Annotated in this window: 55 protein-coding genes, 1 tRNA gene and 1 pseudogene (2 of these 57 running past the window's edge); 22 read left to right on the forward strand and 35 right to left on the reverse strand. The window is 71.3% G+C overall.

From position 1 onward, the window contains the following. From ACWCO8_RS13185 to ACWCO8_RS13220, 8 genes are all read left to right on the forward strand, one after another. On the forward strand, positions 1–24 hold the 3' portion of the coding sequence (locus ACWCO8_RS13185; protein ID WP_451032293.1) for an antibiotic biosynthesis monooxygenase family protein. Its footprint begins 309 nt before the window's first position; only the last 24 of its 333 coding nucleotides appear in the window; its start codon lies off the left edge, out of view; the stop codon is at positions 22–24. Then, positions 14–922 carry an amidohydrolase family protein gene (locus tag ACWCO8_RS13190; RefSeq protein WP_451032294.1) on the forward strand — a complete coding sequence of 303 codons (909 nt, stop codon included), beginning with the start codon at positions 14–16 and terminating at the stop codon, positions 920–922. Before ACWCO8_RS13185 ends, ACWCO8_RS13190 begins: the two co-directional genes overlap by 11 nt. Positions 923–1,038: 116 nt before the next feature. Further along, on the forward strand, positions 1,039–1,779 hold the full coding sequence (locus ACWCO8_RS13195; RefSeq protein ID WP_451032295.1) for a response regulator transcription factor: 741 nt from the start codon (positions 1,039–1,041) through the stop codon (positions 1,777–1,779). Positions 1,780–1,808: 29 nt separating this feature from the next. Continuing rightward, entirely contained in the window at positions 1,809–3,299 is a 1,491-nt protein-coding gene (locus ACWCO8_RS13200) for a sensor histidine kinase (protein WP_451032296.1), read from the forward strand. Between the two features lie 84 nt (positions 3,300–3,383). Further along, positions 3,384–4,739 (forward strand): glycosyltransferase, encoded by a 1,356-nt coding sequence (locus ACWCO8_RS13205; RefSeq protein WP_451032297.1) that lies wholly within the window; start codon positions 3,384–3,386, stop codon positions 4,737–4,739. Continuing rightward, complete coding sequence (locus ACWCO8_RS13210) at positions 4,736–6,892, forward strand: ArnT family glycosyltransferase (RefSeq protein ID WP_451032298.1); 2,157 nt, start codon at positions 4,736–4,738, stop codon at positions 6,890–6,892. The genes ACWCO8_RS13205 and ACWCO8_RS13210 overlap by 4 nt, the downstream gene beginning before the upstream one ends. 76 nt (positions 6,893–6,968) lie before the next feature. Continuing rightward, a complete protein-coding gene (locus ACWCO8_RS13215) occupies positions 6,969–8,570 on the forward strand; it encodes an MFS transporter (RefSeq protein ID WP_451032299.1) in 1,602 nt (533 codons plus the stop codon). Between the two features lie 48 nt (positions 8,571–8,618). Then, positions 8,619–9,398, forward strand: coding sequence for a TetR/AcrR family transcriptional regulator (locus ACWCO8_RS13220; protein ID WP_451032409.1), 780 nt, complete (start codon positions 8,619–8,621; stop codon positions 9,396–9,398). A 92-nt stretch (positions 9,399–9,490) separates the two neighbouring features. On the opposite strand, the gene ACWCO8_RS13225 is transcribed toward ACWCO8_RS13220, so the two are convergent. Next, complete coding sequence (locus ACWCO8_RS13225) at positions 9,491–11,080, reverse strand: MFS transporter (protein ID WP_451032300.1); 1,590 nt, start codon at positions 11,078–11,080, stop codon at positions 9,491–9,493. 94 nt (positions 11,081–11,174) lie between these two features. After that, entirely contained in the window at positions 11,175–11,651 is a 477-nt protein-coding gene (locus ACWCO8_RS13230) for a MarR family winged helix-turn-helix transcriptional regulator (RefSeq protein WP_451032301.1), read from the reverse strand. A 207-nt stretch (positions 11,652–11,858) separates the two neighbouring features. On the opposite strand from ACWCO8_RS13230, the gene ACWCO8_RS13235 reads away from it, so the two are divergent. Then, positions 11,859–12,089: a hypothetical protein gene (locus tag ACWCO8_RS13235; RefSeq protein WP_451032302.1), complete on the forward strand. Its 231-nt coding sequence runs from the start codon at positions 11,859–11,861 to the stop codon at positions 12,087–12,089. A gap of 177 nt (positions 12,090–12,266) precedes the next feature. On the opposite strand, the gene ACWCO8_RS13240 is transcribed toward ACWCO8_RS13235, so the two are convergent. Both ACWCO8_RS13240 and ACWCO8_RS13245 read right to left on the reverse strand, forming a co-directional pair. Continuing rightward, on the reverse strand, positions 12,267–14,255 hold the full coding sequence (locus ACWCO8_RS13240; RefSeq protein WP_451032303.1) for a calcium-binding protein: 1,989 nt from the start codon (positions 14,253–14,255) through the stop codon (positions 12,267–12,269). Positions 14,256–14,490: 235 nt separating this feature from the next. After that, entirely contained in the window at positions 14,491–14,616 is a 126-nt protein-coding gene (locus ACWCO8_RS13245) for a hypothetical protein (protein WP_451032304.1), read from the reverse strand. 88 nt (positions 14,617–14,704) lie between these two features. Between ACWCO8_RS13245 and ACWCO8_RS13250 the strand changes: the two genes are divergently transcribed. Continuing rightward, the gene (locus tag ACWCO8_RS13250) at positions 14,705–15,043 is read left to right on the forward strand and encodes a hypothetical protein (protein WP_451032410.1); all 339 of its coding nucleotides are present in this window, start codon (positions 14,705–14,707) and stop codon (positions 15,041–15,043) included. A 21-nt stretch (positions 15,044–15,064) separates the two neighbouring features. On the opposite strand, the pseudogene ACWCO8_RS13255 reads toward ACWCO8_RS13250, so the two are convergent. Next, positions 15,065–15,743: pseudogene (locus ACWCO8_RS13255) on the reverse strand (class I SAM-dependent methyltransferase). Between the two features lie 1,009 nt (positions 15,744–16,752). Further along, positions 16,753–17,118 (reverse strand): S26 family signal peptidase, encoded by a 366-nt coding sequence (locus ACWCO8_RS13260; RefSeq protein ID WP_451032305.1) that lies wholly within the window; start codon positions 17,116–17,118, stop codon positions 16,753–16,755. Positions 17,119–17,998: 880 nt separating this feature from the next. Here ACWCO8_RS13260 and ACWCO8_RS13265 point away from each other — a divergent pair. Then, the gene (locus ACWCO8_RS13265; RefSeq protein ID WP_451032306.1) at positions 17,999–18,328 is read left to right on the forward strand and encodes a hypothetical protein; all 330 of its coding nucleotides are present in this window, start codon (positions 17,999–18,001) and stop codon (positions 18,326–18,328) included. A 106-nt stretch (positions 18,329–18,434) separates the two neighbouring features. On the opposite strand, the gene ACWCO8_RS13270 is transcribed toward ACWCO8_RS13265, so the two are convergent. Then, the gene (locus ACWCO8_RS13270; RefSeq protein ID WP_451032307.1) at positions 18,435–19,016 is read right to left on the reverse strand and encodes a hypothetical protein; all 582 of its coding nucleotides are present in this window, start codon (positions 19,014–19,016) and stop codon (positions 18,435–18,437) included. A 613-nt stretch (positions 19,017–19,629) separates the two neighbouring features. Here ACWCO8_RS13270 and ACWCO8_RS13275 point away from each other — a divergent pair. Beyond that, a complete protein-coding gene (locus tag ACWCO8_RS13275; protein WP_451032308.1) occupies positions 19,630–19,968 on the forward strand; it encodes a DoxX family protein in 339 nt (112 codons plus the stop codon). A 93-nt stretch (positions 19,969–20,061) separates the two neighbouring features. After that, entirely contained in the window at positions 20,062–20,427 is a 366-nt protein-coding gene (locus tag ACWCO8_RS13280; RefSeq protein WP_451032309.1) for a hypothetical protein, read from the forward strand. Here ACWCO8_RS13280 and ACWCO8_RS13285 read toward each other — a convergent pair. The 3 genes from ACWCO8_RS13285 to ACWCO8_RS13295 form a co-directional block, all read right to left on the reverse strand. Beyond that, entirely contained in the window at positions 20,424–20,846 is a 423-nt protein-coding gene (locus ACWCO8_RS13285) for a hypothetical protein (RefSeq protein WP_451032310.1), read from the reverse strand. The two genes, ACWCO8_RS13280 and ACWCO8_RS13285, sit on opposite strands and share 4 nt — an antisense overlap. Further along, complete coding sequence (locus ACWCO8_RS13290) at positions 20,819–20,980, reverse strand: DUF397 domain-containing protein (RefSeq protein ID WP_451032311.1); 162 nt, start codon at positions 20,978–20,980, stop codon at positions 20,819–20,821. The genes ACWCO8_RS13285 and ACWCO8_RS13290 overlap by 28 nt, the downstream gene beginning before the upstream one ends. Positions 20,981–21,228: 248 nt before the next feature. Beyond that, positions 21,229–21,507 carry a hypothetical protein gene (locus tag ACWCO8_RS13295; RefSeq protein ID WP_451032312.1) on the reverse strand — a complete coding sequence of 93 codons (279 nt, stop codon included), beginning with the start codon at positions 21,505–21,507 and terminating at the stop codon, positions 21,229–21,231. 118 nt (positions 21,508–21,625) lie between these two features. Here ACWCO8_RS13295 and ACWCO8_RS13300 point away from each other — a divergent pair, with 118 nt between their 5' ends. Beyond that, positions 21,626–21,874, forward strand: coding sequence for a hypothetical protein (locus ACWCO8_RS13300; RefSeq protein WP_451032313.1), 249 nt, complete (start codon positions 21,626–21,628; stop codon positions 21,872–21,874). Positions 21,875–22,054: 180 nt separating this feature from the next. Here ACWCO8_RS13300 and ACWCO8_RS13305 read toward each other — a convergent pair whose 3' ends face one another. From ACWCO8_RS13305 to ACWCO8_RS13340, 8 genes are all read right to left on the reverse strand, one after another. After that, on the reverse strand, positions 22,055–23,029 hold the full coding sequence (locus ACWCO8_RS13305; RefSeq protein WP_451032314.1) for an RNA polymerase sigma factor SigF: 975 nt from the start codon (positions 23,027–23,029) through the stop codon (positions 22,055–22,057). Between the two features lie 235 nt (positions 23,030–23,264). Then, positions 23,265–24,299 carry a SigB/SigF/SigG family RNA polymerase sigma factor gene (locus ACWCO8_RS13310; protein ID WP_451032315.1) on the reverse strand — a complete coding sequence of 345 codons (1,035 nt, stop codon included), beginning with the start codon at positions 24,297–24,299 and terminating at the stop codon, positions 23,265–23,267. Between the two features lie 200 nt (positions 24,300–24,499). Next, positions 24,500–24,793: a Dabb family protein gene (locus ACWCO8_RS13315; RefSeq protein WP_362015400.1), complete on the reverse strand. Its 294-nt coding sequence runs from the start codon at positions 24,791–24,793 to the stop codon at positions 24,500–24,502. Between the two features lie 23 nt (positions 24,794–24,816). Continuing rightward, positions 24,817–24,981, reverse strand: coding sequence for a hypothetical protein (locus ACWCO8_RS13320; protein ID WP_355110869.1), 165 nt, complete (start codon positions 24,979–24,981; stop codon positions 24,817–24,819). Between the two features lie 464 nt (positions 24,982–25,445). Continuing rightward, positions 25,446–25,530 (reverse strand) — tRNA-Ser (locus ACWCO8_RS13325). A 104-nt stretch (positions 25,531–25,634) separates the two neighbouring features. Beyond that, positions 25,635–26,162 carry a tRNA adenosine(34) deaminase TadA gene (gene tadA / locus ACWCO8_RS13330; RefSeq protein WP_451032316.1) on the reverse strand — a complete coding sequence of 176 codons (528 nt, stop codon included), beginning with the start codon at positions 26,160–26,162 and terminating at the stop codon, positions 25,635–25,637. Continuing rightward, on the reverse strand, positions 26,162–26,692 hold the full coding sequence (locus ACWCO8_RS13335; protein WP_362015402.1) for a tRNA adenosine deaminase-associated protein: 531 nt from the start codon (positions 26,690–26,692) through the stop codon (positions 26,162–26,164). Before ACWCO8_RS13335 ends, tadA begins: the two co-directional genes overlap by 1 nt. Before the next feature lie 229 nt (positions 26,693–26,921). Further along, on the reverse strand, positions 26,922–27,119 hold the full coding sequence (locus tag ACWCO8_RS13340) for a hypothetical protein (RefSeq protein ID WP_451032317.1): 198 nt from the start codon (positions 27,117–27,119) through the stop codon (positions 26,922–26,924). 84 nt (positions 27,120–27,203) lie between these two features. Between ACWCO8_RS13340 and upp the strand changes: the two genes are divergently transcribed. Then, entirely contained in the window at positions 27,204–27,839 is a 636-nt protein-coding gene (upp, locus tag ACWCO8_RS13345; RefSeq protein WP_361435637.1) for a uracil phosphoribosyltransferase, read from the forward strand. Positions 27,840–27,852: 13 nt separating this feature from the next. Here the strand turns inward: upp and ACWCO8_RS13350 are convergent, their stop codons facing one another. Beyond that, positions 27,853–28,491, reverse strand: coding sequence for a LytR C-terminal domain-containing protein (locus ACWCO8_RS13350; RefSeq protein WP_451032318.1), 639 nt, complete (start codon positions 28,489–28,491; stop codon positions 27,853–27,855). Positions 28,492–28,655: 164 nt separating this feature from the next. Next, entirely contained in the window at positions 28,656–28,952 is a 297-nt protein-coding gene (locus ACWCO8_RS13355) for a type II toxin-antitoxin system VapB family antitoxin (RefSeq protein WP_009067182.1), read from the reverse strand. Positions 28,953–29,050: 98 nt separating this feature from the next. On the opposite strand from ACWCO8_RS13355, the gene ACWCO8_RS13360 reads away from it, so the two are divergent. Then, positions 29,051–30,619 (forward strand): helicase HerA-like domain-containing protein, encoded by a 1,569-nt coding sequence (locus ACWCO8_RS13360; RefSeq protein ID WP_451032319.1) that lies wholly within the window; start codon positions 29,051–29,053, stop codon positions 30,617–30,619. A gap of 68 nt (positions 30,620–30,687) precedes the next feature. Here ACWCO8_RS13360 and ACWCO8_RS13365 read toward each other — a convergent pair whose 3' ends face one another. From ACWCO8_RS13365 to ACWCO8_RS13390, 6 genes are all read right to left on the reverse strand, one after another. Then, positions 30,688–32,250 (reverse strand): M28 family metallopeptidase, encoded by a 1,563-nt coding sequence (locus ACWCO8_RS13365; protein WP_451032320.1) that lies wholly within the window; start codon positions 32,248–32,250, stop codon positions 30,688–30,690. A gap of 115 nt (positions 32,251–32,365) precedes the next feature. Continuing rightward, entirely contained in the window at positions 32,366–32,977 is a 612-nt protein-coding gene (locus tag ACWCO8_RS13370; protein ID WP_362015416.1) for an HhH-GPD-type base excision DNA repair protein, read from the reverse strand. Positions 32,978–33,047: 70 nt separating this feature from the next. Then, on the reverse strand, positions 33,048–34,193 hold the full coding sequence (locus tag ACWCO8_RS13375) for a hypothetical protein (protein ID WP_451032321.1): 1,146 nt from the start codon (positions 34,191–34,193) through the stop codon (positions 33,048–33,050). Positions 34,194–34,266: 73 nt separating this feature from the next. Continuing rightward, positions 34,267–35,223, reverse strand: a complete 957-nt coding sequence (pip, locus tag ACWCO8_RS13380) for a prolyl aminopeptidase (protein ID WP_451032322.1) — start codon at positions 35,221–35,223, stop codon at positions 34,267–34,269. Between the two features lie 10 nt (positions 35,224–35,233). Continuing rightward, positions 35,234–35,812, reverse strand: coding sequence for an RBBP9/YdeN family alpha/beta hydrolase (locus ACWCO8_RS13385; RefSeq protein ID WP_451032323.1), 579 nt, complete (start codon positions 35,810–35,812; stop codon positions 35,234–35,236). Positions 35,813–35,918: 106 nt separating this feature from the next. Then, complete coding sequence (locus ACWCO8_RS13390; RefSeq protein ID WP_451032324.1) at positions 35,919–38,189, reverse strand: ATP-binding cassette domain-containing protein; 2,271 nt, start codon at positions 38,187–38,189, stop codon at positions 35,919–35,921. A 110-nt stretch (positions 38,190–38,299) separates the two neighbouring features. On the opposite strand from ACWCO8_RS13390, the gene ACWCO8_RS13395 reads away from it, so the two are divergent. After that, positions 38,300–39,079, forward strand: coding sequence for a TetR/AcrR family transcriptional regulator (locus tag ACWCO8_RS13395; protein WP_451032325.1), 780 nt, complete (start codon positions 38,300–38,302; stop codon positions 39,077–39,079). On the opposite strand, the gene ACWCO8_RS13400 is transcribed toward ACWCO8_RS13395, so the two are convergent. Then, complete coding sequence (locus ACWCO8_RS13400) at positions 39,066–39,713, reverse strand: TetR/AcrR family transcriptional regulator (protein ID WP_451032326.1); 648 nt, start codon at positions 39,711–39,713, stop codon at positions 39,066–39,068. The two genes, ACWCO8_RS13395 and ACWCO8_RS13400, sit on opposite strands and share 14 nt — an antisense overlap. A gap of 236 nt (positions 39,714–39,949) precedes the next feature. Between ACWCO8_RS13400 and ACWCO8_RS13405 the strand changes: the two genes are divergently transcribed. From ACWCO8_RS13405 to wrbA, 3 genes are all read left to right on the forward strand, one after another. Beyond that, a complete protein-coding gene (locus tag ACWCO8_RS13405) occupies positions 39,950–41,149 on the forward strand; it encodes an NAD(P)/FAD-dependent oxidoreductase (RefSeq protein WP_451032327.1) in 1,200 nt (399 codons plus the stop codon). 281 nt (positions 41,150–41,430) lie between these two features. Further along, the gene (locus tag ACWCO8_RS13410; RefSeq protein WP_451032411.1) at positions 41,431–42,273 is read left to right on the forward strand and encodes an RNA polymerase sigma-70 factor; all 843 of its coding nucleotides are present in this window, start codon (positions 41,431–41,433) and stop codon (positions 42,271–42,273) included. 94 nt (positions 42,274–42,367) lie between these two features. After that, complete coding sequence (gene wrbA, locus ACWCO8_RS13415) at positions 42,368–42,976, forward strand: NAD(P)H:quinone oxidoreductase (RefSeq protein WP_451032328.1); 609 nt, start codon at positions 42,368–42,370, stop codon at positions 42,974–42,976. Positions 42,977–43,103: 127 nt separating this feature from the next. Here the strand turns inward: wrbA and ACWCO8_RS13420 are convergent, their stop codons facing one another. From ACWCO8_RS13420 to ACWCO8_RS13440, 5 genes are all read right to left on the reverse strand, one after another. Continuing rightward, on the reverse strand, positions 43,104–44,321 hold the full coding sequence (locus ACWCO8_RS13420; protein WP_451032329.1) for an RNA polymerase sigma factor: 1,218 nt from the start codon (positions 44,319–44,321) through the stop codon (positions 43,104–43,106). A gap of 2 nt (positions 44,322–44,323) precedes the next feature. Further along, positions 44,324–44,761, reverse strand: coding sequence for a YciI family protein (locus ACWCO8_RS13425; RefSeq protein ID WP_362015442.1), 438 nt, complete (start codon positions 44,759–44,761; stop codon positions 44,324–44,326). A gap of 300 nt (positions 44,762–45,061) precedes the next feature. Continuing rightward, on the reverse strand, positions 45,062–46,267 hold the full coding sequence (locus ACWCO8_RS13430; protein ID WP_451032330.1) for a winged helix DNA-binding domain-containing protein: 1,206 nt from the start codon (positions 46,265–46,267) through the stop codon (positions 45,062–45,064). A gap of 130 nt (positions 46,268–46,397) precedes the next feature. Continuing rightward, positions 46,398–47,453, reverse strand: coding sequence for an aldo/keto reductase (locus tag ACWCO8_RS13435; RefSeq protein WP_451032331.1), 1,056 nt, complete (start codon positions 47,451–47,453; stop codon positions 46,398–46,400). 66 nt (positions 47,454–47,519) lie between these two features. Then, on the reverse strand, positions 47,520–48,551 hold the full coding sequence (locus ACWCO8_RS13440; RefSeq protein WP_451032332.1) for a DUF5937 family protein: 1,032 nt from the start codon (positions 48,549–48,551) through the stop codon (positions 47,520–47,522). Positions 48,552–48,646: 95 nt separating this feature from the next. Between ACWCO8_RS13440 and ACWCO8_RS13445 the strand changes: the two genes are divergently transcribed. Beyond that, positions 48,647–49,900, forward strand: coding sequence for an MFS transporter (locus ACWCO8_RS13445; RefSeq protein WP_451032333.1), 1,254 nt, complete (start codon positions 48,647–48,649; stop codon positions 49,898–49,900). Between the two features lie 4 nt (positions 49,901–49,904). Here ACWCO8_RS13445 and ACWCO8_RS13450 read toward each other — a convergent pair whose 3' ends face one another. Continuing rightward, complete coding sequence (locus ACWCO8_RS13450) at positions 49,905–50,633, reverse strand: MerR family transcriptional regulator (protein WP_451032334.1); 729 nt, start codon at positions 50,631–50,633, stop codon at positions 49,905–49,907. A gap of 55 nt (positions 50,634–50,688) precedes the next feature. On the opposite strand from ACWCO8_RS13450, the gene ACWCO8_RS13455 reads away from it, so the two are divergent. Further along, positions 50,689–50,958 carry a hypothetical protein gene (locus tag ACWCO8_RS13455; RefSeq protein ID WP_451032335.1) on the forward strand — a complete coding sequence of 90 codons (270 nt, stop codon included), beginning with the start codon at positions 50,689–50,691 and terminating at the stop codon, positions 50,956–50,958. Here ACWCO8_RS13455 and ACWCO8_RS13460 read toward each other — a convergent pair. Then, positions 50,955–53,237, reverse strand: a complete 2,283-nt coding sequence (locus tag ACWCO8_RS13460; RefSeq protein WP_451032336.1) for an FtsX-like permease family protein — start codon at positions 53,235–53,237, stop codon at positions 50,955–50,957. The genes ACWCO8_RS13455 and ACWCO8_RS13460 overlap by 4 nt on opposite strands. Further along, positions 53,234–53,866, reverse strand: the 3' portion of a protein-coding gene (locus tag ACWCO8_RS13465) for an ABC transporter ATP-binding protein (RefSeq protein WP_451032337.1). 27 nt of this gene lie beyond the right edge of the window; only the last 633 of its 660 coding nucleotides appear in the window; its start codon lies beyond the right edge, outside the window; the stop codon is at positions 53,234–53,236. Before ACWCO8_RS13465 ends, ACWCO8_RS13460 begins: the two co-directional genes overlap by 4 nt.

Here is a 53,866-nt window from a genome sequence, read left to right on the forward strand (position 1 = left end):
CGGAGTTACGGCTTTGAGCGCTGAGTCGGCGCGGGAGGGCGAGACGCCACGCGAGGGCGAGACGCCGCGGGAGTTCGCCTCGCGGCTCGGCATCCCCGGGTTCGTCGACGTCCACGCCCACTTCATGCCCCAGAACGTCCTCGACAAGGTCTGGGCCTACTTCGACGCCGTCGGCCCCCTGACCGGTGTCGAGTGGCCGATCACCTACCGCGAGGAGGAGGAGCGCCGGGTGGCGCTCCTCCGGGAGTTCGGGGTGCTCGCCTTCACCTCGATGCTCTATCCGCACAAGGCCGGCATGGCCGAGTGGCTCAACAGCTGGGCCGCCGACTTCGCCGCCCGTACGCCCGACTGCCTCCACACCGCCACCCTCTACGCCGAACCCGGCGCGACCGCGTACGTCGAGCGGGCGCTCGACTCCGGCGCCCGGGTGTTCAAGGTTCACCTTCAGGTGGGGGGATTCGATCCCAACGAGGCTTCGCTCGATGGTAGTTGGGGAGCGCTTGCCGATGCGCGCGTGCCCGTCGTCGTCCACTGCGGCTCCGGGCCCGTCCCCGGCAAGTTCACCGGGCCCGGGCCCATGGGGCAGCTCCTCGCCCGGCACCCCCGGCTGCGGGTGATCGTCGCGCACATGGGGATGCCGGAGTACGCCGACTTCCTCGACCTCGCCGAGCGGTACGACGGCGTCCATCTGGACACCACCATGGCCTTCACCGACTTCAGCGAACGCCTCGCGCCGTTCCCCGTCGCCGAGCTGTCCCGGCTGCGAGAACTGCGGGACCGCATCCTCCTCGGCACCGACTTTCCCAACATCCCCTACCCGTATGTCCACCAGCTCCACGCCCTCGAACGCCTCGGGCTCGGTGACGACTGGCTGCGGAGTGTTCTGTACGGGAATGGGGCCGCGCTCCTCTCCCTTGCCTGAGTGCCTGAGTGCCTGAGTGCCTGAGGTCTGAGGCCTGGGGTCTGAAGGCGCTACTTCTCAGGGAATTCACAGGGAACGGAAAGGGAGATCTCAGTACGCCCCTCCACCGTGGTCCCATGACACCCGCGACCAAGCCCCAGGGGCGTACCGACATGCTCCGGCCCGACGGTTCCGCCGTCCGCGTCCTCGTCGTGGACGACGAGGCCTCGCTCGCCGAGCTGCTCTCGATGGCCCTGCGCTACGAGGGCTGGCAGGTCGACAGCGCGGGCGACGGGGCCTCGGCGCTGCGGGTGGCCCGGGCGTTCCGGCCCGACGCCGTGGTCCTCGACGTCATGCTCCCCGACATGGACGGGCTCTCTCTCCTCGGCCGGCTTCGGCGCGACCTGCCCGAGGTGCCGGTGCTTTTCCTGACCGCCAAGGACGCCGTGGAGGACCGGATCGCCGGGCTCACGGCCGGTGGCGACGACTACGTCACCAAGCCGTTCAGCCTGGAGGAGGTCGTGGCGCGGCTGCGCGGTCTGATCCGGCGGTCCGGCGCCGCCCAGGCGCGCAGCGAGTCGGTGCTCGTCGTCGGGGACCTGACCCTGGACGAGGACAGCCACGAGGTCACGCGCGGGGGCGAATCGATCCACCTCACCGCGACCGAATTCGAGCTGCTCCGCTACCTGATGCGCAATCCGCGCCGGGTCCTCAGCAAGGCCCAGATCCTCGACCGGGTGTGGTCGTACGACTTCGGCGGCCAGGCCAACGTCGTCGAGCTGTACATCTCCTACCTCCGCCGGAAGCTCGACGCCGGGCGCGCCCCGATGATCCACACGCGGCGCGGTGCGGGCTATCTGATCAAGCCGGGGGAGTAGGAAGCCGGGGAGTGGGAGAGGTACGTCCGATGTTCCGGTCGCCCCGGTCGTGGTCGCTCCGTACGCGGCTCGTCGTCTCCGCCGTCACCCTCATCGCGATCGTCTCCGCCGTCATCGGGACGGTCACGACGATAGCTTTCCGGTCGTACCTGTACGACCAGGCCGACGACCAGCTGCGGAACGTCGCGAACCGCGCCCAGGGCCCGCCGCCCTCGATGCGCGTCTCCGGGGACCCGGACCGCGACCCGCTCGCCTTCGTCCTCGGTCCCGGCGCCCCGCTCGGCACGGTCGGCGCGGTGGTCGGAGAGGGCGGCACGCTGGGCGCGGCCGACCGTTCCGTCGAGATAGAGCAGGCCGGGTACGGGCCGAAGGCCACCGTCAACCCGCTCGACGACGCGCAGCGCGCAGCGCTCGCCGGCGCGTCCCGCGACGGGCGGCCGCACACCGTCGAGCTGCCGGGGCTCGGCGACTACCGCGTCTCGTACGTCTCCGGGCGCGACGCCGACGTCCTCGTCGGGCTGCCCCTCGACGAGCTCCAGGGATCCCTCTCCACCCTCATCCTCGTCGAGGTGAGCGTCACGGGCGCCGGTCTCCTCGCCGCCTCGCTCGCCGGGAGCGCCGTCGTCGGGATCGCGCTGCGCCCGCTCCGGAGGGTCGCCGCGACCGCCACCCAGGTCTCCGAACTGACCCTCCACAGCGGCGAACCCGCGCTCCACCACCGCGTCCCCGAGGCCGATCCGCGGACCGAGGTCGGGCAGGTCGGCGCCGCCATCAACCGGATGCTCGACCATGTCCACTCGGCGCTCCACGCGCGCCAGCAGAGCGAGACGCGGGTACGGCAGTTCGTCGCCGACGCCAGTCACGAGCTGCGCACCCCGCTGGCCTCGATCCGCGGCTACGCGGAGCTGACCCGGCGCGGCCGCGAGGAGTGCGGGCCCGACACCCGGCACGCGCTCGGGCGCATCGAGTCCGAGGCGACCCGGATGACCGGGCTCGTGGAGGACCTGCTCCTCCTCGCCCGGCTCGACGCCGGACGCCCGCTCTCGTACGAGAGCACTGATCTCGCGCCCCTGGTCGTGGACGCCCTCTCCGACGCCCGCGCGGCCGGCCAGGACCACAAGTGGCGGCTCGAACTGCCCGACGGTGGGGAGGGGGGTGCCGTGACCGTGCGCGGCGACGGCGCCCGGCTCCACCAGGTGCTGCTCAACCTCCTCGGCAACGCCCGTACCCACACCCCACCCGGCACGACCGTCACCGCCCGCGTGCGCGCCGAGGGCGGCTCCGCGCTCGTCGAGGTCGAGGACGACGGGCCCGGCATCCCGGCCGAGCTGCTGCCCTCCGTCTTCGAACGGTTCGCCCGCGGCGACGCCGCCCGGACCCGCCGTAGCGAGGGCATGAGCAGCACCGGGCTCGGCCTCGCCATCGTGCGTGCGGTGGCGGTCGCGCACGGCGGTGACGTCGAGGTCAGCAGCCGGCCGGGGCGGACCGTCTTCGTCGTACGGCTGCCACGGGCAACGTAGTTCGGGCGGGTCCAGTCTCGACTCACAGCCTGCCCACAGGCTCATCACACAGCCGTGACAGCCGCCCTGGCGAGGGTCTGTGTCATGCGAACCCAAACGATCGCGGGACCCGACTCCGGTATCGGCGCCCTCCCCGCCCGGGAGCATCTCCCCGCCCGGGAGCATCTCCCCGCCCGGGAGCATCTCCCCGCCCGGGAGCACTTCCCCGTCGGAGCGGCCGGCGGCACGACCGGCGGGCGGCCCGTCCTCGACGTGGTCATCCCCGTCTACAACGAGGAGAAGGACCTGGAGCCGTGCGTCCTGCGGCTCCACGACCACCTCACGCGCACCTTCCCGTACGGCTTCCGCGTCACGATCGCCGACAACGCCTCCACCGACCGGACCCCCGAGGTGGCGGTGGCGCTCGCCGAGAAGCTGCCGGAGGTGCGGTCCGTACGGCTCGAGCAGAAGGGGCGCGGCCGGGCGCTGCGTACGGTCTGGTCGCAGTCGGACGCGCCCGTCCTCGCGTACATGGACGTGGACCTGTCCACCGACCTCAACGCGCTCCTCCCGCTCGTCGCGCCGCTCATCTCCGGCCACTCCGATCTCGCGATCGGCTCCCGGCTCGCCCGCTCCTCGCGGGTCGTGCGCGGGCCGAAGCGGGAGTTCATCTCGCGCGCCTACAACCTGATCCTGCGCGGCTCGCTCGCCGCCCGGTTCTCCGACGCGCAGTGCGGGTTCAAGGCGATAAGGGGCGAGGTCGCCGAGCGGCTGCTGCCGATGGTCGAGGACACCGGCTGGTTCTTCGACACCGAGATGCTGGTCCTCGCCGAACGCGCCGGGCTCCGCATCCACGAGGTGCCCGTCGACTGGGTCGACGACCCCGACTCCACCGTCCACATCGTCAAGACCGCGACGGACGACCTGAAGGGCGTCTGGCGGGTCGGCCGGGCCCTCGCGACCGGTTCCCTGCCGCTCGACCGGCTCGCCCGCCCCTTCGGCGACGACCCGCGCGACCGCCAACTGACGGGCGTACCGGGCGGACTGGCCCGGCAGCTCGTCGGCTTCTGTGTCGTCGGCGCGCTGTCCACCCTCTTCTACCTCGCCCTGTACTCGGCCTTCCGGCTCGGGGTCGGCTCCCAACTCGCCAACGCCGCCGCTCTGCTGGTGTCCGCCGTCGCCAATACGGCGGCCAACCGCCGCCTCACCTTCGGCGTACGGGGCCGGGACCGGGCCGTACGCCACCAGGCGCAGGGGCTCGTCGTCTTCGGCATCGGCCTCGCCCTGACGAGCGGCTCGCTCGCCGCGCTCGGCGCGGCCACCGGTGACCCGGCGCACTCCACCGAACTCGCCGTCCTGATCGTCGCCAACCTCGCCGCGACCGTCCTGCGCTTCCTCCTCTTCCGGCTCTGGGTCTTCCCGGACGCCTCCCTCTCCTCCTCATCAAGGAACACCCGATGACGACGACCACGACCTCGGTCGCGCACAGCGCGGGGGCGCACGCCGCCCCGCCCCGCAGCCGCCCCGCCCGCCTCTGGCGCGGCCGGATCGAGGACGCGCCCTGGGTGCGCCCCGCGTTCCTGGCCCTCCTCGCCGTCACCACCGCGCTCTACGTCTGGAACCTGAGCGCCTCCGGTTACGCCAACTCCTTCTACTCCGCCGCCGTCCAGGCCGGCAGCGAGAGCTGGAAGGCCTTCTTCTTCGGCTCGCTCGACGCGGCCAACGCCATCACCGTCGACAAGCCGCCGGCCGCGCTCTGGCCGATGGCCCTGTCCGTACGCCTCTTCGGGCTCGGCTCCTGGCAGATCCTGCTGCCGGAGGTGCTGATGGGGGTGGCGACGGTCGCCGTCCTGTACGCGGCGGTACGGCGCCGGTTCGGCGCGGGCGCCGGGCTGATCGCGGGCGCGGTCCTCGCGCTCACCCCGGTCGCGGCGCTGATGTTCCGCTTCAACAACCCGGACGCGCTGCTGGCACTGCTGATGACCGTCGCCGTGTACTGCGTACTGCGCGCCCTTGAGGACGCGAAGAGTGGGGCGAAGTGGCTGGTGTGGGCGGGGGTCGCGTTCGGCTTCGCGTTCCTCGCCAAGACGCTCCAGGCGTTCCTGATCCTGCCGCCGCTCGCGGTCGTGTACGCGGTGTGCGCACCGGCCGGGTTCGGCCGCCGGATGGGCCAACTGGCGCTCGGCGGGCTCGCGATGATCGTGTCGGCCGGCTGGTGGGTGGCGCTCGTCGAGCTCTGGCCGACCGGCTCGCGCCCGTACATCGGTGGCTCACAGAACAACAGCTTCCTGGAGCTCACCTTCGGCTACAACGGGCTGGGCCGGATCAACGGCAACGAGACCGGCAGCGTGGGTGGTGGCGGTGGCGGCGGTGGTGGCCGCGGGGGCGGTGGCTGGGGTGAGACCGGCATCGGGCGGATGTTCAACGACGCCGTCGGCGGCCAGATCTCCTGGCTGCTGCCCGCCGCGCTGATCCTGCTCGTGGCGGGTCTGGTGATCACCTGGCGCTCGTCCCGTACGGACACGGCCCGGTCCGCGTTCCTGGTCTGGGGCGGTTCGCTGCTGCTCACGCTGGCCGTGTTCAGCTTTATGGCCGGCATCTTCCACGAGTACTACACGGTGGCCCTCGCCCCGTACGTCGCCGCTCTCGTCGGCATGGGCGCGAGCGTGCTGTGGGAGGAACGGGGCCGGTTCCTTGCCTCGGCGGCCCTCGCGGTGACGGTCGCGGCGACGGCGGTCTGGGCGTACGTCCTGCTCGGCCGGACGCCCGACTGGCTGCCGTGGCTGCGCTGGACGGTTCTGATCGCGGGTTCGCTCGCCGCGCTCGGCCTGCTGCTCGCCGGGCGGCTCGACCGGCGCATCGGGCTCGGGATCGCGGGCCTCGGCCTGGCGGCGGGGCTCGCGGGGCCGTTCGCGTACACCGTGGAGACGCTGAGCACCGGCCACCAGGGCTCGATCGTGACCGCCGGGCCCGCGGGCGGGCGGGGGATGGGCGGGCCGGGTGGCATGGGCGGTCGGCTGCCGGGTGGTGCTGACGGCGCCGGCGGCGAGGGCGGCATGCGGATGGACGGTGGCGGCGGACGAGGCATGGGGCAGGGGCAGATGCCCGGCGGGACCCCGCCGCAGGGGCAGATGCCCGGTGGTCAGGGCCAGGGTCAGGGTCAGATGCCCGGCGGCACACCGCCTCAAGGCGCCATGGAGCGCGGTGGATTCGGTGGTGGCGGAGGCGGCATGGGCGGTCTCCTCAACGGAGCCTCCGTCGGCGCGAAGGCCAAGGCCGCGCTCCTTGCCGATGCCGACGACTACACCTGGGTCGCGGCCGCGATCGGCGCGCAGAACGCCGCCAGCTACCAGCTCGCCACCGAGAAGCCGGTGATGGCCATCGGCGGCTTCAACGGCAGCGACCCGTCCCCGACCCTCGCCCAGTTCAAGCAGTACGTGGCCCAGGGCAAGATCCACTACTTCGTCGGCGGAGGCGAAGGCGGCGGTATGGGCGGTGGCATGGGCGGCGGTATGGGCGGAGGCGGTTCGGAGATCTCCAGCTGGGTCTCGTCCACCTTCAAGGAAGTCACCGTCGACGGCGCCACCCTCTACGACCTGACGGCCCCCAAGTAATCGCTATACAGCGTACGAGAGTCCCTTGTACGGTGTACGAGCTCAAGCCCCGTACACCGTACAAGGAGTGCCGCCCATGACGGCGACGACGACCACCGAGTCCTCACCCCCCGCCGCCACCGGCGGCCACCCGCAGCGCTGGCTGATCCTCGGCGTCATCTGCCTGGCCCAGCTCACCGTGCTGCTCGACAACACCGTCCTCAGCGTCGCCATCCCCTCGCTGACCTCGGAGCTCAACGCCTCCACCAGCGACATCCAGTGGATGATCAACGCCTACTCGCTCGTCCAGTCCGGCCTGCTGCTCACCGCCGGCAACGCCGCCGACCGCTACGGCCGCAAGAAGCTCCTCGCCCTCGGCCTCGCGCTCTTCGGCCTCGGCTCGCTCGCCGCCGGACTCGCCGAGTCCACCGGCCAGCTGATCGCCGCCCGGGCCGGCATGGGCGTCGGCGGCGCGCTGCTCATGACCACCACGCTCGCCGTCGTCATGCAGATCTTCGACGACTCCGAGCGGGTCAAGGCCATCGCCCTCTGGTCCACCGTCAGCTCGCTCGGCTTCGCCGCCGGACCGCTGATCGGCGGCGTCATCCTCAACCACTACTGGTGGGGAATGATCTTCCTCATCAACATCCCGGTCGCGCTCATCGGCCTCGTCGCCGTAATCAAGCTCGTACCGGAGTCGAAGAACCCGCAGGGCGACCGCCCCGACCTGCTCGGCGCGCTGCTCTCCACCATCGGCATGGTGGCGGTCGTGTACGCGATCATCACCGGCCCCGAGCACGGCTGGACCTCGGCGGAGGTGCTGGTCCCGGCCGCCGTCGGCGTCCTCGTCCTCGGCGCCTTCGCGCTGTGGGAGCTGCGCATCCCGTACCCCATGCTCGACATGCACTTCTTCCGGAACCAGAAGTTCATCGGCGCCATCGGCGGTTCGCTGCTCGTCGTCTTCGGCATGGGCGGCTCGCTCTTCCTCCTCACCCAGCACCTGCAGTTCGTCCTCGGCTACGAGCCGTTGGAGGCCGGTCTGCGGATGGCCCCGCTCGCCCTGACGATCGTCGGCCTCAACCTGACCGGCCTCGGCCCGCGCCTCGTCATGAAGATCGGTACGCCCCCGGCCGTCCTGCTCGGCATGACGCTCGTCTCCGGCGGTCTGCTGTCGATCGCCGTGCTCGGCGGCGGTACGGACGGGAGTTACTGGGGCATGCTGCTCGGCCTCGTCCTGATGGGCGCGGGCATCGCGGTCTCCTCCCCGGCCATGGCCAACGCGATCATGAGCGCCATCCCGCCGGAGAAGGCGGGCGTGGGCGCCGGCATCAACGGCACCCTCGCCGAGTTCGGCAACGGCCTGGGCGTCGCCGTCCTCGGGGCCGTACTCAACGCCCGGTTCGCGGCGCTCGTCGCGGTCACCGCGACCTCGCTGCCCGCGGCGCTCGCGGCGGCGGGGAGCGACGCCGAGCGGGCGGCGATCTCGGACGCGTTCGCCTCCGGGCTGCAGACCAGCCAGCTGGTCGGCGCGATCTCCGTCTTCGCCGGCGGTCTGCTGGCGGCGGCGCTGCTCAAGCGGGCGGAGCGGTCGGAGGAGAAGGCGCAGGGGAAGCCGGAGGAGAAGGCGCAGGGGAAGCCGGAGGAGAAGGCGCAGGAGAAGCCGGAGGAGCGGTCGGAGAAGACGGCGGCGGCTGAATAGCATGGTGACGGTGAAGGACCGCTGAACGTGAGCACACGGAGGAACGCGATGGTCAAGGCCGCCGACCGGGCCAAGAACCCGGCGCGTTCCAGCGTGTGGCTGGAGCAGCGCACTCCGCGCAGCGGAGGCGGCCCGGCCGGCCTCGACCGCGAACGGATCGTGACGACCTCGATCCGGATGCTGGACGAGGAGGGCCTGGCCGGCCTCTCCATGCGCAAGCTGGCGACCGAACTGGGCGTCACGGCCATGTCCCTGTACTGGTACGTGGACACCAAGGACGACATCATCGAGTTCGCCGTCGACTCCGTGTACGGGGAGATCGACCTCGGCGCGGTCGACGCCGCCGGGGACTGGCAGAACCGGATCCGCGTACTCGCCCTGGACTACCGGCGGATGCTGGTGCGCCACCCGTGGATGTCGCCGATCGCCGGCCAGTACCTGAACATCGGCCCGCACGCCATCGCCGTCGGCGCCAAGATCCAGGAGGCGATCCGGGACACCGGCCTGCCGGTGAGCCGGCAGCCGAGCGCCATGTCGTCGGTCTTCCAGTTCGTGTACGGGTACGGGACGATGGAGTCCCAGTTCGGGCGCCGGGCGGCCGAGGTCGGCATGTCGCAGGACGACTTCTACGGCGAGGCGATCAAGGCCTTCCGCGACGATCCGAGCTTCGTCGAAGCGCTCGAACCGATGACGGAACTCCTCGACGAGCGGGCCTCGCACGGCAGCGTCACCGAGATCTGGGACCGCGACTTCGACTACGCCCTCGACGTGCTGGTCGCGGGGATTGAGGTCATGGTCGCGCGGGAAGCAGATCTCCCGGAGGCGTAAGAGGAAATGACGGAGCGGCGGGCCGTCCCCTGCCCGCCGCTCCGTACTCGACCCGGCCGCGCCTCCGCTCGAAGCGCGGCCGGGAGTCTTTGTCAGCCTTCCGTGGTCGTGCTGTTGCTCTTCAGCGCGACCTCCTTGATGAAGAGCGTCACCACGAAGGCGAGCAGCGCGAACGGCGCCGAGTAGAGGAAGACGTCCGCGACACCGTGTCCGTACGCGCTCTCCATGACCGTACGGATCGGAGCCGGCAGCGCGTCCATGTCCGGGATCGAGCCGGAGCCCGCCCCGCCGCCCTGGCCCATCGCCGCGGCGGCCTTCGGGCCGAGTTCGGCCATGCCGTCCTTGACGTAGTCGGTGACCCGGTGGGCCATGACCGCGCCGAGCGCCGAGACGCCGACCGCACCGCCGAGGGAGCGGAAGAAGGTGACGACGGAGGAGGCGACGCCGAGGTCGGCCGGGGCGACCTGGTTCTGCGTGCAGAGCACCAGGTTCTGCATCATCATGCCGAGGCCGAGGCCGAGGACCGCCATGAAGAGCGCGATGTGCCAGTACTCGGTGTCGTAGCGGATGGTGCCGAGCAGCCCGAGGCCACCGGCGGCCAGTGCGCCGCCGCTGACCAGCCAGGCCTTCCAGCGGCCGGTCTTGGTGATGACCATGCCGGAGACGGTCGAGGAGACGAACAGACCGGCGATCATCGGGATGGTCAGGACGCCGGACATCGTCGGCGACTCGTTCCGGGCCAGCTGGAAGTACTGGCTGAAGAAGACCGTGCCCGCGAACATCGCGACGCCCACGAAGAGCGAGGCGAGCGAGGCGAGGGTGATGGTCCGGTTGCGGAAGAGGCGCAGCGGGATGATCGGCTCGCTGGCCTTGGACTCGATGAGGAGGAAGAGCGCGCCGAGGACGAGGGAACCGCCGACCATCGCGGCCGTCTGCCAGGACATCCAGTCGTACTTGTCGCCCGCGAAGGTCACCCAGATGAGGAGGAGCGACACGGCGGCGCTGATCATGAACGCGCCCGCCCAGTCGACCTTGACCTCGCGCTTCACGACCGGGAGCTTCAGCGTCTTCTGGAGGACGAGGAGCGCGATCAGCGCGAAGGGCACGCCGACGTAGAAGCACCAGCGCCAGCCGAGCCAGTCGGTGTCGGTGATGACGCCGCCGAGCAGCGGTCCGCCGACGGTGGCGACGGCGAAGGTGGCGCCGAGGTAGCCGCTGTACCGGCCGCGCTCACGCGGGGCGATCATCGCGGCCAGGATGATCTGGGAGAGCGCGGTCAGACCGCCGACGCCGATGCCCTGGACGACACGGCAGGCGATGAGCATGCCGGTGTTCTGGGAGAGACCGGCGACGACCGAGCCGGCGACGTAGATGACCAGGGCTATCTGGACCAGCAGCTTCTTGGAGACGAGGTCCGCGAGCTTGCCCCAGAGGGGGGTGGTCGCGGTCATCGAGAGAAGCGCGGCGGTGACGACCCAGGTGTACGCGGACTGGCCGCCGCCGAGGTCCTTGATGATCTCCGGCAGGGCGTTGGAGACGATCGTGGAGGACAGGATGGCGACGAACATGCCGAGCAGCAGCCCGGAGAGCGCCTCCATGATCTGACGGTGCGACATGGGTGCCGCACCGTCGGAGGGGTGGCCGCCCGCCTGTTTCGACGGGGCGGGTGTGGTCGTGGCCATGGACGTCCTTTGCTCTTACGTGGCGTGCTCGTGGAGTGCGTTGGGGTGCGTTGGGGTGCGTTGGGGGGGCCTTGGGGGTGCCTTGGGGGTGCGTCTACGCGTGGTGGGCGCGGCAGTCGCCGAAGGAGTCGCGGAGACGGGCGAGGAGGTGGGTGAGGAGTTCGACGTCGTCGTCGGACCAGTCCGCGAGGTTGCGGGTGAGCATCGCGGTCAGCCTGCGGTCGAGTTCGTCGAGCTTCTCCCTGCCCTCGGCGGTGAGGTGCAGGATCCGGGAGCGTTTGTCGGCGGGGTCGGGAAGCCGTTCGACCCAGCCGCGTTCGACGGTGTGGGAGACGTGCCGGCTGCTGACGGACATGTCGACCGCCATCCGCTCCGAGATCCGGCTCATCCGCATGTCCCCGTCGTGCTTGAGGAGGGCGAGGACGATGGCGGATCCACCGGGGCAGTCGGCGGGCAGGGACCGTGCCATGCCGCGCTTGACCGCGCCGATGGCGCTCACCTGGCGGGCGAGGTTCTCGTACCGGTTGGGCTTGTCCACGACCTGTCCCATCTTGTTGCTTAGGGCAACCATAGAGATGGATGGTTGCTCCAGGCAAACTAAATCGGTCAAACCGCGCTAAAGAATCGGCAAAGGCGGGGGGAGGCTGTGTGTCGTGAACGGCTGTGTGTGGTGAAGGAGAGGGAGACGTGCCGGACGAGTGCCGGACCGGTGCCAGATGGGACGGGGTGGAGGCCGGGGCTTGGGGGCGGGAGCCGGGGTTCGCTAGGGTCCAGGCTCATGGCACACAACCCCCAAGCACCGTACGGCCAGGGCCCCGGCCCCGAGGGCAACTACGACCCGGCCGGCAGCACCCAGATGTTCCGCGCCTTCGTCGACGAGGGCCCGCAGAGCGGCGGCGGCCGTCAGGCCGCGGCGCCCCAGTCCTCCGGCCCCCGCGTGGGCCTCATCGTCGGCGTGATCGCCGCGATCGTGGTCCTGGCGGCCGTGGGCTGGCTGGCCCTGGCCTGACAGTCGAACTCCGGCCTTGGGCCTGGCGCCCGACGTGAACCGTCACCGGAACCCTTCGGGGGCTCCGGTGACGGTCTTCCGGGCCGGATCGGCCGGGTCAGTCGTATCGGCCGGGTTGGCCGGGGCAGTCGTACCGGCCGGATCGGCCGGATCGGCCATGTCGGCCGGATCGTCCCGCTACGGGCAGCTGTTGCGGAAGTCGCCGGTGTCGGTGGTGCAGGTGTCGGTGCCGGTTCCGCCGTAGGCGGCGTCGTTGCCGGTGACGCTGTCACGGGTGTCGAGGTTGTCGTTGCCGGCGTCGCCGTTGAGACGGTCGTTGCCGCTCTGGCCGATCAGGCGGTCGGCTCCGTTGCCACCGTTGACCAGGTCGTTGCCGGGTCCGGCGTACACGGTGTCGTTGCCGCCTCCGCCGTTGACGGTGTCGTGGCCGCTGAGCGCGCAGATGACGTCGTTGCCGAATCCCCCGTTGAGCGTCTCGAAGCCGCTCGTGCCGATGATCGTGCAGCCGCGGGCGTTGTTCACGGTGGTGGCGGCGTTGGCGTTGTTGTTGGCGGGCACCGGATCGGCCTCGACCGCCGCCGTCGCCACCCAGTCCGTCAGCGTGCCGGTGGCACGCGGCTCCGCGACCACCGTGATGGTGGCCGAGGCCCCCGGGGCAAGGTTGCCCAGCGGACACGTCATCGTCGTGGGGTTGACGGTGCACGGGCCGCCCTGGCTGGGCGTGGCCGACAGCAGGGTTCCGGAGCCGCCGGTCAGCGTGTCGGAGACCGAGGCCGCGGTGGCCGTCGCCGTCGTGCTGTTGTTGGTCACCCGGATCGTGTACGTGGCCTGGTCACCGATGCTGATCGTGCCGGGCCCGGTCTTCGTCACCGACATGTCGACCGAAGGCGGCGTCGGGGCGCCTCCGCCGCCTTCGTAGCGAGCGACCGCGAAGTCGGTGTTCGGCCCGCCGTTGCCGGCCGCGACGATCTTGCCGTCGGACTGCAGCGCGACCCCGTTGGCGATGTCGGCGCCGTCGAACGACGTAGTCACCCGGCCGCCGGTCCCGAAGCCGGGGTCCGGAGCGCCGTCGGTGTTGTAGCGGATCAGCCCGAAGTCGCCGCCGTCGCCACCCCTGCCCGCGATGACGATTCTGCCGTCGGACTGAACGACCCCGTCCCTGGCGGCTCCACCGGCGGTGGTCACCCGGCCGTCACCGCTGAAGCTCGTGTCAAGGCTGCCGTCGGCGAGATACCGAACCACCGCGGCGTCCGCGTCGGTGTTCCCCATGGCGACGATCTTGCCGTCGGCCTGGACCGCCACCTCCTCGGCGCCCTCGTACGCGCCGAAATCGGTGCGCTGCATGCCGTCACCGCTGAACCCGGTGTCCAGGCTGCCGTCGGCGTTGTACCGCATCAGCATGAAGTCGAAGCGAGTGGTTCCCACATCGCCGCCGACGACGATCTTGCCGTCGGACTGCAGGGCGAGTGAGCGGCCCGTTCCGCCCTCCTCCAGGCTCGGGGCCGGGTCCGTGGTCACCATGCCGTCGCCGTCGAAGGTGGCGTCCGGGGTGCCGTCCGCCAGGAGGCGGGCCGCCGCGAAGAGGCCGCCGGTGTATCCGGCGGCGACGATCCTGCCGTCCGAACGCACCGCCACGTCCATGGCCGACGCGGGCTGACCGAACGCGCTGAGGAACGCGACGCCGCCGTCACCGAACGTCGTGTCCAGGCTGCCGGTGGCGGTGTAGCGAGCCACCGTGAACCTGCAGCACTCCTCGAAGCCCGTACCGGAGCTCCCCGCCACGACGATCTTGCCGTCGGACTGCACCACGGCCGCCTCGGCGTTGTCGACGAAGCCGCCGATGTCGGTGGACACCCGTCCACCGCTGCCGAAGGTGGAGTCCAGACTGCCGTCCGTGAGATAGCGGACCAGCGCGAAGTTTCCGAGCGAGTCCGGCGCGTCGGTGCCGACGACGACGACCTTGCCGTCGGACTGCACCACCACGTCGTTGCCCGCCTCCTCGCCGCCGGCGTCGGTGAGCACCGTGCCGTCGCCCCCGAAGCCGGGATCCAGATCTCCCGGGGCGGCCAGTGCGGCTCCGGGAAGAGCGAGCACCAGCGCCAGACCCGCGACGACCGCGAGTCCTCCGCGCCCCAGGGTTCTTCGCAGACCAGTGAATGTGGACATGGAGACCTCTCGGATCGGGGCGTCCTGCGTGACGGTCCACAGACTCCGGCCCTGCCCGCGGCTGCGGGCCCACGGCTCGGCCCCGCTGAGCTGCATGGACGGTGTGATCCACTCACCTGGGTGAGGACGTGGGAGGGCCGAGGGCCGAGGGTCGAGGGTCGAGGGCCGAGGGTCGTCCAGGGCCTCGCCCTTCGACGTGGAAGGTGGGGAAGTTGGGGAACCTGGTGTGCGGTGCTCAGGGCAGTTCGCAGTCCGCAGTCCGCAGTTCGCTGAGGAGCCCGGCCCGCTCGGCGAGGAGGGCGGCCTGGAGGCGCTGCTGCACCCCGAGCGCGGGCTCGGGGCCAAGAAACGGTCCTGACATCGACCTCCGTAACCGGGCTCCGTAACCGGTCTCCGTCACCGGCCTCTGCAACCGTCCGTCGAGCCGCCGCGTCCAGGCCGGTGTGGAGCTGAAGGGCGAGCGCCGGGCAGTCGTCAGGAACGTTCTCGCCGTCCTCGGCGCCGCGGTCGGGCTGGTCGTCTGGGTGCCAAGGGCCGCGTTCAGTCTCGACGGCGGATTCGAGAGCCATGCCCGCGACCTGACCGTGCTCTTCGTCGACCTGCCGCTCATCCTGCTTGGCGGCGCGCTGCTGCCGGTGGTCACCTGGGCCCTGGCCGCCAGGCGCGTCCCGCCGTGGGCCGCGGCGGTCGCGGCCCTGGCCGCGCTGGCGCTCGGGGTGTGGGGCCTCACGGAGTGGTGGACCCCGCGCCAGCATCCGGACCCGGGCTACGACATCCCAGGCATGTGAGCGCCGGGGCGCCTCAGAACCTCACCATCCGTCGGGCTTCCGGGCGAAGAAGGTCCCGAACCGCCTCTTGGACCCTTCCCCAGGCTCCTGAGTCAGCCGCGCGGTGAGCACGAACCCGGCCTGCCCGAGGAGTTCGGCGATCCGTCCGGGCGGGAGGAGGTACGAGGTGTACGACACGGGTAGCCCGCCGTACGCCTCCGTCGGCCGGAGCCGCTCGCCGTCACTGTCCCCGTCCTCGTCCCCCACATGCCCGGCGAGCATCAGATGCCCACCGGGCGCGAGCACGCGATGGAACTCTCCGAAGACGAGCGGCAGTTCCTCTGGTGGTGTGTGGTGCGTGGAGTAGTAGGCGAGTACGCCACCCAGCGCCCCGTCCGAGACGGGCAGCGCGGTCATAGACCCGACGACGAACGGCAGATAGGGGTACGCCTGACGGGCCTGGTCGACCATCCCGGGGGACAGGTCCACCCCGAACACGTCGGCCACCCCGCGCTCGGCCAGATACGCGGCGACTTTGCCCGGCCCGCACCCGACATCGGCCACGGCCCCGGCGTCCCTCACGGCCTCGGCGAACACGTCCAACATCCCACGTGACACCGGATCCAACCGCGACGGGGGGCGGCACCATGCCGGCATAGGCGGCGGCCACGGTGTCGTAAGACTCCCGGACGGCGAGGAGATGGGAGAGGAACTCGGGCACGCGACCGACTCTAGGCGCTGGGGTCTCCTTGCGGGTCGGGCGGCGGGCCCTTCGCGGGCTTCTGGTTCGGCCGCCCTCGTTCTGAGTGTGGCGGCCGGAGGGGGTGCGTCAAGGGCGCTCCCTGCGGTCGCGTCGCTCCGCGATGGCCTACGGCCCCCCTTGACCCACCCCCTCCGGCCGCCTGCTTTTACTCGGGGGGCGGCCGGGGGCGTGGCCACGGGGAAGGGCGGGGATCGCTGCGGCGGCGAGTCCGGCTTGCGGCCCGGTGGGGTGGGGGCCGGGCATCGCTCCGGCACGGGGGTGGCCTGCGGCCCGGTGGGTGGGGGCTCGGTTTGTGGCGGGGGTGGGGGAGTTGGTGGCGGTCGGTCCTGGGTGCGCGGCAGTGGGATGGGGCGGTGACGGCCCCGGCTCAGCGACCGACGCCGAGTGGGCGGCTGGGCTTCATGCCCCGCCGGTTGCTCTTGGTGGGGCAGGAGGAGAGTGTGCGGGTCGTTGCTTTGCCCTAAGTGCAGCGAACTCCGCGCAGACCCGTGCGAGCAATGGTTGCTACCGGGCGAACTGGGCACCCGATGCCGACTTCGGGGGCAAACGTGCAGACAGACGGCGATCCGGGAGTTGGCCCCGGCCTTCTGTGGCCGTGCGGCCGGGTGGGAAACTCTGGCCGGGTCCGAGGAACTGCCGGGCTGGCGTGACGAGCCGTGGGCGGCGGCCTGAGTGCCCGGACCAGGCGGTCGGCCCCGACGGTCACCCGCCGAGAGTGGCCAGCCGGGCATGAGCCCGTCCGCCCGGTGGGTGGGGCTTATGGGTCGGCAGGGCGGGACGAGTCCCTCGCGCCCGGCATGCGCTGAGCGGACAGCAGCACCATCTGCGCGCGCCGCCAGGTCACCACGGAGCCCGTGCCTCTGCGGACTAGCCGCAGTAACCGCCGGCCCTCGTCGTCATCTCGCGAACGCGCACTCGTATCGCCACCCGTAAAGCTTGGCGGCCCGATGCCGTTGGAGCGTCAGGTTCAGGAGGAGTTGTCGGAGTCGGCCGCGAGCGTCTTGCCTACGATTCCCGACCGGGTGACGCCGTCGACTGCCACACAGATACCGAAGACACGCTCGTGGCTGGTCCAGCCGTTGATGCGGCCACGGTTATTGCTGATCTGCACCCGCTTCCTGGCGAGGTCCACGGACCACACCAAGTGCAAGTAGACCGTCCCCGCGACGCGGGCGAGGACGATGTCTCCGACCTCCAGCTTCGACGGGTCGACCGGGGCAACGACTACCTGCTGCCGACTGCGTATCAGCGGGACCATCGAGGAGCCGCTGGGCCGGAACGTCACGGTGGCCCCGCCAGCAACCCTGCCTGCCACCCCATCCAATACACCCATCCGAGGATCGTGGCAGATTCCCATGCATCACCCCACCGATTACTTCTCCGTGCTCCACCAGCGAGGCGAACGTTGTCTGATCCGGCAATAGCCGAGCGGGGCAGGTCCCTTGCGTCCGGTGGAGTGGGGGCCGGGTGTCGCTTCGGTCGCGGGAGCGCCCGCCGCCTGGTGGGTGGGGCTTGGGTCTGGCTGGGCGGGGCGGGGACCTCGCGCGGGGTGGGGTAGGGGGCCGGGCACTCGGAGCAGCTGCTACCCGGTAGGTGGGGGGTCGGTTTGCCGCGGAGGGATGGGTGAGTTGGTGCCGGTCGGCTCGGGGTGGGCGCCAGCGACGTGGGGCGGTGACGGCACCGGCGCAGCGTCCGACGGCCGAGGCTCGGTTGGGGCTCATGCCCCGACGATCGAGCTCGGTGGGTCCCGAATGCCCGTCGGCAGCAGCTGGTTTCGGGAGGGGCGGCATACGCACGCTCGTCGCGCCCTAAGTGCAGCGAACTCTGAGCATCCGCATGCAAGGCATGGTCGAAGCGGGGCATATCGGGGCGCGGGAAGCGAGTTCGGGGGGAAGCGTGCGCGTGAGGGGCGATCCGAGGCCTACCTCCGCCTCAATCCGCCCCGATTCCCGTTGGCGAGGCCCCCGCAACCCATTGGGATCGGTTCGCCGGGCACCGTACTTGCCGTCAGAGCGGCGCTTCGAGGTCCGGGGCCCTGTTCGCGAGAAGGGGGTCCGGCATAACTTCCGTGCACCCCCCGGCCTGGTCGCGTCGGTCTCGATGTAAGCGGTGGCGGTGCCCGGTGTCGGGGCTGCCCGGGTCGGGTATGTCCTGCCCCGGCGACAGCCAGCAGCGGGCGGGGGAGCTAGGGGGCTGCGATGAGGCGCGGGAGTGTGGACAAAGGCTGTCTGGCCCTCGGGCTGGTCTTCCTGCCCTTCGGACTCGGGCTCGCGTATGTGCTGGTGGTGGCGGCCTGGCGGCTCGGACGCTTCCTCTGGACCACAGGCGGGCCACTCCTTGCCGAAGGCGACCCGACAGCGTGGATTGGCCTCGGCATGGTCCTCTTCCTCGGCGCGGTGATCGCCCTCATCCACTGGCACGCCGGCCGCGACGGCGGACCCAACCCCGTTCCCGGCCGCGCCGTCCACCGAGGGGAAGACTGGTACTGGGAACCCGATCCGATCGAAGACCCACCAAAACGGAAGCCGACCCCACCCATGTGAGAACCCGACCCACCAGCTCACGGGGCGTCGGCCCCCGTGCGACGCTTCTACAGCGGCGAGACCAACCCCTCGCCCCTCCCTGCCCCCGTCGGCCGGAACGTGGGTCTCAGCTGTAGACCATGGGGCAGCCACGTCGGATCGAGTGTTGGGCGGCGCGCAGGAAGAGTGCGACGTAGAAGGCCGCGTCCAGGTCCTTGCTCCATGGTCCGGGCCGAGTAGTGGCCAGTTCCTTTGCTTGGTGCCTGAACCACGTGCTCAGGTCGAGGTTGTCGCATGTTGCCGGGGTTTCGCGTGGCAGATCGATGGCTGTCGCCAGCTTCTCGGCGAGCGGTAGGACCTGAGGGGCGCCGGCGACCATGGAGTCGAAGTCGCTGGATTCGATGGGCAGCCAGATCTCCTCGTCGAGCGAGAAGGGTACGAGCACGGTCCAGCCAAGGAGGGTCTCCGATTCCTCTGGTGACAGGTGCGTCTCGCACAAGGTGACCAACCCGGTCATGGAGGGGGCCAGCTTCTCCTCGAACGCTTGCCCTGAGCCACGCGCGAAGTCCGTCTCCGGGGGTACGTCCTCGTAGGGCGGCAGGCCCCGCCGACTGAGTTCAGCGTTGAGGGCTGAAGCGACCTCGCCCCACCCGTCCTCCTCGTCGCCGAACCAGTCCTCCGCGCCAACGCTCACCAGGTACAGACCCATGTGGGGAAGCTATCGCGCGCATCTGACATCGATCAGTGCGAGCGAAGTTGGCCCGGCGCCCAGCCCCTGCACCCAACGCATTCGACCTCGGGCGCGAAATCTCTGCGCCCGGGTGGCGATCCGAGGGCCGGTTTCTGCCTCGGAGCATCCGACTTTCGCCCCGGCGGAGACCGCCTCCACACCCACCCGGAGTGACCAGCCGGGCATGAAGCCCGACCGCCGCCCCGGCGGCAGTCGCTGAGCCGGGGCCGTCGCCGCCCCATGTCACTGCCGCGCACCCAGGGACGAGCGGCGCCGACTCCCCCAGCCCCGCCACAAGCCGAGCCCCCACCCGCCGGCCCAAGACCGCTCCCACCACCGAAGCGATGCCCGGCCCCCCCCACCCACCGGGCCGATGGCCCGCCCCGCCGCCGGAGCGATGCCCGGGCTGCCCGGTGGCCCCCGCCTCCACCCGCCACACTCGGAGAAGAGGGCGGCCACGCCAGAAGCTCACGAGGGTCGGTCAGGACAAGTTCCGAAGGGGCCCGTCACACATGTGCGGTGCGCTCCGTCAGTGGGGTGTGCGAGCGAGAAGCGCTCGCGTACGACCGACCGACTGACCCAGGAGCCCGCCATGACCACCACCCACATCGTCGTCACCGCCGTCGCCGCGTTCATGGTCGGCTTCTCGGCGCTCTCGGTCTTCATCAAGGCCCCCTGGGTCACCCAGCCCCTCACCGAGTACGGCGTCCCCACCACCTGGTGGACCTGGCTCGGACTCGCCAAGGCCGCCGGCGCCGCAGGCCTCGTCGTTGGCCTCTGGGTCCCCGCGATCGGCCTCGCGGCCGGCATCGGCGTGATCCTGTACTTCACCGGCGCCGTCGTCACCGTCATCCGCGCCCGCCAGTACCCGCACGTCGCCTGGCCCCTGATGTACGCGGCCCCTGCCGTCGCCGCGATGGTCCTCGCCTGAACGAGGAACGGTCGGCCTCGGGAACCTGAGCTGATCCGGGGGGGGCGTCAGTCTCATCGACGCGCCTGACGACCGGGGGTACTGCTGCGGCTGATGGAGAGCGGCGAGCCGGTCGAGCTCTCCCTCTCCACGGCGAAGAGCATGAAGACGCTCACCCGACTCGCCTTCGTCGCCGAGCAATTCGGGTACGCCTACGAGGACCTGGCACAGGTAGGCAGAGGCTCGTTCCTGATCTCGCTCGTGCCCGACCCCAGCCCTCACGCTCAGGCGCTGGCAGCTGCGAACCGGACTCAGTGTCCGTACGCGAGAGACGGCGGCCCGCTGCCGCCCCAACTGGAGGCAGCCGGGTTCGTGCCGACGACGGACGAGAACGGCCGGACGCGGTACCTGCCACCCAGTGACCGGCGGTTTCCCGGCAACGGCAACGGCAACGGCAACGGCAACAGCAACTCGGCCTAGGGTTCGATCCAGCGGCGCAGCGCGTCGATCGTGGTCTCCGGCGAGGAGTTGAAGCTGAGCCGGATGCCGGGCGCGTGCTCCAGGAGGGCGTTCACGACCCGCTCGAACACGAGGGTGTGCTCGGGAATCATCCGTACGCCCCCGCCGATCATCGCCAGCCCGAACCCCCCACCGCCGAGCGCCTCCGAGACCGCCGCCCCGGCGGTGTCGGGGTCGGGGTCGACCAGGCACGTGACGATGTCGAATCCGGCGTCCTGGAGGGCGGAGTTCGCCGCCTCGATGCGCGCGGTGAGCGACTCCTTCGTGACGCCCTCGGGCATCGTGCGGTAGTCGAGCGACCGGGGGTGCAGCCCGATGGAAAGCACCTTGGTGCCCTTGGGCAGCATCCCGCTCACAGCGACCTCACCAACGAGTCCCACGCCCGGCTCCCGTGGACGAGCGCGGGGCCCTCGGGCGTCTTGCTGTCACGTACGGGGACGAGGCAGTTGCCGCCCTTGTCTCTGCTGTGGCAGTTCTTGATCCACGTCGCGGGACCTAGATCGTGCCTGTCCATGATGCCCGTACCCTTCGATCAAGTCACTTGTGAGAGCGGCAGTTTGACGGGCTGACAGTGCATCCGCCCTCAGCCCATCATAGGTCTGGTGTGCCGTGACAAGACGGACGGATCGTCGCTGAAGTACGAGGCCGCGCCACCGGGGCGTGCCGCGTGTGGGGAGCCGGTCGTACGTCGGGCCGAGGCTCGGGGGCGGTTCGACTGGACTGCCGAGACGGACGCCAACCTCTTGCTGCGGCGGCACCCCGTCACTTCCACGTCGCCGTGACCTTCTGGGTGTCGACGCGCATGCCCAGCGGGACGCGCCAGGAGTCCACGCAGACCGTGTACGTGTGTGTCCGCGCCGCCCCCGGGGCGATCGGCGTCGGCAACGGTTGGGCGGACTCGATCGTGGCCCAGTCGACGCCCAGCGCGCCGATGATGTGCGTCGCGAAGGTGACCGTCCCCGAAGTGGCCGCCTTGCCACCCGTGTTGCGGAAGGTCATCGTGACCTGTTCGCACCAGCGCTTGTCCGCGTCCGTGAGCACCGGGGCCGAGAGCGTGAGGGTCGCGGGGGTCGCCGGTGGGGCCGGGGTCGTGGGTGGGGGTGGGGTGGTCGTGCCTGGGGGTGGGGCCGTTGCCGTGCGGGGTGGGGTTGTTGCCGGCTTGCCCGGGGGCGCGGCCGGAGGGGGCGTCGTACCCGGGGCCGTACTCCCCGAAGACGAAGACGAACTCGAAGACGAACTCGAAGACGGCGCCGGTGTCGTGCCCGGCTGGCGGGGAGACGGGGACGTCGTGCTCGATGTCGTGCCGCTCGTCGTCGGGGACGGTGTGCCGTCCAGGGGGATCAGGGCGACCGATCCCGACGGGGCGACCGCGCCCTTCGGGGAGGAGCCCGCGCCGACCGCCGCGTAACCCTGCTCGTCGTTACCGCTGCCGCACGCGGTCAGCGCTCCGCCCAGGCAGAGCGCGACCACTGTCAGGAGTGACCTCTGTCGCCGCATGGCGGCAGTCTTGCTGACGGGGTGTCAGTTGGGAATGCGAATCCCCAATTTCCCTGATGTGGGCTGGAGCAAGGCCCTGGCCGTACCGCCGTCAGTCGGCGATCAGGCCCTGGCGGAGCTGTGCCAGCGTCCGCGTCAGGAGGCGCGAGACGTGCATCTGGGAGATGCCGACCTCCTCGCCGATCTGCGACTGGGTCATGTTGGCGAAGAACCGCAGCATGATGATCTGCCGCTCGCGGGGCGGGAGTTTGGCGAGGAGGGGCTTCAGGGACTCGCGGTACTCGACGCCCTCCAGGGCCGTGTCCTCGTAGCCGAGGCGGTCCGCGAGGGAGCCCTCGCCGCCGTCGTCCTCCGGGGACGGGGAGTCGAGCGAGGAGGCGGTGTACGCGTTGCCGACCGCGAGGCCGTCGACGACGTCCTCCTCGGACACGCCCAGGACGGCGGCGAGTTCGGGGACGGTCGGGGAGCGGTCGAGCTTCTGGGCGAGCTCGTCGCTGGCCTTGGTGAGGGCGAGGCGCAGCTCCTGGAGCCGGCGCGGGACGCGGACCGACCAGGAGGTGTCGCGGAAGAAGCGCTTGATCTCGCCGACGACGGTCGGCATCGCGAACGTCGGGAACTCCACGCCGCGTTCGCAGTCGAAGCGGTCGATCGCCTTGATCAGGCCGATGGTGCCGACCTGGACGATGTCCTCCATCGGCTCGTTGCGAGAGCGGAAGCGGGCCGCCGCGTAACGGACGAGGGGGAGGTTGAGCTCGATCAGGGTGTCGCGGACGTACGTCCGCTCGGGGCTGTCCGCCGCCGCGCCGTCGTCGTCGAGGGCGCGCAGCCGGAGGAAGAGGGAGCGGGAGAGCGTGCGGGTGTCGATGGCTTCCGGCGTGACGACGATCGGCGCGGGGGCCTCGACGGTCTCCGCGGACGGCTGGACGGGCATCGAGACGGCCATCGAGTCGGGCATGGAGACGGGCATCGAGCCGGACGCCGACTCGGCCATCGACTCGGACATCGTCTCCGGCGTCGCCGCGGGCGTGAGCGTGAGCACCTTCGAGCTGCCCTGTTCTGCGGACATGCCACCCCCTTGAGGTCGCGGACGGTCGCGGCGGCCACGACCATCGGAGGAACGCAGCCTCCACCTGAATACCGGAGGCGGGGCTGCGGCAAACGCGGTTCCAGCAGAATGTCACATGTCGGCAACACGCTGTAGTGACTTGTCGACATGGCGTGGGTGAATATCCGCAGGAAACAAGGGGTGTACGGCATTTGGGGTGCCGTAGAACTGCTCCGAACCGGTCTACCCGTTCCAGCTACGCTTCGATCCTGTTTGCGGATCTCAAACGGGCGAAGCTCCGGGCGAGGAGCCTTGACACATGCATCTGTGAGACGCCGAGTTCCTGACTGATCTGGGACTGCGTCAGGTTGCTGTAGTAGCGCAGCATCAGGATGCGCTGCTCGCGCTCGGGCAGCTGGACGAGCAGATGCCGTACGAGGTCGCGGTGTTCGACGCCGGCGAGGGCCGGGTCCTCGTAGCCGAGCCGGTCGAGGAGGCCGGGCAGTCCGTCGCCCTCCTGGGCCGCCTCCAGGGAGGTGGCGTGGTACGAACGGCCGGCCTCGATGCAGGCCAGCACCTCGTCCTCGCCGATCTTCAGGCGCTCGGCGATCTCCGCGGTGGTGGGGGAGCGGCCGTGGGCGGTGGTGAGGTCCTCGGTGGCGCCGTTGACCTGAACCCAGAGTTCGTGGAGCCGGCGCGGTACGTGCACGGTGCGGACGTTGTCGCGGAAGTACCGCTTGATCTCGCCGACGACGGTGGGCATCGCGAAGGTCGGGAACTGCACGCCCCGGTCCGGGTCGAAGCGGTCGATGGCGTTGATGAGCCCGATGGTGCCGACCTGGACGACGTCCTCCATCGGCTCGTTGCGGGAGCGGAAGCGGGCGGCCGCGTACCGCACGAGCGGGAGGTTGGCCTCGATCAGCGCCCCGCGTACGTGGTCGTGTTCGGGGGTGCCCGGCTCAAGCTCCTTGAGCTGCCCGAAGAGCACCTGGGTCAGGGCGCGGGTGTCGGCGCCGCGGGTGCTCGGGGGGCGGGTGCTCTGGGGGCGGTGGGGCTGGGGTTGGTGAGGTTGGTGGGGCTTGGTGCTCTGTGGCTGCTGAGTCTCCGGCTGCCGGCTCTCTGACCGCTGGTTCTCCGGCTGCCGGCCTTCTGGCCCTTGGTTCGCCGGCCGCTGGGATTCTGGCCGGGCGTTCGCCGGCCGCTGGTTCTCCGGCCGGGGGCGCGCGGTGTCCGGGCCACCGGCCTCGTTCTGGGGCGGGACCTGAGGCGCTGTACTGGCCGGCACGTTCACGCCACCCCTTTTGCTGGTCAACTACGGTCAACTCATCCGTCAAAAGCGGTCATAGCATCACAAGACATGTCCACTGTGTGCAAGCACCGCATAACCACGTGTTGACGGCGTCGCGGCAGATGCCAACAGCCGGAAGGCCCCCCGCCGTGACGGCGGGGGGCCTTCCGGAAACCGGGCCGGAGCGGACCGAGGCGCGCGCTCTAGTACGTGTAGTCCGCGATCACCCACGTGGCGATCTCACGCCACAGGGCGACGCCCGCCTGGTGGGCGGGGTGCTCCAGGTAGCGCTGGAGCGCATCGGGGTCCTCGACGGCCGAGTTGATGGCGAAGTCGTACGCGATCGGGCGCCCGCTGATGTTCCAGCCGCACTCCCAGAACGCCAGCTCCGGGATCTCCTTCTCGAGCCCGTCGAACGCCTCGGCGGCGGCCAGGGCGCGCGGGTCGTCCTTCGCGATGCCCTCGTTGAGCTTGAACAGGACCAGATGGCGGATCACAGCAGGACTCCTCGTCGGTGGTTCTAGTTGACGAGTTCGGTCATGAACTCGCCGACGCCCTGTGCGGCGGACGATATGCCCTCGAACCCTACCTGGACGAGATCGGCGGCCCTGTCCGGGGAATTGATGATCGTGTAGAGCACGAAGACCACCACCGCGTACAGCGCGACCTTCTTCGCTTGCGCCATCTGCCGCGCCCTCCCCTGTCTGCGACCCCTGCGTGGAGGCGTGAGTCTAACGGAGCCACTTCAGCCACTTCACCGCGCCTTTATGGACCAAGGGCCCGGGAATCGGGGCCTTTTGCCGCCCCCCGGAAGGGTGACGGCAGAGCAGTATGGATGTCGAGCCCGGAGGATCTGGCAGGAATCCGACGGGCCGAGGAACCGGCCCTCACTGCGGGGTCCGCGCCGCGAGCTTCCCCCCTGACTGCGGCGCTGGACTTGCAGGACCGGTTCTCATCGGGGGGAGCGGCTTGTCCCCCCGATGCCGCTCCCCCCGTCCGACGAAGAAGGCCCCGACCACGCGCACACACGTGGTCGGGGCCTTCTGTCGTACGGCGGCGTACGGCGGCGTGCTGCGGCAGCGCATGGAGCGGAGGGTGGGCGGATACGCCGAAGGGCCCGGTGCGATGCACCGGGCCCTTCGATCGAAGCGGTAGCGGAGGGATTTGAACCCTCGGTGACTTGCGCCACACTCGCTTTCGAGGCGAGCTCCTTCGGCCGCTCGGACACGCTACCGAGAGAGAGCTTAGCCCAAACATGCCGCTGCGATGAAATCCGTATCGATCCGCAGGTCAGCGGGTGGGTCAGCGGTCCGTTCGGCAGTCCTGTCGGCAGCGCTGTCAGCGGGTTCGGAAGAAGGTCGTGAGCTGGGCGGAGCACTCCTCGGCGAGGACGCCCTGGATCACCTCGGGACGGTGGTTGAGGCGGCGGTCCCGGACCAGGTCCCAGAGTGAACCGGTCGCGCCCGCCTTCTCGTCGAGCGCGCCGAACACCAGCCGGTCGACCCTGGACTGCACGAGTGCGCCGGCGCACATCACGCAGGGCTCCAGGGTCACGACGAGCGTGCAGCCGGTCAGCCGCCACTCGCCGGTCGCCGCCGCGGCCCGGCGCAGGGCCAGGACCTCGGCGTGGGCGGTCGGGTCGCCCGTCGCCTCGCGCTCGTTGTGGCCGACGGCGAGGACCGTGCCGTCCGGGGACAGCACGACCGCGCCGACCGGTACGTCACCGGCCAGCGCGGCCCGGTCGGCCTCGGCGAGCGCGCGCCGCATGGGCTCCCGCCAGGGATCCCGTACGGGATCGGCGGCGGCGGGGGTCGGGGTGGGTACGGGGTCGGGGGCGGGTACCGGGTCGGGTACTGCTTCGGTCACTAGCGGACGGTCTCCAGCACGTCCGAGGCGCCCAGCGCGTCCGCGATCTCGCCGAGCGCGTCGCTGTCGAGCTCCTGGAGCTGGCTCTCGGACATGCCGAGGTCCGCGAGGAGCAGCCGGTCGCCGACCGGCTCGGCGGGTACGGCGTCGGCGGACGCACCGGCCTCCTCGTCCTCGTCGTCGCGGTCGAGCGGCTCGCCGTCTTCCGTACCGTCGAGGTTCAGGTCGTCCAGGGTGTCGGCGTCGTCCAGGTCGTCCCCGAGGATCTCCTTGGTCAGGATCTCCCCGTACGAGGAGCGGGCGGCGGCCGCCCCGTCCGAGACGTAGATGCGAGGGTCGTCCTCGCCCTCGATCCTGAGCACGCCGAACCAGGCGTCCTCCTGCTCGATGAAGACGATCACCGTGTCGTCGTCGACCGAGGCCTCGCGGGCCATGTCGACCAGATCGGACAGGGTCTCCACATCGTCGAGCTCTGTGTCGCTCGCTTTCCACCCGTCTTCGGTGCGCGCGAGCAGTGCGGCGAAGTACACCGTGACTCTCCCACTGATCAGAGGATTGACGATCCGGCGGTGCGCTCCTGAGTGCCCCGCCCAATCGGCATCGTGGCAGAAACAGCGGCTTCAGGAGAGGTCTTCGGCTCTTGCGTCGTGCATCAGTCTGAACGACACGCCGACGGTGGGCGTGCGAACCCGGCGCACTTTCCCGGCGCACGGCCCCGGCGCACGGGCGGCGCGCGCGTGATGCCGGGCGCCCTCGCCGTCACCAGCGGAAGGTCCTCATCCGCATCTGCTGACGCATCCGGGCCGCCCGCGCGCGCCGGGGCTGCACGCGGTCGCGCAGCGCCTTCGCCTCGTGCAGCTCGCGCAGGAACTGGGCGCGGCGCCTGCGGCGCTCCGCGTCCGTCTCGGGCGGCGTCTCACCGCTCCGTACGTTCGCCGGGTCTTCCGGATCTGGCATGGGCCACCACCCCACGACTGGGTCCTTGCCCCCACCTTCCCTCCACGGCGTGGGTTGATGCCAGTGCGGGCTACTGTTGGAGTCATGCGTCTCCACGTCGTCGATCACCCGCTGGTCGCCCACAAGCTCACCACGCTGCGCGACAAGCGCACGGACTCCCCGACCTTCCGCCGGCTCGCCGACGAGCTGGTCACCCTGCTCGCCTACGAGGCCACCAGGGACGTGCGCACGGAGCAGGTCGACATCGAGACCCCCGTCACGCCGACGACCGGTGTGAAGCTGTCGTACCCGCGGCCGCTGGTGGTCCCGATCCTCCGCGCCGGTCTCGGCATGCTCGACGGCATGGTCCGGCTCCTCCCGACCGCCGAGGTCGGCTTCCTCGGCATGATCCGCAACGAGGAGACGCTCGAGGCGTCGACCTACGCGACGCGGATGCCGGAGGACCTCTCGGGCCGCCAGGTGTACGTCCTCGACCCGATGCTGGCGACCGGCGGCACGCTCGTCGCGGCGATCCGCGAGCTGATCAAGCGCGGCGCCGACGACGTCACCGCCGTCGTGCTGCTCGCCGCCCCGGAGGGCGTCGAGATCATGGAGCGCGAGCTGGCGGGCACGCCGGTGACCGTCGTGACGGCCTCGGTCGACGAGCGCCTCAACGAGCACGGCTACATCGTCCCGGGCCTCGGCGACGCGGGCGACCGCATGTACGGCACCGCCGACTAGGGTCGGCGGGTACTCAGCACTTCGCGGCGGGCGCGGGCTTGGGCTTGTTCAGAGCCAACAGAGCCGCGTCCGCCGTTGCTTTCGGGTCCAGGGACTTGAAGGCCGTGCCGATGATCAGGTCCACGTCCGCCGTCGCGCGGGGGTCCGTCTTCGTCGTGGCGCCCTTGAGTTGGGTGCCGAGGACGGGGAACGCGCCCTTCGTCGCGCCCGGGCCGCCGAGCAGTATCCCGGCGCCGGGGACCTTCTTGTCGTACGCGGCCGGGGCGTTGCCGACCTTGCCGATGACGAAGCCGCGCTTCTTCAGCTCGTCGGCGGTCGACTTCGCGAGGCCGCTGCGCGGGGTCGCGTTGTAGACGTTGACGGTGATCTGCGCGGGCTTGGGGAAGGCGGCCACGGGCGTGCCCGTCGCCTTCGGGACGGCCGGCTTGCAGTCGGCGGCTCGGCCGGCCGTCGTCCTGGTCTCGTCCGCGCTGCCGCCGGAAAAGACGTCGACGAGCTGCAGCGTTCCCCACCCGGCGGCGCCGAGCACGACCACGGCGGCTCCGGCCGCCAGGACGATCCTGCGCCGGTGGCGGGGGCGGCGCATGCGCGGGTACTTGTCCCCCGTGATGCGGTACTTTCCGCCCATTCCTGGGGGAGTGAGCATGCTCATGGACGCAGCGTAATGCCGGTGCCCAGGGTTGGATACCGGAAGATCATGTGATCGCGTCCGGATGGGCGGGTCGAGCCCCCGATTGGATCAGCCGGGCGCTGCGGGGACCCCATGGTGTCCGCTGTAGGGACCCCTTGGCGTCCGCTGGAGGGACGCCCTTGGCGTCAGTCCATCTCCAGGACGCGGGCGTGCAGCACCTGTCGCTGCTGGAGCGCCGCGCGCACGGCGCGGTGCAGCCCGTCCTCGAGGTAGAGGTCGCCGCGCCACTTCACGACGTGCGCGAAGAGGTCGCCGTAGAAGGTCGAGTCCTCGGCGAGCAGCGTCTCCAGGTCCAGCTGGCCCTTGGTGGTGACCAGCTGATCGAGGCGGACCGGGCGCGGGGCGACGTCCGCCCACTGCCGGGTGCTTTCCCGGCCGTGGTCGGGGTACGGCCGGCCGTTTCCGATGCGCTTGAAGATCACACGGAAAGCCTACCGGGCGAGCGGCTCCCGGCGCAGCCACGCGGAGCCGGTGGGATGCTGGGGCAATCCGTGACAATTCGGGAACTAGAGGTCCTGTCATGAGCGTCAGCGAGCAGTCTCCGACCGGCGAGATCGCGGCGGGGTACGCCTTCTCGGGACCCGCGCTGGAACTGGGCGCCTTGCTGTGGGACGGGGAATGTCACCCGGACGCGCGTATCCGCATCCCGCTGCCGATGCTCAACCGGCACGGTCTGGTCGCCGGCGCGACCGGCACCGGCAAGACGAAGACGCTCCAGCTCATCGCCGAGCAGCTGTCCGCGAACGGGGTGCCGGTCTTCCTCGCCGACATCAAGGGCGACGTCTCGGGGATCTCGGCGCCGGGCGCCGACGGCGAGAAGGTCCGGGAACGCGCGGGCCAGGTAGGGCAGGAGTGGGTGGCGACCGGTTTCCCGTGCGAGTTCTACGGGCTCGGCGGGGTCGGTCCGGGGATTCCCGTACGGGCCACGGTGACCAGCTTCGGGCCCGTCCTGCTGTCGAAGGTGCTCCAGCTCAACCAGACGCAGGAGCAGTCGCTCGGGCTGATCTTCCACTACGCGGACCAGAAGGGTCTGGAGCTGGTGGACCTGAAGGATCTGCGGGCGGTGGTCGCCTTCCTCGTGTCGGACGTGGGCAAGCCCGAGCTGAAGGGGATCGGCGGGCTCTCGACCGTGACGGCCGGGGTGATCCTGCGGGCGATCACCGCGTTCGAGCAGGCGGGCGCCGGGGGGTTCTTCGGGGAGCCGGAGTTCGACACGAGCGAGTTCCTGCGGACCGCCGCGGACGGGCGCGGGACGGTCTCCGTACTGGAACTGCCCGCGGTGCAAGACAAGCCGCAGCTCTTCTCGACGTTCCTGATGTGGATGCTGGCCGATCTGTACGGCGACCTGCCGGAGGTCGGGGACCTGGACAAGCCGAAGCTGGTCTTCTTCTTCGACGAGGCGCATCTGCTCTTCAACGGGGCGTCGAAGGCGTTCCTGGAGTCGATCACGCAGACGGTACGGCTCATCCGCTCCAAGGGCGTCGGGGTCTTCTTCGTGACACAGACTCCGAAGGACGTGCCGGGGGACGTGCTCGCGCAGCTCGGCAACCGGGTGCAGCACGCGCTGCGGGCGTTCACCCCGGACGACGCGAAGGCGCTGAAGGCGACGGTACGGACGTTCCCGAACTCCCCCTACGACCTGGAGGAGGTTCTGACCGGGCTTGGGACGGGCGAGGCCGTGATCACGGTGCTCAGTGAGACCGGTGCGCCGACGCCGGTCGCGGCCACGCGGCTGCGGGCGCCGGAGTCCCTGATGGGGCCGATCGACGCGGCCGCGCTCGAGGCGGCGGTCAAGGGGTCGCTGCTCTGGGGGCGGTACGCGGAGGCGGTCGACCGGGAGTCGGCGTACGAGAAGCTGACGGCGGAGCAGCAGGCGGCGGAGGCCGCGGCGGTGCGGGCCGCGGAGGAGGCGGAGGCGGCCAAGGCTGAGAAGGCGACGCCTGCCTCTTCGAGGAAGAAGGAGGACGCGTCGCTCGCGGAGCAGGTGGTGGGGAGCGGGATCTTCAAGTCGCTGGCGCGGTCCATCGGGACGCAGCTGGGGCGGGAGATCAGCCGGTCGATCTTCGGGACCGCGCGCCGGAAGCGGTAGGCGTACCGGTTGCGGAAGCCCGAAGGCCCGGCCCCCGTGAGGGGACCGGGCCCTTATGGCCGTACGTGCTACTCCGTCACCTCGTGGTCGTGGCCGTCGTGGAGGCCGCCGCCGCTGCCGGCGTCGCCCTCCGTCGGGACCGTGGTGACCGGGCGCTTGAGGGAGCTGATGTCGTGGGCGTAGGTGCCCACGGCGTTGGCGATGACGTCGATGTTGGCGTCGAAGGCCTTCATGTTGATGTTCGAGAGGTTGTCACCGGCCGCGTGGTAGTTCACGTCGTACGCGACTCCGGCCGTACCGCCGAACTTCGCCGCCTGCGCGGCCGTCTTGACGCCCTCGGCGCCGGTGAACGTGCCGCCGGAGGGGATGCCGATCTCGATGAACGGCCCGTAGTCCGAGCGGCCCGTGAAGTCGGTGCCCTCGTGCGGGAGGCCGCGCTTGTCCATGAAGTCGGTGATGTCCCGCTCCAGTTGGGCGGAGCCCTCCGGGCCCGCGCCCGCGCCGACGCCGTCGGAGTTGTCGCCGTCGTAGACGAACAGGCCGTAGTTCGGCGAGGCGATCATGTCGAAGTTGAGGTAGAGCTTGACTTCCTTCTTGTCCAGCTCGCTCATGTTCGCGACGTAGTGCTCGGAGCCGAGCAGCCCGTTCTCCTCCGCCGACCACCAGGCGAAGCGGACCTTGTTGCGGACCTTGTCCTTCGACTCGGCGAGCTCCAGGGCGGCCTGGAGGAGGCCGGCGGAGCCGGAGCCGTTGTCGTTGATGCCGGGTCCGGCGGTCACCGAGTCGAGGTGCGCGCCGAGCATCACGGTGTTGGCGGCGTTGCCGCCCTTGGTCTCCGCGATGACGTTGTTGGTGGTGCGGTTCTCCTGGAGCTGGCGGATCTCGAAGGAGAGGTTCACCGGGCCCTTCGCCAGGTCGGCGACGAGCTTCTCGCCCTCGGCCTGGGTGATGCCGCCGGTCGGGATCTTGGCGGAGGCCTGGTCGCCGAGGGTGCCGGAGAGCGCGCCTTCGGTGTTGTTGTAGATGATCGCGCCGACCGCGCCGGCGGCCGCCGCGTTCGCCTGCTTGGCGGCGAAGGTGCAGCCGCCGCGCTTGACGAGCGCGAGCTTGCCGGTGAAGGCGCCCGCCGCGAAGTCGCCCGGCTCGCAGCCGTTCGTGCCGTCGGCGTCGACGGGGGCGGCCACGAGGTCGGCCTTGATGCCGCCGACCGGCGTCGACTTCGTGTACGTCATGGCCGAGATGGTGACGTCGCGCGGGGCCGGCGAGAGCACGGAGGCCTTCTCGGCCAGCGTCTGCGTGTAGAGGAAGGTGAACTTCTGGTACGAGACGTTGTAGCCGGCCTTCTTGAGCTGCTGGTACACGTACGCCGCGGAGGCGTCGTGCCCGAGCGAGCCGGCCGCGCGGTGACCGCCGGCCGAGTCGGCTATGGCCTGGAACTTCTGCAGGTGCTTGTAGGCGCCCTGTGCGGAGGTCTCGCGGACGAGCTCCTTGGCCAGCTTCGCGGCGTCCCGTGCGGGCTTGGCCGCGGGGTCGTGCTTGGCGGTGGCGGGGGAAGCGGCGGCCAGCAGGAGCGGGGTGGCGAGTGCGGCTGCGGCCAGGGTGGCCGCGGCTCTGCGAGAGGATGCGTTCACAGAGGTCCTTCCCGGTGCGAACGAGGTTGAAGGGAAGTTAGCGATCTCCGACGCCTTCTGTGAACAGGTTCGGCACAATTCATGTCTGATTTAGCAGGATTGACATCCGGAACGATCAATTCCCCGATGATTTGGGATCATTCGCCGCTTTGGCCGCCTTCGCCGCGCGCTTGGCCTCCTGCTTGAAGGCCCGTACCTTCGCCAGCGACTCGGGCCCCGTGATGTCGGCCGCCGAACGGTACGAGCCCTGGTCGCCGTACGCCCCCGCCGCCTCGCGCCAGCCCGTGGGCCGTACGCCGTACTGCTTGCCGAGCAGCGCCAGGAAGATCTGCGCCTTCTGCACCCCGAAACCGGGCAGCGCCTTCAGCCGGGCGAGCAGCTCCTTGCCGCTCTTCGCGTCCGCCCAGACGGCCTCGGCGTCACCGCCGTACTCGTCGACGAGGAACTGGCACAGCTGCTGGATCCGCTTGGCCATCGACCCCGGGTAGCGGTGCACGGCGGGCTTCTCGGAGAGCAGCGCGCCGAAGGCCTCGGGGTCGTACGCGGCGATCTGCCCGGCGTCGAGATCGTCCGCGCCGAGCCGCTGCGCGATCGTGTACGGCCCGGAGAACGCCCACTCCATGGGCACCTGCTGGTCGAGCAGCATCCCGACGAGCGCGGCGAGCGGGGAACGGCCGAGGAGTTCGTCGGCCTCGGGCTGCTGGGCGAGGTGGATCTCGGTGGTCATGCCCCGATGATCGCGCCGAGGACCGGGCGCCGCACGACCGGTGAGCCGTACGGTCGCCGTCGCGGCGCGGTCACGGGTTTCGGTCGGCGGCGCGGGAGAGCGTCCAGACGTAGTACCAGGAGTTCTCGCGGAGCGTTCGCGGGCTGTTGTCGGCCCCCGCCTGGAACGCGCCCCACAGCCCGCCCGCCGCCCCGCCGACGACGGCGGTGAGCGCCGACTGGAGGGCGGGGCCGTAGACGGCGACGAGGCTGGCGGTGACCGTACCGACGACCGCGCCGGTCACGGACACGGCCCGCTTGCGGCGGACCTGGTTCATCTGGGCCTGCATGCCCCGGACTCCGTCCGCCATCCGGAGGCCGATCTTCATCACCTCCACCTCGCGCTGTTCGGCGTCGAGCGCGCCGGCGAGGTTGGTCAGCTCCATGCGCAGCCAGCCGCGATTGGCCCGGTAGGAGTCGAACTCGCCGACGGTGATCTCGCTGAAGGTCTCCAGGGAGATGCCGTCGATGAACGGCAGCTCCAGTTCCTCGATGACCGGGATCACCAGCCGGCTGACCGCCGCGGGGGTGTGGCTCTGGGCGACGACCCGGCGTCCGGTGGCCGCGAAGTCGAGGAGGCCGGGGATGTCCGAGTGGGTGACCGGGCCGTCGTGCGACTCGTAGACGGGGTCGATCGGCTCACCGCCGTACCCGTGGCTCGTGGTGTGCCGGGAGACCGAGTACGTGGGCAGGTACCAGGCGCATCCCGCGCGCAGCAGCGGCTCGGTCTGCAGCAGCCAGCTGCCCAGGCGGTCCAGGTCCGGGCAGAGCATGAGCAGGTCTTCCGTCGTGCTGTGCCCGCTGGGCAGGATGCCCATGCGGTCCTCCTCCTCGGTCCGGGGAATGTACGAGTCCCGGTTCGAGAGCCGCCTCACGTGGTGGCTGCGGCCCGCCCCGTTGTGGGAGAGCAGGAGCGTGTCCGTGACGAGGACGGCCCGCTTGGTCAGGTGGGCGAAGTCGTCGGCGCCGACGCCGATGCCGACGTGGAAACGGGAGGCCGCGAAGCGCTTCTCGTCCACGAGCGTGCGCCGCCGCCGGTGGAAGAGGTGCTCGCCGTACGCCTGGGCCACCAGCCGGGGATTCTTCCTGGTCTCGGCCGACAGCCCCTTGAAGAAGCCGCGCATCTGCCCGGCGACGACGGCGTTCTCGACTGCTGCTGCCCTGCGGAGCCACCTCATGGCTCGCCACTCTAGGAGGAGGTGGGGGCGGCCAGGAGGGGGCCGGGAGCTGTTCCCCCGGGTGGGTGACGGGTCACTTCTCCGTCTCCGCGAAGCGCGCCAGGGCGGAGAGGATGAGGGCGCGGGTCTCCTCGCCGCCGAGGTGGCCGGCGCGTTCGACCACGTGGAGCTCCGCGTCCGGCCAGGCGCGGGCCAGTTCCCAGGCCGTGGTCAGCGGTCCGCCCATGTCCCGGCGGCCGTGGATCAGGACGCCCGGGATGCCCGCGAGGCGGTGCGCGTCGCGGATCAGGGCGCCCTCCTCCAGCCAGGCCCCGTGGGCGAAGTAGTGGGCGCAGATCCGGACGAAGGCGAGCCGGGCGTCGTCGACCCGGTCGGTGTACGGGGTGCCCATGCCCTCCATGGAGAGCACCGCGTCCTCCCAGGCGCACCAGTCCGCCGCCGCCTTCTCCCGTACGGAACGGTCCGGGTCCTCCATGAGGCGGGCGTACGCGGGGACGAGCTCGGCCGCCCCGTCCGTCGCCGCCCCGCCGGCCCCGGCGCGGAACCGCTCGTGCGCCTCGGGGAAGAACGCCCCGGCGCCCTCGTAGAGCCAGGCGATCTCCGAGCGGCGGGTCGTCGTGACGGAGACGATCACGATCTCCGAGACGCGCTCGGGGTGGGCCTCGGCGTACGCCAGGATCAGGGTGGAGCCCCAGGAGCCGCCGTACAGGAGCCAGCGGTCGATGCCGAGGTGCTCGCGCAGCCGCTCCATGTCCGCGACGAGGTGCGCGGTGGTGTTCACGGACATGTCGGCGGCCGGGTCGCTCGCGTGCGGGAGCGAGCGGCCGCAGCCGCGCTGGTCGAAGAGGACGGTCCGGTACTTCTCCGGGTCGAAGACGCGCCGGGCGCTCGGGCGGGCCCCGGTGCCGGGGCCGCCGTGGACGTACAGGGCGGGCTTCCCGGCCGGGTTGCCCCCGACCGAGTAGTGGACGCGGTTGCCGTCACCGACGTCGAGCAGGCCCTCTTCGTGTGCTTCGGTCTCCGGGAACATCCGGCCGACCCTACCGGGGCACGAGCCTCGTCGTCGGGGTCTCGCACCACTGGAGGAGCGAGGGCCACTGCCCGTACCCCGAGTCCGGAGTCAGGTGCGCGCCGCCCGGGACGACGTCCATGTCGAGGCCGAGCGGGATGCCGTAGGGGACGTCGGCGCCCTCGGGGCAGTACGGGTCCCCGGCCGCGTAGACGAGCCGGGCCGGCGCCTTGAGTCGTACGGAGCCGAGGTCGAGCCCCTCCGCGAAGGCGGCGATCTCGGGGATCGACGCCGTCACGGCGGGCGACGGCGGGGCGACGAGCAGGACCCGGTCGACGTCGAGCCCCTCCGGGTCGAGGGCGGCGGCCCGCAGCCAGAGGAGCACGGACAGGCTGTGGGCGACGACGACGAACTCGCCGCCGTCGCCCGGGCGGTGCAGGTTCTCCCGTAGGGCGTCCAGCCACTCCGCCAGGACCGGCGCGTCCGGCTCGGGCAGCTGCGGGTACCGCACCTCGTGCCCGCGCTCGGCGAGCCGCCCCGCGAGCCAGTGGTGCCAGTGGCCCGGGGGACGGTGGTTCTGGAAGCCGTGGAGGAGAAGGAAGGTCGCCATGGGGCGATGGTGCGGGGTGGGAGCGGGGGCGGTCCAGACGGTTCCATGGGGTGGACGGTGGTCGACACCCGCCTGCCGGACCAGGCCCCTGCGGCCCACTGACCGCTTACCCGCCCACGTACTCCCGCAAATGCCGAGCCGTCAGCGTCTCGCCCTTCTCCACCAGCTCCGACGGCGTGCCCTCGAAGACGATCCGGCCGCCGTCGTGGCCCGCGCCCGGGCCGAGGTCGACGAGCCAGTCGGCGTGGGCCATGACCGCCTGGTGGTGCTCGATGACGACGACCGTGTTGCCGGCCTCGACCAGGCGGTCGAGGAGGGCGAGGAGCTGGTCGACGTCGGCGAGGTGGAGGCCGGTGGTCGGCTCGTCGAGGACGTAGATCGCGCCCTTCTCGGCCATGTGGATCGCCAGCTTCAGCCGCTGCCGCTCGCCGCCCGAGAGGGTGTTGAGGGGCTGGCCGAGGCGGAGGTAGCCGAGGCCGACGTCCTTCAGGCGGCCGAGGATCGTCCGCGCCTGGCCCTTGGCGGTGAAGAAGTCGTACGCCTCCTCGATCGACATCGACAGGACCTCGTGGATGTTCTTGCCGTCGAGGGTGTAGGAGAGCACCTCGCTCGTGAACCGCTTCCCCTCGCACTCCTCGCAGACCGAGGCGACGCCCGCCATCATCGCCAGGTCGGTGTAGACGAGGCCGAGGCCGTTGCACTTCGGGCAGGCGCCCTCCGAATTGGCGCTGAAGAGCGCCGCCTTGACGCCGTTGGCCTTGGCGAAGGCGGTACGGATGGGGTTCAGGAGGCCCGTGTACGTGGCCGGGTTCGAGCGGCGTGAGCCGCGGATCGGGGACTGGTCGGCGACGACCACGCCCTCGCGGCCGGGCAGGTTGCCGTGGATGAGGGAGGACTTGCCGGAGCCGGCGACGCCCGTGACGACGGTCAGGACGCCGGTGGGGATCTCGACGCTCACGTTCCGGAGGTTGTGCTGCGTCGCGTCCGTGATGGAGAGCGCGCCCGTGCGGGGCCGTACCTCGGGGCGGAGCTTCGCCCGGTGGGAGAGGTGCTCGCCGGTCAGCGTCCCGGAGGTGCGCAGGCCGGGCACGTCGCCGGAGTAGCAGATCTCGCCGCCGTTCGAACCGGCGCGCGGGCCGAGGTCGACGACGTGGTCGGCGATCTCGATGACCTCCGGCTTGTGCTCCACGACGAGGACGGTGTTGCCCTTGTCGCGCAGCCGCAGCAGCAGGTCGTTCATGCGGGCGATGTCGTGCGGGTGCAGACCGATGGTCGGTTCGTCGAAGACGTACGTGACGTCGGTGAGGGAGGAGCCGAGGTGGCGCACCATCTTCACGCGCTGCGCCTCGCCGCCGGAGAGCGTGCCGGAGGCCCGGTCCAGGCTCAGATAGCCGAGGCCGATCTCGACGAGCGAGTCGAGCAGTTCGCGCAGTCCGGCGAGGAGCGGGGCGACGGACGGGTCCTCGATCCGGCGGACGAAGCCGGCCAGGTCGCTGATCTGCATCGCCGAGCACTCGGCGATGTTGACCCCGTCGATACGGGAGGACAGCGCGGCCTTGGTGAGGCGGCTGCCCTCGCACTCGGGGCAGGTGCGGAAGACGACGGCCCGGTCCACGAAAGCGCGGATGTGGGCCTGCATGGCGTCCCGGTCCTTGACGAGGACGGTCCGCTGGAGCTTCACCACGAGGCCCTCGTAGGTGAAGTTGTTGCTGCCGACCTTCACCTTGCAGGACGGCTTGTGGAGGAAGTCCTCCCACTCCTGCTCGGTGAAGTCCGCGAGCTTCTTGTCGGGGTCGTAGAACCCGGAGTGGGCCATGACCTGCCACATCCAGGAGTCGACGGCGTAGCCCGGGACGGTGATCGCGCCCTCGTTGAGGGACTTGGTGCGGTCGACCAGCTCGTCCACGTCGATGTCGGAGACCTGGCCCGCGCCCTCGCAGCGCGGGCACATGCCCTCGGGCAGGTTGAAGCTGAACGCGCCGGAGGTGCCGATGTGCGGGGTGCCGAGGCGGCTGAAGACGATCCGGAGCATCGTGTACGCGTCGGTCGCCGTGCCCACCGTGGAGCGGGAGTTGGCGCCCATCCGCTCCTGGTCGACGACGATCGCCGCGCTGAGGTTGTGCAGTCCGTCGACGTCCGGGCGGCCGAGGGCCGGCATGAAGGACTGGAGGAAGGCGCTGTAGGTCTCGTTGATCAGGCGCTGGGACTCGGCGGCGATGGTGCCGAAGACGAGCGAGGACTTTCCGGAGCCGGAGACGCCGGTGAAGACGGTGAGGCGGCGCTTGGGGAGGTCGATGTCGACGTTCCGCAGGTTGTTCTCGCGGGCTCCGCGGACCTGGATGACGTGGTGGTTGTCCGCTGCGGCGGGGGTGGTCATGGGATGCGCCCTCCGATAGTGGTCCCGTACCCCCGACACGTTACTCTATACAGCGTACAAAGTAATGGGATAATTGAGGGACACCCTCCTGACCTGCGAGAATGGGTGCCATGGCGAAGGAACGGAGCAGCGGGGCGGGGGATCCCGCGCGGACGCTCGAGCTGCTGTGGCGGGACACTGTGAGCGTCCCGGCGGGCCGCCGCGGGCCGCGGCAGGGGCTGACGGTGGACGCCGTCGTCGACGCGGCCGTCGCCCTCGCCGACGAGGGCGGCCTCGACGCGCTCTCCATGCGCGCGGTGGCGCAGCGCCTCGGGGTGACCCCGATGACGCTGTACACGTACGTCCCCGGCAAGGCCGAGCTGCTCGACCTGATGCTGGACCAGGTCTTCCTGGCGATGGAGCGGGCGCCGTTCGCGCCGGAGGTGCCGTGGCGGGAGCGGGTGACGGCGGTCGCCGACGCGAACCGCGCGCTCTACCTCGGCCACCCCTGGCTCGCGGAGCTCCGCGTCCACCGGCCGCCGCTCGGGCCCGGGGTGATGGCGAAGTACGAGCACGAGCTGGGCGCGTTCGAGGGGCTTGGGCTCGACGACGTGACGCGGGACTCGGCCCTGACGCACCTGCTCGGCTTCGTCCAGTCCGCGGCCCGTACGGAGCTGGACGCGCGGGCGGTGGACCGGGAGAGCGCGATGTCCGACCACGAGTGGTGGGACGCCCACGCGCCGCTGCTTGAGCGGATGTTCGACGCGGAACGGTTCCCGCTGGCGGCGCGGGTGGGGGAGGCGGCGGCGGTGGCGTACGAGGGGATGTACAGCCCTGAGTACGCGTACGGGTTCGGGCTCGCGCGGGTGCTGGACGGGTTGGCGGCGCTGGTGACCCCTAAGGGCCCTTAGGGCTCTCCGGGTTCCCCAGGTTGAGGAGGGCATCGACCCCGGACTTGAGCTGGTCGGCGGTGAGTTCGCGCTCGGCGGTGAGGTGGTTCATGAGGCTCGGGGTGAACGGGGCGAGCAGCATGTGGGCGAGGAGCGCGCTGTCGGTCCCGGGCCGGAGCCGGCCGAGCAGCATGGCCACGTGCGTGTGCATGGCGAGGTACGCGCCGCTGGTGTAGGTCGCGCTGGGCGCGGCGGCCTGGGCGGCGAGCAGGAGTTCGCGCTGCTCGATGACCCGGTCGACGAGCGCGTCGAGGAAGGCGCGCAGCCGCTCGTCGGCGGGGGCGCCGGGTCCGAGGGGCGGCGGGCCGCCCATGTAGGCCTCCTGGAACTGCACCTCGCGGTCGTCCAGGAGCGCCCAGAGGAGCTGGGAGACGTCGCCGAAGCGGCGGTAGACGGTGCCGACGCCGATGCCGCTGGCGTGCGCGACCTGGTTCATGGTGACCCCGCCGGGCCCGGCCTCGGCGACGATCCGGGCGGCGGCGTCGAGGATCTTCCGGCGGTTCCGCGCGGCGTCGGCACGCTCGGGCACGGCCCGTCCGACGGTGGGCAGCAGGGGGACGTCGGCCGCCGCCCTGGGGTCCTTCGCGCTGATCATGTCCGCCTGCCCTTTCACTCCGACCCGCTCCGACCCCCTTGGTCCGCCCTTGCCACGAGCATAACGGAGCACTATCCGGTTACCGGATCGCTGCACGGCGTCACGTGATCCGGCTCACATCGGCCCGCAGCGGCCCCCACATGTCACATCCGGCGGCCCGCCGGTGTCTAGAGGGTGAGCGGGGCTTTCCAAGCTCACCAGAGCGCTCACCGGAGCGCGACGACGAGGGAGTCATCATGGCTGGGAACACGGCGGTGGTTGTGATCGGTGGCGGGTACGCCGGAGTCATGGCGGCCAACCGGCTCACGGGGCGCGAGGGCGTGGCCGTGACGCTGGTGAACCCGAGGTCGTCGTTCGTCGACCGGATCCGGCTGCACCAGTACGTGGGCGGTTCGCACGACGGGGTCGTGGAGTACGGCAAGCTCCTCGCCGCCGAGGTCCGGCTGGTCGTGGACACCGTCGCCGACATCGACGTGGCCGGGCGGAGCCTGGCGCTGACGTCCGGGGAGACGGTCGGCTACGACTACCTGGTCTACGCGGTCGGCAGCGGGAGCGCCGAGGCGCGGGTGCCGGGGGCCGCGGAGTTCGCGTACCCGCTCGGCGGGTGGGAGGAGGCGCGGCGGCTGCGGGACGCCGTCGAGGCCGCGCCCGCTCCGGCCCCGCTCACCGTGGTGGGCGGCGGGGCGACCGGCATCGAGACCGCGGCCGAGCTGGCGGAGGTGGGCCGGAAGGTGACCCTGGTCTGCGGCGAGGCCCTCGCCCCGTCCCTGCACCCGCGCGGGCGGCGCGCGGTCGCCAAGCGCCTCGCCCGGCTCGGGGTGACGGTCGTCGAGGGGCCCGGCGCGAAGGCGGCGGAGGTGACCCGGGACGCGGTGCGGCTTGCCGACGGGCGGGAGGTGGCGAGCGCGGTGACCGTCTGGACCGCCGGGTTCACCGTGCCGGACCTGGCCGCGCGCAGCGGCCTGAGCACCGACTCCCTGGGCCGGCTGCTCACGGACGAGACCCTCACCAGCGTGGACGACGAGCGCGTCGTGGCGGCGGGCGACGCGGCGGCGCCGTCGGGTCTTCCGTACCGCATGAGCTGCCAGGCCGCGATGCAGCTCGGCCCGCAGGCCGCCGAGACGGTCCTCAGCCGGATCGCGGGCGAGCGCCCGGCGGACGTCGAGGTGGGGTTCGTCAGCCAGTGCCTCAGCATCGGCCGGCGCGCGGGACTCCTCCAGCTCGCGGAGCGCGACGACACGGTGAAGAAGCAGTACGTGGGCGGCCGTACGGGCGCGCTGGTCAAGGAGCTGATCTGCAAGGGCGTCCAGTGGCAGCTGGGGTACGAGTCCCGGAAGCCGGGCGCGCGCAAGTGGTGGGCCAAGGACGCGGGGCGGGAGCGGCTGGTGGCGGCGGAGGGTGCGGGGCGCGGCGCGGTCGCGGAGCAGGCGGCCTAACTTGGGGCGCAGGAGCGAAAGTTGACCGCCGGTCGGTGAGGTGACCGACCGGCGGCAGAGAGGACTCAGCTGTGACCGACCCGGCGACCGACCCTGTGACGGACCGCGCTTCGGACCCTACGACCGACCCGGCTACGAACCCCGCAACCGACCCGGCTTCGGACTCCACGACCGACCCGGCTTCGGCCCCCGCCACCGACCCGGCTACGGACCCCGCCACCGACCCGGCTTCGGCCCCCGCCACCGACCCGGCGACGGAGAGCTTCGTCGCCCATCGCAACCTGCTCTTCACCGTCGCGTACGAGATGCTCGGCTCGGCCGCCGACGCCGAGGACGTGCTCCAGGAGACCTGGATGCGGTGGGTGGAGGTTGACCTGGCGGAGGTGCGGGAGCACCGCGCGTACCTGGTCAGGATCACCACCCGGCAGGCCCTCAACCGGCTGCGCACGCTGTCGCGCCGGAAGGAGGCGTACGTCGGCCCCTGGCTGCCCGAGCCGCTGCTCACCGCGCCCGACGTGGCCCAGGACGCCGAGCTCGCCGAGAGCGTGTCGATGGCGCTGATGCTCGTCCTGGAGACGCTGTCGCCGACCGAGCGCGCGGTCTTCGTGCTGCGGGAGGTCTTCGACCTCGGCTACGACGAGATCGCGGCCGCCGTCGACAAGACCCCGGCGGCCGTGCGCCAGATCGCGCACCGCGCGCGCCGGCACGTCGACGCGCGCCGCCCCCGCGCGGTGGTCTCCGCGAGCGAGACCCGGGCGGCCCTGGAGTCGTTCCAGCGCGCGCTCGCCACCGGGGACCTGCAGAGCCTGCTGGACGTCCTCGCCCCCGAGGTGGTCCTGCTGAGCGACGGCGGCGGCATCAAGCAGGCGGCGCGGCGGCCGGTCATCGGCGCCGACAAGGTGGCCCGGTTCATGCTCGGCGGCGCGGGCAAGCACGCGGGCGCGCTCTCCGCGGGCCTCACGGTGGTCAACGGCAATCCGGCGCTCGTCCTGTACCTGGACGGCGAGATCGACGGCGTCTTGGCGGTGCGGCTGGAAGACACCAAGGTCACCAGCCTGTACTACGTCCGCAACCCGGAGAAGCTGACCAGGGTGGAGTCCGAGACGTCGCTGACCCTGAAGTGAGGCGCGCGGTGGGGCGGGCTTGCGAAGTGGATGGCTATCCGTTTAACTTCGGAGTGGTTGAAACGGAACCGAATCCGCTTAAGGGGAGCTCGTCATGTCCGTGAACGTCGCCGTCATCTACTACTCCTCGACCGGGAGCGTGCACCAGCTCGCCCAGGCCGTCGCCGAAGGCGCCGAGAAGGCCGGTGCGCAGGTGCGGCTGCGGCGCGTGACCGAGCTCGCCCCGGACGCCGCGATCGACGGCAACCCGGCCTGGCGCGCCCACGTGGACGCCACCGCGGACGTCGAGGTCGCCACGCTGGACGACCTGGAGTGGGCCGACGCGTACGCGCTCGGCTCGCCGACCCGGTACGGCAACATCGCCGCCCAGCTGAAGCAGTACATCGACACCACGGGCGGCCTGTGGCAGCGCGGCGTCTTCTGGGACAAGCCCGCGACCGCCTTCACCAGCGCCCACAACGTGCACGGCGGCAACGAGTCGACCCTGCTCGCCCTCTACAACACCTTCCACCACTGGGGCTCGGTCATCGTCTCCCCCGGCTTCACCGACGGCGCCGTCTACGCGGCCGGCGGCAACCCCTACGGCACCTCCCACGCGGGCGGCAGCGGCGCCCCCGAGGAGAACGTCCTCGAAGCCGCCCGCTACCAGGGCCGCCGCCTCACGACGATCGCCAAGCGCCTGAAGGGCCTCGCGACGGACTGAGCGAGTCGGTCTGTTTCGCCTGTGCCCCCGGGGTCTCCCCGGGGGCACAGGCGCGTCTCAGGCCTGGTCCCCAAGGGCACGCCGCACACGTCGGTGGGCCCGCACGCCCACTGACCGCAGTAGGCGGCTACTCCGCCAGCCGGGCCGCCTTTATCCGCAGGTAGTGACGTTCCGGGAGGCTGAGGGTGAGGCGGGCCGCCTCGGCGTAGGCCTCGCGGGCGGCCTCTCGGGCGCCGGTGCGTTCGAGGAGATGGGCGCGGACGGCGGAGAGGCGGTGGTGGTCCTTCAGACGGGGTTCCAGGGCGGCGAGTTCGGTGAGGCCCGCCTCCGGGCCGTGGACCATCGCGACGGCGACCACGCGCCCCAGTTCGGCCATCGGGTGGGGCCAGTCGGCGACCAGGACGTCGTACAGGGCGAGGATCTGCGGCCAGTCCGTGTCCTCGACCCGCCGTGCCTCGTCGTGCAGCGCGGCGATCGCCGCCTGGAGCTGGTACGGGCCCGGCGGGCCCTCGGTCAGCGCCTCCTCCACCAGCGCCGTGCCCTCCTCGATCGCGGCCCGGTCCCAGCGCGTCCGGTCCTGTTCGTCGAGCGGGATCAGCTCGCCGTGCGGGCCCGTTCGGGCGGCGCTGCGGGCCTCCGTGAGCAGCATCAGCGCCAGCAGGCCGGTCACCGTGGCCTCCCTCGGGAGCAGCCGGCGGACGGCCCGGGTCAGCCGGATGGCCTCGCGGGCCAGGTCGGCGCGGTGCAGCGCGGGGCCGGAGGTCGCGGTGTACCCCTCGTTGAAGATCAGGTACAGCACCTGGAGGACGGCGGCGAGCCGGGCGTCCCGGTCGTCGGGCCCCGGCGGGCTGAACCGGTGGTCGCGCACCTTCGCCTTCGCCCGGCTGATCCGCTGCGCGATCGTCGCCTCCGGTACGAGATGGGCCCGGGCGATCTCCGCCGTCGTCAGGCCGCCGACCGCGCGCAGCGTCAGCGCGACCCGGGCGGCGGGCGCGAGCGACGGGTCGCAGCAGAGGAAGAGCAGCGTCAGCGTGTCGTCGTCGGACGGCGCCGCCCGCGCCTCGCGCGGCTGGAGGCGCGCGGCCGTCTCCTCGCGCCGGGCCCGCGCCTCGTCCGCCCGCAGCTGGTCCGTGAGCCGCCGCGAGGCGACCCGGATGAGCCAGCCGCGCGGATTGTCGGGCGTACCGGACTCGGGCCACTGCGCGGCGGCGGCCACCAGGGCCTCCTGTACGGCGTCCTCGGCGGCGTCGAAGTGCCCGTACCGCCGTACGAGCGCGCCGAGGACCTGCGGCGCGTGCCGGCGCAGCAGGTCCTCGACGCTCTCCTCGGCTCCTTCGGGGTCCACGCTCAGTTGGTGCTCCAGTCCTCGGCCAGGTCGGACTCGGTCCGCTGGTCGATCTGGCGGATCACGATCGGGTACTCCGGCGCCCCTTCGGGCTGCGGGCAGCGGGCGACGCGCGCGGCGATCTCGGTGACCCGTTCCAGGCTCGCGCAGTCGAGGATCCAGTAGCCGGCCAGCAGTTCCTTCGTCTCGCTGTACGGCCCGTCGGTGATCACCGGCTGCCCGGCCTTGTCGACGCTCACGTGCCGGGTGAGCCGGGGCTCGACGAGTCCCTGCGCGTCGACGAGCTCGCCCGACTCCGCGAGGTCGTTGTTGATGGACCCCATGTGCTCGAACATCGCCTGCAGGTCCTTCTCGCTCCAGGCGGGGCCCTGACCCGGGCGCTTGCCGGACATGATGTCGTAGTCGGCCTGGGATCCCTGCACCATGACGAGGTACTTCATGACGTGCTCCTTAGCTGAGTGTTCGTTGGCCGGTGTCTCTTCCTTCGGCCTTTCACAGGGGACGTCGGAGCCGGGTTCCGATTCTCGACACCTCGCCGGGGGCGCGTACGAATTTCTCGGGGATTCCACCCAGGGGAACCAGGAGGGGAACCAGGAGGGGACCCAGGAAGGGAACCAGGAAGGGACCGCTCCAGGGCCTCACCGGGCTCACCCGGGGGCTCCCCTCCGAGGCCTCACGGCCTCACCAGGCACCCCGGAGCTTCCCCTCCAGGGTCACCGGCTTCGCGCGCTCACCCGGCCTTACGCCCCCGACAGCTCCCGCTCCAGCGGCGTACGGAATCGGGGTGTGACCCGGACGTCCCCCACCCACCCGCGCAGCCGAGCCGCCTCCGCCTCGACGGCCGCCCTGGCCTCCGATCCGACCTCGTCGCTCAGGAACCGGAGCGCGATCTCCCCGTCGGGCCGCTGGGCCCAGCCGCCGACGACACGGCCGTTCCACCACACGGTCGGGCCGATGTTGCCGCTGCGGTCGAAGAGCGCGGCCTTGTGCGCGGGGTCGGTGTACCAGTCGCGGTACTGCCAGCCCATCGCCGTCGGGTCGAGCGCGGGCAGCAGCGCGGCCCAGGGTTCCAGGTCGGCGGCCCTTACGGGTTCGAGGTCGTCCGGCAGGACATGCCCCGTGCCCTCCGCCAGCTCCACCGGCTCCGCGCCGATCGCCGCGAGCGCCTTGCGGACGTCGGTGACCTTCCACCCGGTCCACCACTTCAGGTCCGCCTCGGTGGCGGGACCGCAGGCCGCGAGCCACTGCCGTACGAGTTCGGCGTGGGCGAACTCGTCGGAGGGGTCGGGCCGTTCGGGCGTCGGCTCCCAGCGGAAGCGGCTGGAGGTCCAGGCGCCCTGCGGGCGGCCGCGGGCGATCCGGCCCTCCATGCCGAGGACCCGGAGCAGCCGACTGGAGAGGGACTGTGGCCCCTCCTGCCGGGTGCCGACCCCGTACATGTACTGCGCGCGCAGCCGTGGCACGGCCTCGCCCAGCTCGGCGCCGGTCGCCTCGCCCCGTACCGTCAGCTCGGCCAGGACCAGCCGCTCGGTCTCGGTGAGCCAGGCGTCGTCGTACGCGCTGCCCTTAACCAGGTCCTTGAGCAGCGTGGCGCGTTCGCGGGTGGCGACGTCGCGGGTGGTGGAGGCGTGCACGGTGGGGACGAGGGCGGTCGGGAAGACGAAGATCGTGTGCCGCATGCCGTGCATCCGGGTCAGCGTCCGGTCCTCGTACAGGGCCTTCTCCACCCCCGCCACCGGCCCGACCTCGCCCTGCTTCCCGGCCAGCCGGGCGCCGACGGCGAGGAAGACGGTGGCCGGGTCGGTCGCGTGCAGCGCCACGAGCGACCCGGCCACCTCCTCCGCGCTCGCCGCCCGTGCCGTCCCGGCCAGCCGATGACGTACGGCCAGCCGGGCCCTGCGTTCGTCCGCCTCGATACGACGGGTGTGCCGCGCCTTGTTCCCCATGCGGCAAGCATGGCGCAGCGGCGGCTCGGAGTCGGGGCTTCCGGGGCGCAGCGGCGGCTCGGATTCCAAGCTCCCGAGGCGCAGCGGCGGCCCGGAATCCCGGCTTCCCGAGGCTGACGCCTCCGCGCGATCAGCCGGCCGCGCGGTCCCCCACCGGTCGCCGCCGCAGCGCCGGATCGGTCATGTGCGGCGGGCGCCAGGCGCCGTCCGCCTGGTAGAGGTTGGTGCCGGGCGGGACGATCTCGTCGATCCGGTCGAGGACCTCGTCGTCGAGGACGAGCGGCGCGCCCTTCAGGAGCCCGTCCAGCTGGTCCCGGGTCCGCGGCCCGATGATCACGGACGTCACGGCCGGGTGCGCCGCGGCGAAGGCGATTGCGAGGGCGGGCAGCGAGCAGCCGATCTCCTCGGCGAGGGCGACGAGTTGCTCGACGGCGTCGAGCTTGGCCGCGTTGCCGGGGATCTCCGGGTCGAAGCGGTGCGGTGTGATCGAGGGCCGCCCGCTGGTCAGATCGACCGGTTGCCCCTTGCGGTACTTCCCGGTGAGGAACCCGGATGCCAGCGGACTCCAGGTCAGTACCCCCATCCCGTACTTCTGCGCCACCGGCAGCACCGCGTTCTCGACGCCTCGCGCGAGCAGCGAGTACGGCGGCTGCTCGGTCCTGAAGGCGCGCAGCCCGCGCCGCTCCGCGACGGCGTGCGCCTCGACGATCTGCTCGGCGGGGAAGGTGGAGCAGCCGAACGCCCGGATCTTGCCCTGGGCCTGGAGGTCGCCGAGGACGGCGAGCGTCTCCTCGATGTCCGTACGGTGGTCGGGGCGATGGACCTGGTAGAGGTCGATCCAATCGGTGCCGAGGCGCGTCAGGCTGTCCTCGACGGCGCGGGTGAGCCAGCGCCGCGAGAGCCCGCCGCGGGCCGGCCCGTCGCCCATGGTGAAGTACCCCTTGGTGGCGAGGACGGTCTCGGCGCGACGCTTCGGGTCGCGCAGCGCCTTGCCGACGATCTCCTCGGACTCGCCCATGGAGTACATGTCGGCGGTGTCGACGAAGTTGATGCCCTGGTCGAGGGCGGCGTGGATGACCCGTACGGAGTCCGCGTGGTCGGGGTTGCCGATGGCGCCGAACATCATGGTGCCGAGGCAGTACGCGCTGACTTCGATCCCGGTCCCGCCGAGTACGCGATATCGCATGCGGCGCACTCTAGGAGCTGGAGCCGACTCCAGGGCAAGACCCTTACGGGAACTTGTAGGGGGTCGTCACCCTGCGTCCCCCGCCGGCGCGAGAAGCGCGTCCGCGACGGACGTACGGGCGTAGAGGACGGAGCGCCCGGCGCGGTGCGCGGTGACGAGGCCGGCGTTGCGGAGCGCGGTGAGGTGCTGGGAGACGCCGGCGGCGGACAGACCGGACTGGGCGGCGAGCCGGGTGGTGGAGGTCGGCGTGTCGAGCTCGGCGAGGAGCAGGGTGCGCGAGCGCCCGATGACGGCGGCAACCGCGTCGGCCGCGGAGCTGGTACGCGGTTCCCAGAGGGAGCCGATCCCCCTTGCGGGGTAGGCGAGTTGGGGTGGTTCGGGGGCGACGGAGCGGGTCAGGACGCGGGGCCAGGCGAAGGCCGAGGGAACGAGCAGCAGCCCCGAGCCGGCCTCGTCCCGGGTCAGCGCGCAGTGCCGCCGGACCAGGTGGAGGGTGCCGTCGTCCCACCGTACGGTCTCGTGCAGTTCGCTGAGGACGCGCGCCGAGCCGTGCTCGGCGACCTGCCGGGCGCGGTGGAAGACGTCGGCTTCGAGGAGGCGTCGGATGCGGGCCCAGTAGGGGGCGAGGGCGAGTTCCCAGTAGGTCTCGATCTCGTCGGCGACCTTCTCCAGGGCCACTTCGGGCGCCTCGCGCAGCAGCCGCAGCCGGGCGCGGTCGGTACGCCGTTCGTCCGGTTCCTTGGACGGCTCCTTGGACGGCTCCTTGGACGCGAGGATGTCCAGGTCGGCCCACACCTGCTCACGCGGGGTGGCGCGGATGGCGTCGAGCTCGGCGGCGAGGGTGGGGAAGGGGGAGGTGGGCGTCGGGTTGAGGAAGTCGGCGAGGAAGCCGTGGCCGGGGACGAGCGCGGCCAGCCAGCCGCGGTCGAGCCCGGCAACGCTGACCCGGGGCCGTACCTGCGCGGCCCAACGCCGGTGCAGGGGCGGGTCGGTGGCCTCGCGGAGCAGCCGGAAACTGGTGACGACCTCCCACATGGGGGAGACCGCGAACCGGGTCTGGGCGAGGTCGGCGGCGGAGAAACTGAGCCCGGTTTCCATGATTCCACCCCTGAGGACCGTAGCCATAGGCTTGTTGGATTCGGCCTGAGCTTAATCAATGGCCGTCGGATGCGGCGGGGGGCGAGTCTCCACGCATGCTCACCTCCTTCCGCGGCCTGCCGCCCACCGTCTGGACCCTGTTCGCCGGGACGATCGTCAACCGCCTCGGCTACCTCGTGACCCCCTTCCTGGTCTTCTTCCTGGCCGCGCGCGGGGTCACGGGGACCGACACCTCGTACGTCCTCGGCGCCCTGGGCGCGGGTAACCTCCTCGGCCCGGCGCTCGGCGGCGTCCTCGCCGACCGCGTCGGCCGCCGCCCGACGATGCTGACCGGCCTGGTCGGCGCGGCGGCGGCGCACGGCGCGCTGTTCGTGGCGCCGGGCGTGTGGACGATGGCGGCGGCGGCGCTGCTGATTAGCGCGACGGGCGCGATGGTCGCCCCGGCGGCGTACGCGCTGATGGCCGACGCGGTCGACGCGGAACGCAGACAGCGGGCGTACGCGCTCTTCGGCTGGGGCGTGAACATCGGTACGGCGGTGGGTGGAGTGCTCGGCGGCTTCCTGGCGGCGCAGGGGTACTGGCTGCTGTTCGCGGTGGACGCGGGGACGATGCTGATCTACGCGACGATCGTGGCGACGAGACTGACCGAACCGAGCCGCGCGCAGAAGGCAGAGACGCAGGCACAGGCGCAGGCGCAGACGTCGGCACAGAAGTCGGCACCGACATCGGCACAGACGTCTCGCCCCGACGGCATCGGCTACGGGGTGGTGTTCCGAGACCGCTTGGCGATGGCACTGCTCCCACTCTTCGGCATCCAGCTGTTCGTCTACTCCCTCACCGAGGTGGCCCTGCCCCTCGCCATCCGGGACAACGGCCTGTCCCCGGCGGTGTACGGGGCGATGGCGGCGGTCAACGCGATCCTGGTGGTCGCGCTCCAGCCCCTGGTCACGGCCCGGCTCGCCAAGCTGCCGCCGCTGGCGGTGCAGAGCGCGGGCAGCGTGCTGATCGCGGCGGGCGTGGCGCTGACGGGCCTGGCGGACGGGGTGGTCGGGTTCACGGTGTCGGTGGTCGTCTGGTCCCTGGGCGAGGTGGTCGTGGCGGGCATCGCGGCGGCAACGGTGGCGAACCTCGCCCCGGCCCACGCCCGTGGCCGCTACCAGGGCGCCTTCAGCTGGACGTGGGGCCTGGCGCGCTTCGGGGCGCTCACTCTGGGCGTGACGGTGTACACCGGCGTCGGCCCGACGCTCCTGTGGGGGACGGCGCTGGTGGGCGGCCTGCTGGCGGCGGCGGGAACGTGGGCGCTGAGGGCAAGGGTGGAGCGCAGGACGGCACACGGCCTGGCGGCGTAGGGGCCTAGGGGCTGCCCGCCCGCAAGAGCGAATCGATCCGCCGCCAGGCGGGAGAGGAGGCGTTGATGTCGTCCTGGACAAGCCCAGGGATGGGGGAGGCGGAGTCGACTTCGACTGCTGGGGCGTCCCCGTACCGTTCGCGGGTGGCGGCGAGGATGCGGCGGGCGAGGGCGGGGAGGGCGGGGTCGTCGGCGTCGAGATCGTAGGCGCGGTCGTACTCGAGGAAGAGCTGCCGCAGCGCGGGTTGGGCGAGGGTCTGGGCCTGGTCGTGGAAGAGGGCGTCGGCGCTCTCGGGGTGGGTGGCGAAGACGAGGATCCAGAGGTCGCGCTGCAGGTCGACCCAGCGGGCCGTGAACCCCCAGCGCCCCAGCTGCTCCAGATGGTCGACGACCTCGGCGGGCAGGGGCGCGAGCTGCCCGGCGGAGAGCCGCTGGAGCCGCGCGCGGGTAGTACGGAGCCCACGGATTCGCGCGACAAGCGCGTCGTCGATCTCGTGCAAGGCCTGCCGGAACTCTCCCTCGGAGGCGGACATCAGCTCCCGGATCCGGGCGAGGGGGACCCCGGCCTCGGCGAGTGTCCGGATCTTGATGAGGGTGATGGCGTCGCCGGCGCTGTACCGGCGATAGCCGGAGGCGTCGCGTTCGGGCTCGGGAAGGAGCCCTTTCTGGTGGTACACGCGGACGGTCTTGACCGAAACGCCGACGGAGGCGGCCAGCTGCCCGATGGTGATCACAAGCCGATCCTCGCACTTGACCCTGCCCCGGGGGCAGGGTTGCAGCATGGGTGTCATGACAAACCCGAACCATGACAAACAGACCCTGCGCGACCTGGCCGACGCGGGCAACGAGAGGGCCCTGGACCGCCTGGCGGACCTGGCGGACGAGGCGGGCGAGGTCGAGGAGCTGAGCGAACTCCTGGACGAGGGATCGATGCACGCCGGCTTCCTCCTGACCCGCCGCGCGACGAAGGAGGGTGACCTGCGAGAACTCCAGCGCATCGCGGACGCGGGCTACGAGGCGGCGGCAGAGGAACTGGACCGCCGCCTCAGGGCCGACTAGTCCCGCCGAATGTGCTCGGGGTCGACGTGCCGACGCACGAGCGGCAGCGCGGAGACCCCGGCGGCGAGCAGCACCCCGAGACAGCAGGCGAGCAGCAACGGCAACCCACTCCAGTCCCAGTGCACGGCCCCACCCCCGGTGATCAGATAACTCGACTCGGCCAGCCACCCGGTCACCACGGCGGCCCCCAACCCCACCCCCAGCGGCACGACCACCTGCACACACTGCACCACCCGCAACGTCCCCGCCCGGGCCCCGAGCAACACCAGCGCAGCCACTTGCCCCCGCCGCTCCATGGCCCGATCAGCCACAGACACGACGAACGCGGCCACCCCGATGACCAGCCCGAGCACCATGCCGGCCCCGAGCAGACTCCGGATGACGGTGAGCTGGGCGAGGGACTCGACGACGATCCCGACGGGTCTGACCTCGGCGGTGGGCGCGATGGCCCCGACGGCGTCGAGGACGGTGCGGACGGTCTCCGGATCGGAGGCCGACGCGAGAACGAGGTGACCTTCGGCGGGCAGGGTGCCGGGTGGGAGGAGAGAGGGCGGGATGAGGATGTCGCTGGCACTCAGGTCGTACGACTCGTAGGTGCGAGCCGTCAGCACCTCGTGTGGGACGGGCAGCGTGAGCTTTGCTCCGTTGTCCAGAAGGATCTGGAAAGACTTGCCCGGTTGGGCGTCCTCAGACAGCGGGTTGCCAGGGCGAGCAAGCCGGACGGGCCTCCCGTCGACGCACCCCGGTGCAGCTTTGCTGAAGACGGCGAGTTGGGCGCAAGTGGCGACAGTCGCATCGAGGTCCGGAAAGCTGGTGCTGCCGCCGGGCCCCCATGACGGCGCATCGATGCCATGCGCCCTGACTCCTTCGACCCTGGTCATCTTCTCCCGCTGCTGAGGGGTCAGCTCGGCGAGACTGATCTTGTACTCCTGTACGGGCGCGGTGTTGCGGCTCACCTGGCTGAGCTCCACGAGGACGCCCTGGGTGAGGGACGTCGCGTAGACGAGGAGGACGAGTCCGGTGACCACGCGCAGTGAGGCGCCCGGCTCGACCTCGGTGCGGCGCATCGCGAGCGACAGAGGCAGCGAGCGTGCGGTGGCGGCGAGCCGGCGGGCGAGCCAGGCGGTGATCGGAGGCAGGCCGAGGACCAGCCCCGCTCCCGTCAGCAGGACGGCGGCGGGGATGAGGACGGTGTTGGAGGAGCCGCCGGACGGATCGCGCCCGAGCACGCTGAGGGCGCAGTAGCCACCGATGACGCCGAGCCCTGGTACGAGCAGCAGCGTTCCGTACACGTTCGGAGGCTTGCGCTCGGCGGTGCGCCGGACGTTGAGGGGGGTTCGCGCGGCCGCTCGGGCGCTGTGGCGTCCGACGAACCAGGCGAGTGCCGGACACAGAACCAGGCAGGCGACGAGCGTGCCGGCGTCGGGACGTCCGTCGGCCGGATACCAGTGCAGACCCGGCAGGCCGACCCTCGCCATGATTTCGTTGACGCCGAGGTATCCGGCGATCCCGAGCAGCGCCCCGAGGAACGCGGCCGACACGGTCTCGCCGGCGTTGACCCGCAAGGTGTCCTTCACGCTCAGGCCGACGAGCCGCAGCGCGGCGAGCCTGCGGGCGCGTGACTCGGCCGAAAGCCGAGCGCACACCGACAGGAACACGACGAGGGGCAAGAGGACCACGCAGGCGAGCGTGAACCGCAGAATGTCGAGGGTGGACTCTTCCACCACTTCGTGTATGGCGTAGCGCGAGCCGAAGGAGTCCACGCGCTGGGAGCCCTCCTGCGGAATCGGGGTGTGGGAGCTGCCGATGTAGGCGTACAGGTCGTCCGGTCCGGCAAGTCCGTCCGGCCCGATGGTGCCGGTGACCTTGCCCGGCAGGAGTCCCGCGACTCCGGGCGACTCGGCCAGGACCTCGCGCAGCCGCGGTGAGACGATCACTTCTCCGGCGGCAGGCAGCCGGTCGATGCCCGGAGGAACGGGCGCCGGTCCGGAGGCCGGGCGGGCGACGAACAGCCGATGGAGCGGCTGGGAGCCGTAGGCGTCATCACGGCTGATCGCGATCGTGTCAGTGGTCGACCAGCCGCCCTTCGGAGCGTAGTTGCCCAGCGGCTGTCGAGCGGCGGTCCGTTCGTCATGTGCGGCGAGGATCGCCGGAATGGTGAGGACGGCGGCGAGGCAGGCCACGCCCAGCGAGCAGCCGAAGGTCATGAGCAGGAACCGGGCGCGGCCCCTGCGGCCGCCACGCCACAGGAGCCGCATGCCGAGCAGGAAGGGATTCACTTCAGCTTCCCGTCGGTCATCGTGTACCGGCTGTCCGCGTGTTCGGCCACGCTCGCGTCATGCGTGACGATGACCACGGCCGTCCCCTGATCCCGGGCGAGCCGCAGGAACTCCTCCAGTACGGCCGAGGCGTTGACGCTGTCGAGCGCACCGGTCGGCTCGTCCGCGAACACCACGTCCGGCCGGTGCACGAGCGCCCGCGCGACGGCCACCCGCTGACTCTGCCCACCGGACAGCTGAGAGGTCCTGCGCTGCAACAGCTCGGTCATGCCCAGCCGTCCGAGCACCTCACCGGCCGCCGCGTGCGCGGGTGCTTTCCGCTGGCCGGCGAGGCGCAGGGGGAGTGCGGCGTTCTCCTCCACTGTCAGTTCGGGCAGCAACTCCCCGTACTGGAAGACGAACCCGAACCGCTCGCGGCGCAGCGTGCTCAGTTCGTCGTCGGAGCGGGTCGCGAGGGAGACCCCGTCGAACGAGACGGTTCCCTGCGACGGGGCGAGTACCCCTGCGAGGCAGTACAGGAGCGACGACTTCCCCGAACCGCTGCTTCCCATGATGGCCGCCACCTCCCCGCGCTTCAGCGCGAAGTCGGCGCTGCTGACGGCCTGCTGCGGCCCGTAGAAGAGATCCAC

It is taken from the genome of Streptomyces sp. NPDC001927 (assembly GCF_053594455.1).

What these genes read in the sequence shown, in the direction of transcription:
- ACWCO8_RS13280 (WP_451032309.1), top strand. Translation starts at nt 20,062, where the DNA reads ATGGAGAGCGGCGAGCCGGTCGAGCTCTCCCTCTCCACGGCGAAGAGC.
- ACWCO8_RS13270 (WP_451032307.1), bottom strand. Translation starts at nt 19,016, where the DNA reads ATGGGTCTGTACCTGGTGAGCGTTGGCGCGGAGGACTGGTTCGGCGAC.
- ACWCO8_RS13245 (WP_451032304.1), bottom strand. Translation starts at nt 14,616, where the DNA reads ATGTCAGGACCGTTTCTTGGCCCCGAGCCCGCGCTCGGGGTGCAGCAG.
- ACWCO8_RS13275 (WP_451032308.1), top strand. Translation starts at nt 19,630, where the DNA reads ATGACCACCACCCACATCGTCGTCACCGCCGTCGCCGCGTTCATGGTC.
- ACWCO8_RS13440 (WP_451032332.1), bottom strand. Translation starts at nt 48,551, where the DNA reads ATGGAAACCGGGCTCAGTTTCTCCGCCGCCGACCTCGCCCAGACCCGG.
- ACWCO8_RS13445 (WP_451032333.1), top strand. Translation starts at nt 48,647, where the DNA reads ATGCTCACCTCCTTCCGCGGCCTGCCGCCCACCGTCTGGACCCTGTTC.
- ACWCO8_RS13405 (WP_451032327.1), top strand. Translation starts at nt 39,950, where the DNA reads ATGGCTGGGAACACGGCGGTGGTTGTGATCGGTGGCGGGTACGCCGGA.
- ACWCO8_RS13200 (WP_451032296.1), top strand. Translation starts at nt 1,809, where the DNA reads ATGTTCCGGTCGCCCCGGTCGTGGTCGCTCCGTACGCGGCTCGTCGTC.
- ACWCO8_RS13240 (WP_451032303.1), bottom strand. Translation starts at nt 14,255, where the DNA reads ATGTCCACATTCACTGGTCTGCGAAGAACCCTGGGGCGCGGAGGACTC.
- ACWCO8_RS13350 (WP_451032318.1), bottom strand. Translation starts at nt 28,491, where the DNA reads ATGAGCATGCTCACTCCCCCAGGAATGGGCGGAAAGTACCGCATCACG.
- ACWCO8_RS13210 (WP_451032298.1), top strand. Translation starts at nt 4,736, where the DNA reads ATGACGACGACCACGACCTCGGTCGCGCACAGCGCGGGGGCGCACGCC.
- ACWCO8_RS13375 (WP_451032321.1), bottom strand. Translation starts at nt 34,193, where the DNA reads ATGAGGTGGCTCCGCAGGGCAGCAGCAGTCGAGAACGCCGTCGTCGCC.
- ACWCO8_RS13320 (WP_355110869.1), bottom strand. Translation starts at nt 24,981, where the DNA reads ATGGCGCAAGCGAAGAAGGTCGCGCTGTACGCGGTGGTGGTCTTCGTG.
- ACWCO8_RS13305 (WP_451032314.1), bottom strand. Translation starts at nt 23,029, where the DNA reads ATGTCCGCAGAACAGGGCAGCTCGAAGGTGCTCACGCTCACGCCCGCG.
- ACWCO8_RS13230 (WP_451032301.1), bottom strand. Translation starts at nt 11,651, where the DNA reads ATGGTTGCCCTAAGCAACAAGATGGGACAGGTCGTGGACAAGCCCAAC.
- ACWCO8_RS13395 (WP_451032325.1), top strand. Translation starts at nt 38,300, where the DNA reads ATGGCGAAGGAACGGAGCAGCGGGGCGGGGGATCCCGCGCGGACGCTC.
- ACWCO8_RS13390 (WP_451032324.1), bottom strand. Translation starts at nt 38,189, where the DNA reads ATGACCACCCCCGCCGCAGCGGACAACCACCACGTCATCCAGGTCCGC.
- ACWCO8_RS13205 (WP_451032297.1), top strand. Translation starts at nt 3,384, where the DNA reads ATGCGAACCCAAACGATCGCGGGACCCGACTCCGGTATCGGCGCCCTC.
- ACWCO8_RS13385 (WP_451032323.1), bottom strand. Translation starts at nt 35,812, where the DNA reads ATGGCGACCTTCCTTCTCCTCCACGGCTTCCAGAACCACCGTCCCCCG.
- ACWCO8_RS13425 (WP_362015442.1), bottom strand. Translation starts at nt 44,761, where the DNA reads ATGAAGTACCTCGTCATGGTGCAGGGATCCCAGGCCGACTACGACATC.
- ACWCO8_RS13370 (WP_362015416.1), bottom strand. Translation starts at nt 32,977, where the DNA reads ATGACCACCGAGATCCACCTCGCCCAGCAGCCCGAGGCCGACGAACTC.
- ACWCO8_RS13220 (WP_451032409.1), top strand. Translation starts at nt 8,619, where the DNA reads ATGGTCAAGGCCGCCGACCGGGCCAAGAACCCGGCGCGTTCCAGCGTG.
- ACWCO8_RS13290 (WP_451032311.1), bottom strand. Translation starts at nt 20,980, where the DNA reads ATGGACAGGCACGATCTAGGTCCCGCGACGTGGATCAAGAACTGCCAC.
- pip (WP_451032322.1), bottom strand. Translation starts at nt 35,223, where the DNA reads ATGTTCCCGGAGACCGAAGCACACGAAGAGGGCCTGCTCGACGTCGGT.
- upp (WP_361435637.1), top strand. Translation starts at nt 27,204, where the DNA reads ATGCGTCTCCACGTCGTCGATCACCCGCTGGTCGCCCACAAGCTCACC.
- ACWCO8_RS13195 (WP_451032295.1), top strand. Translation starts at nt 1,039, where the DNA reads ATGACACCCGCGACCAAGCCCCAGGGGCGTACCGACATGCTCCGGCCC.
- ACWCO8_RS13340 (WP_451032317.1), bottom strand. Translation starts at nt 27,119, where the DNA reads ATGCCAGATCCGGAAGACCCGGCGAACGTACGGAGCGGTGAGACGCCG.
- ACWCO8_RS13400 (WP_451032326.1), bottom strand. Translation starts at nt 39,713, where the DNA reads ATGATCAGCGCGAAGGACCCCAGGGCGGCGGCCGACGTCCCCCTGCTG.
- ACWCO8_RS13215 (WP_451032299.1), top strand. Translation starts at nt 6,969, where the DNA reads ATGACGGCGACGACGACCACCGAGTCCTCACCCCCCGCCGCCACCGGC.
- ACWCO8_RS13235 (WP_451032302.1), top strand. Translation starts at nt 11,859, where the DNA reads ATGGCACACAACCCCCAAGCACCGTACGGCCAGGGCCCCGGCCCCGAG.
- ACWCO8_RS13260 (WP_451032305.1), bottom strand. Translation starts at nt 17,118, where the DNA reads ATGGGTGTATTGGATGGGGTGGCAGGCAGGGTTGCTGGCGGGGCCACC.
- ACWCO8_RS13435 (WP_451032331.1), bottom strand. Translation starts at nt 47,453, where the DNA reads ATGCGATATCGCGTACTCGGCGGGACCGGGATCGAAGTCAGCGCGTAC.
- ACWCO8_RS13360 (WP_451032319.1), top strand. Translation starts at nt 29,051, where the DNA reads ATGAGCGTCAGCGAGCAGTCTCCGACCGGCGAGATCGCGGCGGGGTAC.
- ACWCO8_RS13225 (WP_451032300.1), bottom strand. Translation starts at nt 11,080, where the DNA reads ATGGCCACGACCACACCCGCCCCGTCGAAACAGGCGGGCGGCCACCCC.
- wrbA (WP_451032328.1), top strand. Translation starts at nt 42,368, where the DNA reads ATGTCCGTGAACGTCGCCGTCATCTACTACTCCTCGACCGGGAGCGTG.
- ACWCO8_RS13455 (WP_451032335.1), top strand. Translation starts at nt 50,689, where the DNA reads ATGACAAACCCGAACCATGACAAACAGACCCTGCGCGACCTGGCCGAC.
- ACWCO8_RS13430 (WP_451032330.1), bottom strand. Translation starts at nt 46,267, where the DNA reads ATGGGGAACAAGGCGCGGCACACCCGTCGTATCGAGGCGGACGAACGC.